The organism is Mesorhizobium sp. BR1-1-6, assembly GCF_020165355.1.
GTDB lineage: Bacteria > Pseudomonadota > Alphaproteobacteria > Rhizobiales > Rhizobiaceae > Mesorhizobium.
The window spans coordinates 165463-212001 of record NZ_JAIUHZ010000009.1; the positions used below are offsets into that span (position 1 = coordinate 165463).

At 63.4% G+C, this 46539-nt stretch carries 37 protein-coding genes, 1 tRNA gene and 2 pseudogenes (1 of these 40 only partly in view); 19 read left to right on the forward strand and 21 right to left on the reverse strand.

Going from position 1 to position 46539, the window contains the following annotated elements; genetic code table 11:
- On the forward strand, positions 1-544 hold the 3' portion of the coding sequence (locus LB545_RS19075) for an NADH:flavin oxidoreductase (protein ID WP_224705640.1). The gene continues 1502 nt to the left of window position 1, outside the view; 544 of the gene's 2046 nt are visible here — the last part of the coding sequence; its start codon lies beyond the left edge, outside the window; the stop codon is at positions 542-544.
- Between the two features lie 128 nt (positions 545-672).
- Here LB545_RS19075 and LB545_RS19080 read toward each other — a convergent pair whose 3' ends face one another.
- Positions 673-1080 (reverse strand): hypothetical protein, encoded by a 408-nt coding sequence (locus LB545_RS19080; protein WP_140521694.1) that lies wholly within the window; start codon positions 1078-1080, stop codon positions 673-675.
- Positions 1081-1196: 116 nt separating this feature from the next.
- Between LB545_RS19080 and LB545_RS19085 the strand changes: the two genes are divergently transcribed.
- The gene (locus LB545_RS19085; RefSeq protein ID WP_140494184.1) at positions 1197-1625 is read left to right on the forward strand and encodes a MarR family winged helix-turn-helix transcriptional regulator; all 429 of its coding nucleotides are present in this window, start codon (positions 1197-1199) and stop codon (positions 1623-1625) included.
- A gap of 61 nt (positions 1626-1686) precedes the next feature.
- Here the strand turns inward: LB545_RS19085 and LB545_RS19090 are convergent, their stop codons facing one another.
- A complete protein-coding gene (locus tag LB545_RS19090) occupies positions 1687-2421 on the reverse strand; it encodes a polysaccharide deacetylase family protein (RefSeq protein ID WP_224705642.1) in 735 nt (244 codons plus the stop codon).
- A gap of 72 nt (positions 2422-2493) precedes the next feature.
- A complete protein-coding gene (locus LB545_RS19095) occupies positions 2494-4566 on the reverse strand; it encodes a putative bifunctional diguanylate cyclase/phosphodiesterase (protein WP_140494180.1) in 2073 nt (690 codons plus the stop codon).
- 306 nt (positions 4567-4872) lie between these two features.
- On the opposite strand from LB545_RS19095, the gene LB545_RS19100 reads away from it, so the two are divergent.
- Together LB545_RS19100 and tdh are read left to right on the forward strand one after the other, a co-directional pair.
- Positions 4873-6060, forward strand: coding sequence for a glycine C-acetyltransferase (locus LB545_RS19100; protein WP_140565147.1), 1188 nt, complete (start codon positions 4873-4875; stop codon positions 6058-6060).
- Positions 6061-6112: 52 nt separating this feature from the next.
- A complete protein-coding gene (tdh, locus tag LB545_RS19105) occupies positions 6113-7147 on the forward strand; it encodes an L-threonine 3-dehydrogenase (protein ID WP_140494176.1) in 1035 nt (344 codons plus the stop codon).
- Between the two features lie 79 nt (positions 7148-7226).
- Here tdh and LB545_RS19110 read toward each other — a convergent pair.
- The 4 genes and pseudogenes from LB545_RS19110 to LB545_RS19125 all read right to left on the reverse strand — a co-directional run.
- Positions 7227-7832: pseudogene (locus LB545_RS19110) on the reverse strand (CDP-alcohol phosphatidyltransferase family protein); the annotation flags it as partial.
- A 4-nt stretch (positions 7833-7836) separates the two neighbouring features.
- Positions 7837-8785 (reverse strand): annotated as a pseudogene (locus LB545_RS19115) (phosphatidate cytidylyltransferase).
- On the reverse strand, positions 8782-9420 hold the full coding sequence (locus LB545_RS19120) for a lysophospholipid acyltransferase family protein (RefSeq protein WP_140670154.1): 639 nt from the start codon (positions 9418-9420) through the stop codon (positions 8782-8784). The pseudogene LB545_RS19115 and the gene LB545_RS19120 overlap by 4 nt, the downstream one beginning before the upstream one ends.
- 133 nt (positions 9421-9553) lie before the next feature.
- Positions 9554-10021, reverse strand: a complete 468-nt coding sequence (locus tag LB545_RS19125) for a MarR family winged helix-turn-helix transcriptional regulator (protein ID WP_140650046.1) — start codon at positions 10019-10021, stop codon at positions 9554-9556.
- 99 nt (positions 10022-10120) lie between these two features.
- On the opposite strand from LB545_RS19125, the gene hmgA reads away from it, so the two are divergent.
- The 3 genes from hmgA to LB545_RS19140 all read left to right on the forward strand — a co-directional run bounded on the left by hmgA (position 10121) and on the right by LB545_RS19140 (position 13123).
- Positions 10121-11434: a homogentisate 1,2-dioxygenase gene (gene hmgA, locus LB545_RS19130; RefSeq protein WP_140565151.1), complete on the forward strand. Its 1314-nt coding sequence runs from the start codon at positions 10121-10123 to the stop codon at positions 11432-11434.
- Positions 11435-11553: 119 nt separating this feature from the next.
- Entirely contained in the window at positions 11554-12567 is a 1014-nt protein-coding gene (locus LB545_RS19135; protein ID WP_140670060.1) for a fumarylacetoacetate hydrolase family protein, read from the forward strand.
- 19 nt (positions 12568-12586) lie between these two features.
- A complete protein-coding gene (locus LB545_RS19140) occupies positions 12587-13123 on the forward strand; it encodes a DinB family protein (RefSeq protein WP_140494164.1) in 537 nt (178 codons plus the stop codon).
- 9 nt (positions 13124-13132) lie between these two features.
- On the opposite strand, the gene LB545_RS19145 is transcribed toward LB545_RS19140, so the two are convergent.
- The 3 genes from LB545_RS19145 to hppD form a co-directional block, all read right to left on the reverse strand.
- Positions 13133-13510, reverse strand: a complete 378-nt coding sequence (locus tag LB545_RS19145) for a type II toxin-antitoxin system VapC family toxin (protein ID WP_140494162.1) — start codon at positions 13508-13510, stop codon at positions 13133-13135.
- Complete coding sequence (locus tag LB545_RS19150; protein ID WP_023813589.1) at positions 13507-13731, reverse strand: type II toxin-antitoxin system Phd/YefM family antitoxin; 225 nt, start codon at positions 13729-13731, stop codon at positions 13507-13509. Before LB545_RS19150 ends, LB545_RS19145 begins: the two co-directional genes overlap by 4 nt.
- A gap of 70 nt (positions 13732-13801) precedes the next feature.
- Complete coding sequence (gene hppD / locus LB545_RS19155; protein WP_140515607.1) at positions 13802-14914, reverse strand: 4-hydroxyphenylpyruvate dioxygenase; 1113 nt, start codon at positions 14912-14914, stop codon at positions 13802-13804.
- A gap of 138 nt (positions 14915-15052) precedes the next feature.
- Here hppD and LB545_RS19160 point away from each other — a divergent pair, with 138 nt between their 5' ends.
- On the forward strand, positions 15053-15520 hold the full coding sequence (locus tag LB545_RS19160) for an Lrp/AsnC family transcriptional regulator (RefSeq protein ID WP_140515609.1): 468 nt from the start codon (positions 15053-15055) through the stop codon (positions 15518-15520).
- On the opposite strand, the gene LB545_RS19165 is transcribed toward LB545_RS19160, so the two are convergent.
- The 4 genes from LB545_RS19165 to aztA all read right to left on the reverse strand — a co-directional run bounded on the left by LB545_RS19165 (position 15517) and on the right by aztA (position 18678).
- On the reverse strand, positions 15517-15855 hold the full coding sequence (locus LB545_RS19165; protein ID WP_140494156.1) for a TIGR01244 family sulfur transferase: 339 nt from the start codon (positions 15853-15855) through the stop codon (positions 15517-15519). The two genes, LB545_RS19160 and LB545_RS19165, sit on opposite strands and share 4 nt — an antisense overlap.
- A gap of 144 nt (positions 15856-15999) precedes the next feature.
- Positions 16000-16941, reverse strand: a complete 942-nt coding sequence (gene aztC, locus LB545_RS19170; RefSeq protein ID WP_140494154.1) for a zinc ABC transporter substrate-binding protein AztC — start codon at positions 16939-16941, stop codon at positions 16000-16002.
- Positions 16942-16969: 28 nt separating this feature from the next.
- Entirely contained in the window at positions 16970-17845 is an 876-nt protein-coding gene (gene aztB, locus LB545_RS19175; protein ID WP_140515812.1) for a zinc ABC transporter permease AztB, read from the reverse strand.
- Positions 17845-18678 carry a zinc ABC transporter ATP-binding protein AztA gene (gene aztA / locus LB545_RS19180; RefSeq protein WP_140494152.1) on the reverse strand — a complete coding sequence of 278 codons (834 nt, stop codon included), beginning with the start codon at positions 18676-18678 and terminating at the stop codon, positions 17845-17847. Before aztA ends, aztB begins: the two co-directional genes overlap by 1 nt.
- 220 nt (positions 18679-18898) lie before the next feature.
- Between aztA and LB545_RS19185 the strand changes: the two genes are divergently transcribed.
- A complete protein-coding gene (locus tag LB545_RS19185; protein ID WP_056562755.1) occupies positions 18899-19243 on the forward strand; it encodes a RidA family protein in 345 nt (114 codons plus the stop codon).
- A 62-nt stretch (positions 19244-19305) separates the two neighbouring features.
- Here the strand turns inward: LB545_RS19185 and hutC are convergent, their stop codons facing one another.
- Complete coding sequence (gene hutC / locus LB545_RS19190) at positions 19306-20052, reverse strand: histidine utilization repressor (protein ID WP_224705645.1); 747 nt, start codon at positions 20050-20052, stop codon at positions 19306-19308.
- A 13-nt stretch (positions 20053-20065) separates the two neighbouring features.
- Complete coding sequence (locus LB545_RS19195; protein WP_224705646.1) at positions 20066-21421, reverse strand: formimidoylglutamate deiminase; 1356 nt, start codon at positions 21419-21421, stop codon at positions 20066-20068.
- A gap of 96 nt (positions 21422-21517) precedes the next feature.
- Between LB545_RS19195 and hutI the strand changes: the two genes are divergently transcribed.
- The 8 genes from hutI to LB545_RS19235 all read left to right on the forward strand — a co-directional run bounded on the left by hutI (position 21518) and on the right by LB545_RS19235 (position 39378).
- A complete protein-coding gene (gene hutI / locus LB545_RS19200; RefSeq protein WP_224705647.1) occupies positions 21518-22753 on the forward strand; it encodes an imidazolonepropionase in 1236 nt (411 codons plus the stop codon).
- Positions 22750-24285 (forward strand): histidine ammonia-lyase, encoded by a 1536-nt coding sequence (hutH, locus tag LB545_RS19205; protein ID WP_224705648.1) that lies wholly within the window; start codon positions 22750-22752, stop codon positions 24283-24285. Before hutI ends, hutH begins: the two co-directional genes overlap by 4 nt.
- Positions 24286-24355: 70 nt before the next feature.
- Positions 24356-25171: an N-formylglutamate deformylase gene (gene hutG / locus LB545_RS19210; protein ID WP_224705649.1), complete on the forward strand. Its 816-nt coding sequence runs from the start codon at positions 24356-24358 to the stop codon at positions 25169-25171.
- A 36-nt stretch (positions 25172-25207) separates the two neighbouring features.
- Positions 25208-26878, forward strand: coding sequence for a urocanate hydratase (hutU, locus tag LB545_RS19215; RefSeq protein WP_140521725.1), 1671 nt, complete (start codon positions 25208-25210; stop codon positions 26876-26878).
- A gap of 11 nt (positions 26879-26889) precedes the next feature.
- On the forward strand, positions 26890-27477 hold the full coding sequence (locus LB545_RS19220) for a HutD family protein (RefSeq protein ID WP_140557047.1): 588 nt from the start codon (positions 26890-26892) through the stop codon (positions 27475-27477).
- Positions 27478-27744: 267 nt separating this feature from the next.
- The gene (locus tag LB545_RS19225; RefSeq protein ID WP_140673265.1) at positions 27745-36321 is read left to right on the forward strand and encodes a GH36-type glycosyl hydrolase domain-containing protein; all 8577 of its coding nucleotides are present in this window, start codon (positions 27745-27747) and stop codon (positions 36319-36321) included.
- Between the two features lie 354 nt (positions 36322-36675).
- The gene (locus LB545_RS19230; RefSeq protein WP_140494133.1) at positions 36676-38448 is read left to right on the forward strand and encodes a glucan ABC transporter ATP-binding protein/ permease; all 1773 of its coding nucleotides are present in this window, start codon (positions 36676-36678) and stop codon (positions 38446-38448) included.
- Positions 38449-38613: 165 nt separating this feature from the next.
- Positions 38614-39378: a heme ABC transporter permease gene (locus LB545_RS19235; protein ID WP_140557043.1), complete on the forward strand. Its 765-nt coding sequence runs from the start codon at positions 38614-38616 to the stop codon at positions 39376-39378.
- Between the two features lie 24 nt (positions 39379-39402).
- Here LB545_RS19235 and LB545_RS19240 read toward each other — a convergent pair whose 3' ends face one another.
- Positions 39403-40461, reverse strand: a complete 1059-nt coding sequence (locus LB545_RS19240; protein ID WP_181168505.1) for a D-TA family PLP-dependent enzyme — start codon at positions 40459-40461, stop codon at positions 39403-39405.
- Between the two features lie 186 nt (positions 40462-40647).
- On the opposite strand from LB545_RS19240, the gene LB545_RS19245 reads away from it, so the two are divergent.
- Positions 40648-41334: a D-lyxose/D-mannose family sugar isomerase gene (locus LB545_RS19245; protein ID WP_140560557.1), complete on the forward strand. Its 687-nt coding sequence runs from the start codon at positions 40648-40650 to the stop codon at positions 41332-41334.
- A gap of 94 nt (positions 41335-41428) precedes the next feature.
- Here LB545_RS19245 and LB545_RS19250 read toward each other — a convergent pair whose 3' ends face one another.
- From LB545_RS19250 to LB545_RS19265, 4 genes are all read right to left on the reverse strand, one after another.
- A complete protein-coding gene (locus tag LB545_RS19250; protein WP_140673368.1) occupies positions 41429-42433 on the reverse strand; it encodes a L,D-transpeptidase in 1005 nt (334 codons plus the stop codon).
- A gap of 350 nt (positions 42434-42783) precedes the next feature.
- Positions 42784-43278 (reverse strand): hypothetical protein, encoded by a 495-nt coding sequence (locus LB545_RS19255; protein ID WP_224705650.1) that lies wholly within the window; start codon positions 43276-43278, stop codon positions 42784-42786.
- Between the two features lie 148 nt (positions 43279-43426).
- Positions 43427-43500: transfer RNA gene (locus LB545_RS19260), tRNA-Gln, on the reverse strand.
- A 136-nt stretch (positions 43501-43636) separates the two neighbouring features.
- Entirely contained in the window at positions 43637-44569 is a 933-nt protein-coding gene (locus LB545_RS19265; RefSeq protein WP_140583754.1) for a lysylphosphatidylglycerol synthase domain-containing protein, read from the reverse strand.
- 427 nt (positions 44570-44996) lie between these two features.
- On the opposite strand from LB545_RS19265, the gene LB545_RS19270 reads away from it, so the two are divergent.
- A complete protein-coding gene (locus LB545_RS19270) occupies positions 44997-46346 on the forward strand; it encodes a Ppx/GppA phosphatase family protein (protein ID WP_140494124.1) in 1350 nt (449 codons plus the stop codon).
- The last annotated feature ends 193 nt before the right edge of the window (positions 46347-46539 follow it).

The window sequence follows — 46539 nt, forward strand, 5'->3', positions numbered from 1 at the left end:
CATGGCTGGCAGCGTCAAGCCGGCTGAAAACGTGCTGCTCTATGACGACAATGGAGGCCATCAGGGAATGGGCGCTGCGGAACTCGTCGCGGCTGCCGGTTCGAAGCTGGAACTGGTTTCGCCGGAGCGATTCTTCGCGCCGGAAATGGGCGGCATGAACCACGTACCCTACATGCGTGCCTTCCAGGAAAAGGGGGTCACCATCACCATCAACACAAGGCTGCGCTCGGTGCGCCGCGAGGGCAATCAACTGGTTGCCGAGCTTGCCTCCGATTTCGCCGACGGCTGGCGCGGCGAGCGGCGGGTCGACCAGGTGGTGGTCGAGCATGGCACGGCGCCGCTAGACGACCTTTATCTCTCGCTGAAGCCATTGGCGACGAACGGCGGCGCCATAGACTATGAGCGGCTGGTGAGTGGCGGCGACATTTTTCCCGAGCGCAATCCGCAAGGATCTTTCGTGCTGTTCCGCATCGGCGATGCCGTCGCCTCGCGCAACATCCACGCCGCCATCTATGACGGCATCCGGTTCGGGCTAAGGATTTGAAAGGCTGCTGTCGCTAACAATTTCGAGGAGGCGCGCAACGGAACCTCCGCAAGGAGAGCCATCTGCTGCCTTGGTTCGTTGCGCGCCGCGTACGCCGCCTGCTTGCGCCGGCACCGTACGATCCGTGATCAGAACATTCTGGCGGTGGCCATGCAGAGCACGGTGAGAACCAGCAGCCAGGCGGCGATTCGCTCGCCTTGGGCCATCTTCGCGCGCAGGGCAGGTTCGGTGGCCGCGTCGGCACCAGCAAGCTGCGTGCTGGTGCGGCGGACCATGGTGCTGAGCACTCCAGCCGCGGCGAAGGCGGCAACGATGCCGAGGGCCAGCACCATTTCCATCGAGCCGAAATAGGCACCATGGAAAAAATACCAGAGCAGCGCACCGGTGAGAAACACCATGCCGGCCGCTCCCATTTGCGGTCCAATGAAGCGTTCAGCCCGGATCTCGGGGTCGCGCGCCAGCGTGATGGTGGTGCCGGCCCAGAACACCCCCGCCATGACGTGAAGACCGATGGTGATGATGTAGACATATTGCATACTAGCTCTCCTCTCTTGCCCGCCGTCGTCCAAATAGTTAGACATCTAACTGTTAGATGTCAATGTATAAATGAGTGCCAGTTCCATCCGTGGAAAACACCGTCTAGTGTCTTGCCATGACGCCCTTTGAACGCCCGCCGGTCGGCATGAATCTCGGCCGCACCGCCAAGCTTGTTGCACAGGCCTTCGACACCGCTTTGGTTGAAGCCGGCGGCACATTGCCCGTCTGGCTTACTCTGCTGTCGGTCAAATCGAGCAAGCTTGCCAACCAGCGTGAGCTTGCCGGAATGATCGGCATACAGGGAGCGACGCTCACCCATCATCTAAACGCGATGGAGGCGCAGGGATTGCTGACGCGCCGCCGCGACCCCGTCAACCGCCGGGTCCATCTGGTCGAATTGACAGAGGCCGGAGAGGCGATGTTCGAGACACTGCGCAAGGCGGCGCTTGCCTTCGACAAGCGGCTGCGCGTGGGCCTGTCAGACGACAGGCTGGCGGAGTTTGCGCAAGTGCTGGCGACCTTGCGGGCCAATGTGGAAAGCTGACGATGTCCAAGGCGCGCCACGTAAATCTCTTTCGACACTAGGCGATCTAGGGATCGCCCGCTCAGTCGTCATAGCTCTGGATTGTCCCAAAGGCATAGCCGCGCTGCTTCAGCGCTGTAATCAGCCTGGTCAGTTTCGTCTTGCCGTCGAAGCCGTCCTGGAACATCTCGTCATGCATGAGCAGGATCATCTTTCCGCGCTTGACGAAGCGGCCATAGCCGAACAAGTGATCGATCTCGCTGACCAGGTGGTCGACGCTCTGCACCGGCTTGCCTGTGTCGTCATGCACCCACTCATGGTCCCAGCCATAGAGATAGAAGCCGGAAGCGGCGACGAATTCGTAGTCCGGCTCCTCCCGGCCTTCCTGCGCAAGGCCGAGCGAGGTGTCGTTCTTCGACGTTGAGGGCAGTCTGAACACGTCGCGCCCAGGCAGCCTCGCATGAACCGCTGGAGCGAGCCCGAGCACGGCATTGGCCCGCAGCATGTCGGCCACCACGCCTTCCGTATCGGCATAGAAATGCTGGTAGCGGTTGTTGGCGTGGCTGTAGCTGTGATTGCCGACCGTCACCAGCGGCAGAGCTTTTGCGCGTCTGACTAATGCCTTGTTGCCCGCGCTCGCCTGCGCATGCATGCCGACCATGAACAACGTCGCCGGCACCTGCTGCGCTTCCAGCACGTCGAGGATGTTGCTGGTGCCGTTCAGCGGTCCGTCATCGAAAGTCAGATAGATGGTGCGATCCGCTGCATAAGCGGGAAATGCGGCGAGCATGGTCAGCAAAGCAAGCAGAAGCGGCATCGGGACTACCCGTTTGCGATCGTCACAGGGCGCCATTTCGGTGATGAGTTGTCAAGCGCGGGTGAGGGCTGCCTACGCCAGGCTTCCCTGCAGCACCGTTAGCCTAGCCTTCTTCGGCATGCGGGCGCTCAGCCAGTCACGGGCTTTGTCCTGCGGCATCGGGAAGGCGATGGAGTAGCCCTGCACCTGGTCGCATCCGATGGCCATCAGTGAATCGAGTTCGGCTTCGGTCTCGGCGCCCTCCGCGACGATCGAGATACCAAGGCCGCGCGCGAGCTCGGTGATGGCGCGCACGATCTTGGAGTTGTCACCGTTCTCATGGATGTTCTGGACGAAGCGGCGATCGATCTTCAGCCGGTCGATCTCGTTGGGATTGACGTGGCTGAGCGACGCGTAGCCAGTGCCGAAATCGTCGAGCTCAAGATGGACGCCGGCGGCCCTGATATGGCGTAGCTTTGCCGCGATGCCTGTCTTCTCGTCATCGAGAATGACGGATTCGACGATTTCCAGCGACAGTTTCTGCGGCGGTAGGCCGGCCTTCTCAAGCGTCTCGAACAGGAAAGCATCGAAGTCGTGCTCGCGCAATTCGGTTCCGGATACGTTGACCGCAAGTCGTCCGAAAGCAATGCCGTCGCGGTTCCATTCGGCGGCTTCGTTGATCGCCTTGCTGATGACGATGCGGCCGATATCAGGCATGAAACCGCATTTCTCGGCGACGGGAATGAATTCGCCAGGCGAGATCATGCCGCGCTCGGCATGGTTCCAGCGCACCAGCGCCTCGATGCCACTGATCGTGCCGTCGCTCAGTGAAACCTGCGGCTGGAAATAGACCTGGAATGCCTGCTGTGAAATGGCAACCTTGATGTCGTGCTCGAGTTGCTTGCGATAATCGAGTTCGCGACGCAATTCCTCGGAGAAGAACGAGAAATTGCCGCCGCCCATCTTCTTGGCGGAGTAAAGCGCCAGATCGGCGTGAACCAGCAGGTCCTGGGCGTTGTCGGCGTCGATCGGATAGACGGCGATGCCGCCGCTGGCGCCCGGTAGAATGGTCGTGCCCTGGAAGACGATCGGCTCGTTGATGTGCGCAAGAATGCGCCGTGCCAGCATGTTGATGTCTTCGCTGCCGCCGGCGCCGTTGAGGATCATCACGAACTCGTCGCCACCGAGGCGCACGCACAGATCCGACGCCCGACAGGAATCGCGCATGCGCTGGGCCGTGATGACCAGCACATAGTCGCCGGCGGCGTGGCCGAGCGTGTCGTTGATCTGCTTGAACCGGTCGAGATCAAGCTGCACCACCGCAAGACGTTCGCGCCGACGATGCGCGCTCTTGATCAGCGTGTCGAAATGGTCGGTCAGGAATGTGCGGTTGTGCAGACCTGTCAGCCCGTCATGAACGGCGATGAAGGCCATCGAATTGCGCGCATCGACGAGTTCGCGCGTCTTGCGCAGGATCGCGTTTGACATGGGCCGGAAGATGAACAGCGCCACCAGAACGATGACGCCGATCGTGGCGTAAAACAGCGTGCGGTGCAGATCGAGCATCTTTTCGGATCGTTCGTCGGCGAAAGCGCTGATGCGCTGGCCCAGCGCCGAATAGCCCGACAATGTTGCGTTGGCGACCGAGGCGTCGAGGGTGACGCGCTCGTAACCGCCCTTGTAGCCGCCATTGTCGCCGAGTGCGAGTTGGGACGAGAAGGCCGATACCAGGCGTTCGCCATTGGCGACCAGCCCGACGGAAAAATAGTCGAGATGGAAAGGCTTGCCGAAAAGGACGTTCTCGATCGTCTTCGGATCGAGCCTGGCCGGCGACTTTGGATCGGCGGCCGTCTGCTTGAGCAGCAGGTCATAGTTGGTTTCGAACTCCGCCGTCGCCTGCTTGAGCGCGTTGACGAGCGCCGGCTGCTTGTCGCGCGAAGCAGCACCGGTCGCACCGGCGAGGAAGACGATGCGCTGCGACAGCGTCTTTTGCGTGCTGACGATATCGAGCAGCGTATGGTTGTGCCGTTGGGTGGCCATCACCTGCTGCAGCAGGATGAAGGAAGCCACCACCATGGCGGCGATGATCAGCAGCGCCAGCCAATAACCAGCCTTGATCAGCAGTATGAGCTTGCCTGAAACGGTTTGCACCGGCTGCTGCGACATCTTGGGGGGCGGCCCTCTCGCCAACGGATTCCTGTATGAGCATCATTGAACTGCAAACATTAACAGGACTGGAAATCGACAGCTGGCCGACAAGGGGAAAGGCTTAAAGGTCGCGAAATGGTTATCGGCCTCTTTCGCGGCCGGTCCGCATTTGAACATTCGCCGGCCCATGTGATCCGGATCGTCCCTCGAGCCATGCCTGCGGCATCCGTTCGACATTACCCAGCCACCTGATCCGGTCGCTTTTGCGGTGGATTTTTTGTGCGTGCGGGACGACAGTCGGCCCACGTCAAACGAGGCACGATCATGACCGCAGCATTTCTCTCCCATATCGACGGCGAACTTGAGGGGCTCAGATCGGCCGGACTGTACAAGTCCGAGCGGGTAATTTCCTCCACGCAGTCGGCTGAGATCGAGGTCGGCGGCGAGAAGGTGCTGAATTTCTGCGCCAACAACTATCTCGGCCTCGCCGACAGCCCCGACCTGCGCGAGGCGGCAAAGCACGCGCTCGACCGCTACGGCTACGGCATGGCTTCGGTGCGTTTCATCTGCGGCACGCAGGAGGAGCACAAGCAGTTGGAAGCGACGATATCGTCCTTCCTCGGGATGGACGACACCGTCCTCTACGGCTCCTGCTTCGATGCCAATGGTGGACTGTTCGAGACGCTTCTGGGCGAGGAGGACGCGATCATCTCCGATGCGCTGAACCACGCTTCCATCATCGACGGGGTCAGGCTGTCCAAGACCAAGCGCTTCCGCTACGCCAACAACGATATGGCGGATCTCGAGGCGCGGCTGAAGGAGGCGAAGGATTGCCGGTTCCGGCTGATCGCCACCGACGGCGTGTTCTCGATGGATGGCATCATCGCCAATCTCGCGGGTGTGTGCGATCTGGCCGAAAAATACGATGCCATGGTCATGGTCGACGACAGTCACGCGGTCGGCTTCGTCGGCAGGAACGGCCGCGGCTCGGCTGAGCATTGCGGCGTCGAGGGCAGGGTCGACATCATCACCGGTACGCTCGGCAAGGCGCTGGGCGGCGCTTCCGGCGGCTACACGTCCGGCAAGAAACAGGTGGTCGACTGGCTGCGCCAGCGCTCGCGGCCCTATCTGTTTTCCAACACGCTGATGCCGGCGATCGCCGGCGCCTCGATCAGAGTGTTCGACATGATCCGCAATGGCGATGCCCTGCGCGAGCGCCTATATGCCAATGCGGAACGGTTTCGGACACAGATGGGGAAGCTCGGCTTCACGCTGGCAGGCGCCGGCCATCCGATCATCCCGGTCATGCTGGGCGATGCGAGCTTGGCGCAGGAGATGGCGGCGCGCATGCTGCAACGCGGCATCTATGTCATCGGCTTCTCCTTCCCGGTGGTGCCCAAGGGCCAGGCGCGCATCCGCACGCAGATGTCGGCTGCGCATTCCAGCGCCGACATTGATCGGGCGGTCGAGGCTTTCGGTGCGGTTGGCAAGGAACTAGGTGTGATTTCCTGAGCGACCGGCGCCGCAAACCGCTTCCGGATCAAGAGATTCAAGGGACAAAAGAATGTCGAACATGATGAAGGCGCTGGTGAAGGCCAAGGCCGAGCCGGGCATCTGGATGGAAGAGGTGCCGGTGCCGGAAATCGGCCCCAACGACGTCCTGATCAAGGTGAAGAAGACTGCGATCTGCGGCACCGACGTCCACATCTACAATTGGGACCAGTGGGCGCAGAAGACGGTGCCCGTGCCGATGGTGACCGGCCATGAATTCGTCGGCACCGTCGCGGATTTCGGCGCCGCGGTCACCGAATACAAGGTCGGCCAACGCGTGTCGGGCGAAGGCCACATCGTCTGCGGACATTGCCGCAACTGCCGCGCGGGCAGGGGGCATCTGTGCCGCAACACGCTCGGCGTCGGCGTCAATCGCCCGGGCGCCTTCGGCGAGTACCTGGCGATCCCACAGCACAATGTCGTGCCGATCCCGGACGATGTGCCGGACGAGATCGCCGCGATCTTCGATCCCCTGGGCAATGCGGTTCACACCGCATTGTCATTTGATCTGGTCGGCGAGGACGTGCTGGTCACCGGCGCCGGACCGATCGGCATCATGGGCGCGCTGGTGGCGCAATGCGTCGGCGCCAGGAAGGTCGTTATCACGGATATCAATCCGGTTCGGCTGGATCTTGCGCGCAAGCTTGGCGTCCAGCACGTCGTCGACGCCTCCAAGGAAAAACTGAGCGACGTGATGCCGGCGCTCGGCATGACGGAGGGTTTTGATGTCGGCCTGGAAATGTCGGGGGCAGCCCCCGCCTTCCGCGACATGATCGACACCATGAACAATGGCGGCAAGATCGCCATCCTCGGCATTGCGCCGACCGGGTTCGAGATCGACTGGAACAAGGTCATCTTCAAGATGCTGCATCTCAAGGGCATCTATGGCCGCGAGATGTTCGAGACCTGGTACAAGATGATCGCGCTGGTCCAGGGCCCGCTCGACGTCTCAGGCCTGATCACGCACCGCATCGGCATCGATGATTTCCAGGTTGGATTCGACGCGATGCGCAGCGGCAGTTCGGGCAAGGTGGTGATGGACTGGTGATCGATGCGCCGGGAGTCTCAGGCTTCGAGGCTGGCGATGCTAGGGTCGCCTGGTTTTCAGCCAGCACCTGTCGCCATGCGCGCCGCAACGCAGTTGCGGCGGCGCCGATGGCAATGGCGGCGAGCGCAAGCGTCAAGACTTCGTTGTGGCCATTCCAAAGGAATTCTCCGGTAGATAGCAGTGCCGCGACGGTTGCGACTGCCATGCGATGTGGCTTGGCCATCGGTCCGGTGAAATCACTCGGCGTCTCGTTGGCCCGCCCCAATTCCCGCACATAGGCGGTGAGAACCGAAAAACAGGCCGCTGCCCAGCCAAGGCCAGGCATGCCGATGCCGTAACCTATGCCGGCCATGATGGCGATATCGGCGAGCCTGTCCGGGAACTCGTTCCAGAACGGCCCGTCGGCCGACGCCTTGCCGCCCTCGACGGCGACCATGCCATCGAACAGATTGCACAGCAGCCGCAGTTGGCAAAACAGCGCCGCGCCCAGCAACAGCAGCAAACGAGAAGTGCCGCCGCTCTGCCCGCCAAGCCAGAAGGCCGTGCCTGCCAGCGCGCCGGCGAGGATACTGGCCTGCGAAATCTGGTTGGGGGTCACGGAGAGTGCGGCGAGACGTCTGGCCGTCGCTTGTGCCCAGCGCGTGTCGCGGCTTGCAAGTGGCCTGCGATCGCCCGTGTTCATCACTGCCTCATCCCGGTGACCAGAAATAACGAGTGAGATGGAAGAAGATCGGAGCGGAGAAAACCACCGAATCCAGCCGATCTATCAGGCCGCCATGGCCGTCGATCAGATGGCCCCAATCCTTCACGCCGCGGTCACGTTTGATGGCGGACATCACAAGGCCGCCGAAAAAACCCATCAGCGTGATCAGGAAGGCCATCGCGCCCGCCTGAAGCGGAGAGAACGGCGTGATCCACCACAGGCCAGCGCCGATGAGGCTGGCGCTTGCAACGCCGCCGAGGAAACCTTCAAGCGTCTTGGACGGCGAAAGCTTTGGTGCGATCTTCGTATGCCCGATCGCCTTTCCCCAGATGTATTGCAGTACGTCGCTCAATTGCACGACGATGACAAGGAAGGCTATCAGAAGCACATTGCGACCCTCGTAGCCGGGAATATGCAACGTCAGAAGAGCCGGGACGTGGGAGGCGCAGAAAACGCAGATCATCAGCGCCCATTGCACCTCGGCAATTCGAACGAGGAAGTGCTGGGTGTCGCCCCGTATGGCCGAGATGATGGGCATCAACAGGAAGGCGTACCGGGATGAAAACAGAAAAGATCTCGTAGTCCTCGATCCAGAGCAGCACATACTGTACCGGCAGCACGACGAAAAACGCCGTGGCCAGCGCCCAGTGGTCGGCACGCCGGGTATTGGTCAGCGTCACGAATTCGCGAAGTGCCGCGAAGGAACAGAAGCCGAAGAGAAGCAGGACGCCGATCCGCCCGGCGATGAATGCTATGGCGATGAGGATCGCCATTACCCACCAGGCATTGATACGGGCGTTGAGGTTCTCGATGGCTGGGTTGGAGCCTTCCGGCGACAGCCGTCGCTCCAGGATATGCCCCACGAAAGAGGCCACGAGCAGGATCCCGCAGACGCCGAGCACGAGAACCATCATATCGAATTGGGTTGAGCTCATTCCGCTGCCTTTTTCGGTGCCAGCGCCAGCAGCGCCCCACGTGCCCGCTCGAGGAACATATCCTTGCTCTCGCCGTCAGCCAGGTGCATTGCCTCGCCGAACGTCACGGTGCAGATCAGCGGGATAGGCACGAATTCCCCTTTCGGCATCACCCGGTTGAGATTGGCGATCCATACCGGCACCAACTCGAAATCCGGGTGCGATGCCGCCAAATGGAACAGCCCGGACTTGAATGGCTGCAAGGACGCGTCGGATTGGTTGCGCGTGCCTTCCGGGAAGAGAATGAGCGAAGAGCCTTCCCTCATCGCCTCTCCCATGCTTTCGACAGGATCCAGCGTGCGTCCATCGCGATTGCGCTCGATCAGGACGGCATTGAAAACGTCACGGCCGATGAAGGCTCGGACTTTTGATTTCAGCCAGTAGTCGGCACCCGCTACGGGACGCACCCGCCGCCGCAGGCGCGGCGGCAGAACAGTCCAGATCAAGATGAAATCGCCATGGCTGGAATGATTGGCAAAGAAGATCGAGCGACGCCGAGGCAATCTGCCTTCATGCCAAAACGGCCGCACAGCGGTGATGGCTCTGGCAAACAGCAAGACGACCACGGCCACCGGCCTCGCGAGCAGCGACTTCATTCTTCCCCCAATTCGCCCGTCGATGATCACTGGCTGACATACAGCACTGAAAATCCGCCACCGAGCAAGCAGCGATCGAAAATGACCGCCAGACAGTCTCTGCTTCAAGGCGCTGTCGCGTCGAGCCACCGTCTCATATTCTATCTGCCGATAGCCGCTGTCTCAGACCCAACGCGCTTTCCAATGACGCAACGCCTTTGACGATGGAGGCTTGCTGGTCGGCGCTCAGCTGGGCCAGCAGCTCCTGTTCGAAAGCCTTCGCCAGTGGCACCATCTCGCTATAGGCCGCAAGTCCGGCTCTGGTCAGCGCCAGGTGCTCGACGCGGCGATCGTTCTCGTCAGTGGTTCGGATGAGCCAGCGGCGACGCTCAAGCTCCGCCACGGCACGCGAAACCTTTGTCTTGTGCATCGCCGACTGCGCGCCGAGTTCCGTCGCGGTCATTGTGCCGCGCTGGCCAAGCCCCGAAAGCGTACGCCATTCCGGCCGTGTGAGGCCGTGACGCTCCTTGTAGATCCGAGAGAATTCGCGGCTCAGCGCATCGGCCAGCCGATACAGCCGGTAGGGCAGAAAGCTTTCGAGTTCCAGGATTTCGGATTCCATGACCAGCCATCGAGAAATGCCCGCGCACGGCATTGATAGTTACATTTTGGATGGTTACAAATGAAACCAATTTGGTCAAGCATTCGCGAGGAGGAAGCGATGGCCTTTTCCTACATGCCGGGTTTCGGTAACGATTTCGAAACCGAAAGCCTGCCGGGTTCGCTGCCGCACGGGCGTAATTCACCGCAGCGGCCGGCCTACGGCCTCTATGCCGAGCAGCTCTCCGGTTCGCCCTTCACCGCGCCGCGCGGCACCAATGAGCGCTCCTGGCTTTACCGCATCAGGCCGAGCGTCAGACATACCGGGCGCTTCAAGTCGGTGAGCTATCCCTTCTGGAAAAGTGCGCCCAATGTCGGCGATCATGAGCTGGCGCTCGGCCAGTATCGCTGGAGCCCGGTGCCGATGCCGAAGGAGCCGACCGACTTCATCGCCGGCATGCGCTCGATCACCACCGCCGGCGACGTGCTTGGGCAGACCGGCATGGCGGCGCATGTCTATGTCGCCAACAGGTCGATGGTCGACGACCATTTCTTCAACGCCGACGGCGAGTTGCTGGTGGTGCCGCAGGTGGGCGCCTTGCGCTTCGTCACCGAGATGGGAGTCATCGAGCTCAGGCCCGGCGAGATCGCGGTCCTGCCGCGCGGTCTCGTGTTCAAGGTCGAACTGGTCGATGCCGAAGTGCGCGGCTATGTCTGCGAGAACTACGGCGCCAAGCTGACGATGCCCGACCGCGGCCCGATCGGCGCCAACTGCCTGGCCAATCCGCGCGATTTCAAGACGCCCTGCGCCTGGTTTGAGGAGAAGGAGACGCACTGCCGGCTGATCGTCAAATGGTGCGGACATTTTCATGTCACGGAAATCGGCCATTCGCCCCTCGATGTTGTGGCGTGGCACGGCAACTATGCACCCTATAAATATGATCTGGCGGCGTTTTCGCCGGTTGGTGCGATCCTCTTTGACCACCCCGATCCGTCGATTTTCACGGTGCTGACGGCGCCGAGCGGCGAGGAGGGCACCGCCAACATCGATTTCGTCATCTTTCCGCCGCGCTGGCTGGTGGCGGAGGATACGTTCCGCCCGCCCTGGTATCACCGCAACATCATGAGCGAGTTCATGGGGCTGATTCACGGCCAGTACGACGCCAAGGAAGAAGGGTTCGTTCCCGGCGGCATCAGTCTGCACAATCTGATGCTGGCCCATGGCCCGGATGCACCTGGCTTCGAAAAGGCCTCGCGCGCGGATCTGAAGCCCGTCAAGCTCGACAACACCATGGCCTTCATGTTCGAGACCCGGTTCCCGCAGATGCTGACCCGCTACGCTGCCGAACTCGACACCAGGCAGGACAATTACATCGACTGCTGGGCCGATCTGAAGAAGCGCTTCAATGGCACGCCCGAGGGCGATTGGTCCTGAATGGATCGCTGCCGTCGGAAAACTGCCTTCAGGAAAGTTGAGCCGGCGGCTTGACGATCGCCCATAACAGCTTTGTTGTGGGCCAAGCGGCGCAAGGCCGCGTCAGGAGAGGAAACCGCATGAAGCTTGCTACATTGAAGAACGGGACGCGCGACGGAAAGCTCGTCGTCGTCTCGCGCGATCTTACACGCTTCACCGACGCCTCCTTCCTGGTGCCGACGCTGCAGGCGGCGCTCGACGATTGGCGGCGGATTTCGCCGCATTTGGCCGCAATGGCGGAGTCGCTCGAGAGCAATGCGGTGCCATCGGCGCGCTTTCACGAACATAATGCCCATTCGCCGCTGCCGCGCGCCTATCAATGGGCTGACGGTTCGGCCTATGTGAACCATGTCGAGCTGGTGCGAAAAGCACGCGGCGCCGAAATGCCGGCAAGCTTCTGGACCGACCCGCTGATCTATCAGGGCGGCTCCGACAGCTTCATCCCGCCGCGAGACCCGATCCGCACGGCCGACGAGGCCTTTGGCATCGACATGGAGGCGGAAGTCGCGGTCGTTGTCGATGATGTGCCGATGGGCGCTGGCCTTGAAAAAGCGTGGGAGGCGATTCGCCTAGTGATGCTGGTCAACGACGTGACGCTGCGTGCCATTACCGGACCGGAACTCGCCAAGGGGTTCGGCTTCTTTCAATCCAAGCCGTCCTCGGCCTTCTCGCCGGTCGCGGTGACGCCGGACGAGTTGGGCGAGGCCTGGGATGGCGGCAAGGTCAGCCTGCCGCTGCTTGCCGACCTCAACGGCAAACCTTTCGGCCGGGCGAATGCCGGCGTCGACATGACGTTCGATTTCCCCGCGCTCATCGTGCACGCGGCGAAAACACGGCCGCTGGCGGCCGGCACCATCATCGGCTCCGGCACCGTCTCCAACAAGCTCGGCGGTGAGCCTGGCAAGCCTGTCTCGGCCGGCGGCGCTGGCTATTCCTGCATCGCTGAACTGCGCATGATCGAGACCATCGAGAGCGGCGAGCCGAAGACGCCGTTTCTGCGTTTCGGCGACACGGTGCGCATAGAGATGAAGGACAAGGCCGGGCATTCGATCTTCGGCGCCATCGAGCAGACGGTCGAGAAATATGAAGGGTGAGGGCGCAAGAAGTTGAAGGATGAACCTGCTTGATCATCTGCGCCGAATGGCCCGCAACAACCGCTGGTCGAACGACCGGCTCTACCGCGCCGTGCTTATGCTGGGGCCTGGTGAATTCGAAGCCAATCGCATCAGCTTCTTCCCGTCGATAAGGGCGACGCTCAACCACATCCTTGCGGTCGATCTTCTCTATCTCGATTTTCTGGAGCAGGGCGGTATCGGCGCCGCGGTGTACGATGATTTCGTGCCGTTCGATAACGCAGCCGATTTGTCAGTGGCCCAGATCAAGTTCGACCGCAGGCTGATCACCTTCTGCGATGCCTTGTTGGAAGCCGACCTCGACCGCCATGTCATCACTGACCGGCGTGGAGACGGCATGATCCCGGAAAAGATCGGCGATATCCTCGCCCATGTTTTCCTGCATGACATCCACCATCGCGGCCAGGTGCACGCGATGCTGTCCGGCACGTCGGTCGCGCCGCCGCAACTCGACGAGTTCCTGCTCGATTATGATTTGAAGCTGAGGCAGGAGGAGGTTGGACGGCTGGGTTTGTGAGACCACTGCTTATGTCAGGGCGACGTCGTAGCGGGCGAAATGCGGGTCGGATGTCATGATGGTTAGTTTGTCCATTTGCGCCTGCGCAATCAGTAGTCTGTCGAATGGATCGCCATGGTGGTGGGGTAGGCCAGCGACAGCGTTCGCATGCTGGAAGGTGACGGCGAGCGGCTGAAATTGCATCCTTGGAAGCAGTGTTGGCAGATCATCCGGCGCATCGAGTTTTCTGATTGAGCGCTTGATGGCAATTTCCCAGACGCTTGCCGCGCTGGCGAACACCACCGCTTCCGAAGCCAGGATGGCGCGGTAGTGCTTGCTGAGACGTCGATCGTCCGAAATCGACCAAAGGATGATATGTGTATCGGCGAGAAACGGGCCGATCATCATTTGACGTACTCGTCCCATTCGGGGCCGAGTTCGTCAAAATCGTCCGCAATCCAGATCTTGCCTTTCAACGCGCCGATACGCGGCAAGGGTTCCGCCGCTGCCGGAGGCACGATACGCGCAGCCACCTTGCCGTGGCGCGTGAGTACAATCTCTTCACCGGCTTCCGCGCGGCTGACGAGTTCCGACAATTTGGCCTTGGCCTCGGCGATGGAAACATTCATGGCTCGATCCTTTGTGACCATAATTTAGGTCATAATTTATCGAACCGCAAGCCACCTGGTCGGGATCGATCTACTCCGCGGCCTGCACCTTGATCACGCCGCGCTTGATCTGGTCCTGCTCGATCGATTCGAACAGTGCGCGGAAATTGCCTTCGCCAAAGCCTTCGTCGCCTTTGCGCTGGATGAATTCGAAGAAGATCGGTCCGATCACGGTCTTGGAGAAGATCTGCAAGAGGATCTTCGTCGTGCCGCCGTCGACCACGCCTTCACCGTCGATCAAAATGCCATGCTTCTTCATGCGCTCGATCGGCTCGTCATGGCCGTTCACGCGTGCATGCGACATCTCGTAATAGGTCTCCGGCGGGCCGGGCATGAATTTCAGCCCATTGGCGGCAAGCTTGTCGGTGGCCTCGTAGATCGCGTCGGTGCCCACCGCTATGTGCTGGATGCCCTCGCCATTGTACTTCTTCAGATATTCGGCGATCTGGCTGGTGTCGTCCTTGGACTCGTTGAGCGGAATGCGGATCTTGCCGCAGGGCGAGGTGATCGCCCGGCTGACCAGCCCGGTGATCTTGCCGTCGATGTCGAAGAAATGGATCTGCTTGAAGCCAAACAGGTCGCGGTAGAAATCCCACCATTTGTCCATGTTGCCGCGGTAGACATTATGCGTGAGGTGGTCGAGGAAATAGAAGCCGACGCCTTCCGGCCTGGGGTCGCGTTTGCCCAGCCATTCGAATTCGGCATCATAGGCCGAACCCCTCTCGCCATAGGTTTCGATGAAGTAGAGCAGCGAGCCGCCGATGCCAACGATCGCCGGCACGTCAAGCGTCTTGTCGGCGCCTTCGTAAGGCGTGGCTCCTTTCGATACCGCGTGTTCGAAGGCATGCTTGGCGTCCACGACCCGCCACGCCATCGAGGAGGCGCATGGGCCATGCTTGTCGACGAACTTCATCGCATGCGAGCTGGGCTCGGCGTTGACGACATAGTTGATGTCGCCTTGCCGCCAGACAGTGATGTCCTTGGTGCGATGCCTGGCCACGGCTACGTAGCCCATGCGGGTGAACAACTCGGCCAGCTTCCGCGGCTCCGGATGCGCGAATTCGACGAACTCGAAACCGTCGGTGCCGGCAGGGTTGGTCTTGCTGATCTTGGCGGGCGGGGCGTCGTGCGGGAAGGGACCCATGATAATCCTCCGGAAGCTGGCTTGGCCTAGATGGGCCATCTCAACTCATCATAGCGCGGGCAGGTCGCACGGTGCTTGCATTCAAACGCTTGAAATGTTTATCTGATGCATGAAATGTGCATGGTTTTTGGAAGTATCATGAATGATGCGCGTCTTGATCAGTTTGATCGCAAGATATTGGCGCTGTTGCAGTGTGACGCACGGCTCACCAACAACGACCTTTCGGAGCGGGTGAACCTCTCGGCCTCGCAATGCTCGCGCCGCCGCCAGCGGCTTGAGGAGGACGGCTATATCAAGGGCTATCGCGCCGTGCTTGACCGCGACCGGCTGGGCTTTTCGCTGGTCAACGTCATCTCGGTGACCTTGGCCACTCACAACCGCGACAATGCGCGGCGCTTCGGCGAACTGGTGGCGCGGCTGCCCGAAGTGCAGGAGGCGCACGCGCTGACCGGCGAAATGGATTATATCCTGAAGGTGGTTACGCCCGACCTGAAATCATTGTCGGAGTTCGTCAATGGCGTGCTCTTGCCGCACGAATCTGTGCAGCACGTCAAGACGGCGATTGTGCTCGAGACGCTCAAGGAGACGGGCGCGCTGCCAATCTAACCCTTCGACTGCTGAATCAGCCCATAGAGATTGGTGCAGCGGGCGCCGGAACGGCAGTAGGCGAACACCGGGCCTTCCAACTCGTCGAGCGCTTGTCCCTGGTCCTCGACATTCTCCGCCGTGATCTGGCCGCTGATGACGGGGATGTAGCGGAAGGCAAGCCCGGCAGCCTCGACTGCGGCCTTGAGCGTGTCGGCCGAAGGCTGGCCGGGCTGCTCGTCGTCCGGCCGGTTGCAGATCACGCTCTTGAAGCCTGCTGCCTTGATGGCGGCGACGTCCTCGGGCTGGATCTGGCCCGAGACCGAATAGTCCTCGCTGATCTCGCGGTATTCCATTGTGGTGTCCTCGCAATCTGGTTGGGCAGTCTTGCCACTCCCCGGCACGGCCGGCAATCCACGCCGAGGGATTTCTCTGCCAAATAGCGAGTGCTGACCGGAAAATCCAACCGGGCCGCGAGGGCCCGGTTGGGTCGGAGCGGCTCAACTGCCGAGGATCGCGCCTTTGATCTGCGTGATGTTGTTGTGCATCATGTCGACATAGGTCGAGGCCGGGCCTTCGGGCTGCGACAGCGCGTCGGAATAGAGCGTGCCGCCGACCTTGATGCCGGTCTCGCTGGCGATCTGCTCGATCAGGCGCGGATTGGTGATGTTCTCGACGAAGATCGCCGCCGCTTTGTCCTGCTTGACCTGCTCGACCAGCTTGGCGACGTCGGCGGCCGACGGTTCGGAATCCGTCGAGACGCCCTCCGGCGCTAGAAAGGTCAGGCCGTATTCGTGCTCGAAATAGCCGAACGCGTCATGCGAGGTGATGACAACGCGTTTTGCCTCGGGGATGGACTGGATCGCCGCCTTCACCTCGCTTTCGAGCGCGTCGAGCTTCTTTGTGTAAGCCGCGGCGTTGGTCTGGTAGCTGACGCAGCCATCATTGTCGGCCGCGCAGAACGCTTCGGCAATGTTCTTCACATAGATCTTGGCGTTGGCGATCGACTGGAAGGCATGTGGGTCGGTGACCGTCTTGCCGCCGCCGGTACCCGCGCCCTCCGCCGCGTCCGCATCGGCGAATTCCGGTTTGAAGTCGATCGCCGCCACGCCCTTGGTCAGGGTGACGATCGAGGCCTTAGTGGCGCTGGCATCGACCAGCCGCTGTAGAAAGCCCTCGAAATGCAGGCCGTTGACCAGCACCAGATCGGCGCCCGCCATGGCTACCGCATCAGCCGGGCTCGGCTCGTAGACATGCGCATCGCCGTCGGGTCCCACGATGGTGGTGATGTTGACGCGGTCGCCGCCAACATTCCTGGCGAAATCAGCAATGACGGTAAAACTTGCGACCACTTTCAAGGGCGCCGCAAAGGCCGACGACGCGTCGAGAGCAGTTAATGTTATAACGCTCATCGTAAGGGCGGCGCGGATCGATTTCAACATGGGCGGTCTCCTTGGAGGCTGGGGTGGATCAGGCCGTCCGATGACGGTGATGGATGATGCGGGCGCGCAGCGCGCCGCGTGTGCCGAACAGGATCGAGGCGAAATAGACGACGCCTGCCGACAGGATGATCGCCGGGCCTGAGGGCAGCGAGGCGTGGTAGGACAGAAGCAGTCCGGCGATGCAGGAGGCAAAGCCGATCAGCACGGCCAGCACGCACATCGGTTCGACGCGCACGGTCCAGAAACGGGCCGCGGCGGCCGGCAGCATCATCAGTCCGACCGACAGAAGCGTGCCCAGCGCCTGGAAGCCGCCAACGAGGTTGAGCACGACGAGGCCGAGGAAAATGAAATGCACCGGACTGCCCCACCGGCTGACCGAGCGCAGGAACAGCGGGTCGAGGCATTCGGCGACCAAGGCCCGCCAGAAGACGGCGAGACTGGCAAGCGTCACCAGCACGATGCCGCCGATCAGCGTCAGCGCTTCATCGTTGAGCGCCAGCACCGTACCGAACAGCACATGCATGAGGTCGACGCTGGAGCCACGGACCGAAACCATCAGCACGCCGACGGCGAGCGAAATCAGGTAGAAGGCGGCCATCGAGGCGTCTTCGCGCTGGATGGTGAATCGCGAGACGGCGCCCGCGCCGAGTGCAACGACGATGCCGGCGATCAGGCCGCCAATGGTCATCGGCAGGATTTCCAGCCCGTAAAGCAGGAAGCCGGCGGCGGCGCCCGGCAGGATCGCGTGCGCCATGGCGTCGCCCGAGAGGCTCATGCGCCGCAACATCAGGAACACGCCGACCGGACAGGCGCCGAGCGACAGCATCAGCGAGCCGAACAGCGCCCGCTGCATGAAGGCGAAATCGGCGAAAGGCGCGATGAAGAGTTCGTAGAAAACGTTCATCATGCAGCCCTTGGTCCGGCGCCATGATGGTGGTGACGATCCTGTGCATGGGCAGGCTCATCATGATTGTGATCATGTCCGTCATGGTCATGATCGGGTCCGCCCGGCTCGCACCATGGCGCGTTCTCTTCCCACGCTTCATGGAAGCGCCTGGCCCGCAGGAGATTCTCAGGCCGCAGCGTCTCCTTCGTCTCGCCCCAAGCGACAGGCTGGCGGGCCAGCAGCAGCGTTTCGGGAAAATTCTGCCGGACAAGGTCGAGGTCGTGGACGACGACCATGATTGTGCGTTCCTCGCCATGCCAGCGCTTGATCAGCGCAATAAGATCGCCCATCGTCTTTGCATCGACGGCGTTGAACGGCTCGTCGAGCAGGATGAGATCCGCATCCTGCAACAGCACGCGGGCAAACAAGGTGCGCTGCAACTGGCCGCCCGACAGCGTGTCGATCGGGCGGGTCTCGAAGCCGCCAAGGCCGACCGCCATCAACGCCTCGCTGACGGATTGGCGATCCTCCTTGGTATGGCGGCCGAGCAGCCCGCGTTTCGGCCACAGGCCGAGCGAGACCAGATCGACGACCCGGGCCGGAAAGCTGCGGTCGAGTTCCGACTGCTGCGGCAGATAGGCGGCGCGCACGCCTGGCGCCCGCGTCACCGCGCCGGCCATCGGCTTCAGCACGCCGACGATACCCTTCATCAACGTCGACTTGCCCGAACCATTGGCGCCAACGACGGCGGTCAGCGAGCCTTTGCGTATGATGCCGTCCAGATGATGGATCGCCGGATGGCTGTTATAGCCAAGCGTCAAGTCACGGAATGTCAGGCAGGTTTCGGTCATTTGACGGTCCGTGGGGCGGTAGTGCGGCTGCCGGGCAGCGCCGATTGGATATGTGATGTTATTACATTAGTCAACAAGCCAATCGAGCGGAATTGTGGCTGCCGGCTCAACTTGCCGTGACTCTCCGGCGCCGCTGGTCCAAGGGGATTTGGAACGCTCGGCCTTGTCCGAAGCCGGTGCCAACTTTAAAGAGGCGCGACCACAAAGGAAGGAAACTCCCATGAGCATTCGTCGCATCGATGTTGGCCCACGCATGAGCCAGATCGTCATTCACGGCAATACCGTCTATCTGGCCGGCCAGGTTGGGGAGCCGGGCGGTAATGTCGCCTCGCAGACCCGCGATATTCTGGCGACGATCGACGAATTGTTGGCCAAGGCCGGCACCGACAAGACCAAGATCGTCCAGGCGATCATCTGGCTGGCCGACATGGGCACCTTCGCCGAGATGAACTCGGAATGGGACAAGTGGGTGCCGCAGGGCCACACACCCGCACGCGCCACCGGCGAAGCCAAGCTCGCCGGTCCGGAATATCTGGTCGAGATCATTATCACCGCGGCGATCTGAGGCGCTGCGCTTTCCCTTCTCCCCTTCCTTGCGAAGGCAAAAAGGGGAGAAGGGAAGAGATGCTATCCGTGTGACGGCGTGAATCTTGCCACCAACGTGTGGCTCTCGGCTGCATAGGTGAAGCGCACATGGGTGACCGGGTGCTCGGCACTCCATGTCCGGCGCTCGACCACAAGACAGGCCGCACCAAGGCCGATGTCGAGGGCACCGGCAACACGCTCGTCGGCGGCAACAGCACGAATGCGATGCTCGGCCTCGCTCCACGGCACACGGCCGATCAGCCACGGGCCCGGCGCAATATCCAGGAACTCTTCCTCGCCGGCTTCCTTGACGGCGGAGAGATTGATCAGCCGCTCTTCGAGCGCGAACGGCCGTTCTCCGGCGAAATGCAGGCATTCCAGCGATAGCACCGAACCCGAGGCGGAAAGCCCGAGCAGCGACCGGTCTTGCGCGCTACTGCGCCGCTTCAGGCGCGCAAGCCGCTCGTAGCGATAGGGCAGGCCGAGCGCTTCGACCTCGATCCTGATGTCATGGATTTCCAGCACCGCCGCTTGCGATTGCGGCCGACGCACGAAACTGCCTGAGCGCCGGCGGCGTTCGATCAGTCCTGACTTGGCAAGCTGCGACAGCGCCTTGTTCACCGTCATGCGCGAGCAATCATATTCGGCCGTCAGCTCGTGCTCGAACGGGATGCGATGCCCCGGCGCCCAGGCGCCGGACAGGATTTTCTCGCTTATGTCCGACAGGATGCGTTGATGCAGCGACACCGTCTCGCCGCCCTCCGTCTCCGCTGTCGCCACCATGCTCATGGGCTGTCCCTGATCAGCCTGCCGAAAGCGCGGTCATGACATTGCGGAAACGCGCCGCGATGGCGTCGCGCCTGGCGTGCCTGCCGCCGCTGACTTGCTTTTGGCCGTGCACCCAGACGCAATCGACCTTGGTGCCGTTGGCGAAGATCCAGGCGTCGAGGATCGTGTCTCCGGCCTTGCCGGCAAGCGAAGCCTGGCTGTGGTCGAGCGATACGAGGTCGGCGGATGCGCCAATGGCGATCCGCGAGGCGCCGGCGCCAAGGGCGGCGCTGCCGCCGTCAAGCGCTGCGTCGAACAGCGCGCGGCCGGTCGAGCCGCCGGCGACCGCCAGCACGTTGCGGGCGCGGTGGGCAAGACGCTGCGAATATTCGAGTTGCCGAAGCTCGTCCGGCAGGCCGATCAGCACGTTGGAATCGGAGCCCACGCCGAAGCGGCCGCCATGTTGCGTGAACAGCGGCGCCGCAAAAATGCCATCGCCGAGATTGGCTTCGGTGATCGGGCACAGCCCCGCGATCGCGCCGCTTTTTGCCATCGCCATGGTCTCGGCATCGGTCATATGGGTGGCATGGATCAGGCACCAGCGCCGGTCGACATTGGAATGGCCAAGCAGAAATTCGACTGGACGCGCGCCCGACCAGGCAATGCAGTCCTCGACCTCCTTCACTTGTTCCGCGACGTGGATGTGGATCGGTCCCTCCGGCGTCATCGCAGCGACTTGTCGCAACTCCTCGACCGTCGCCGCACGCAAACTATGGGGGGCGACGCCGATGACCGCTTGATTCAAGGTGCGAACGCATTCGCGACTTTTCTCAACCAGGCGTGAGAACCGGTTAACATCATTGAGAAATCTGCGCTGACCTTCGTTGGGAGCCGCGCCGCCGAAAGAAGAGTGTGCATAGAAGACCGGCAGCAGCGTCAAGCCTATGCCGGTTTCTGCGGCGGCGGCCGCGATGCGCTCGGCCATTTCGGCAATGTTGGCGTAGGGCTTTCCGTCGCGGTCGTGATGCAGATAATGAAATTCGCCCACACGCGAAAAGCCGGCCTCCAGCATCTCGACATAGAGCTGGGCGGCGACCGCCTCGACCTGGTCGGGCGTCATCGACAGCGCGAAACGGTACATCACCTCGCGCCAACTCCAGAAACTGTCGGCCGACGGGCCGCGCAACTCGGCAAGTCCGGCCATGCCGCGCTGGAACGCGTGGCTATGCAGGTTGGGCATGCCCGGCAGGACGATGGCGTGGCGCTCGTCGCCGGTGTTCGGCGCAACCCCGGCGTCGATTGCCGCAACGCTGCCTCCGCCCAGGGCGATGCGCACATTGCCTCGCCAGCCTTCCGGCAGAAGCGCCTGTTCCGCAAAGATCGCCGTCACGTTGTTCTCCGAATCCTGGCTTATGATGACAATAGCACTTGCGGTGCTTTTTAATATGTATATACATAACCGCCATCCTTTCAAAGGGAAAATATGATGGCTGGAGAAAGCAGGAGCCGGACGGCGGCGGTTCGCATATGGCGCAATGCGCGCCTTGCGACTTTTGCCGAAGGTGCGGCAGGGCAGGGCGTCGTCGAAAAGGGCGCCGTCGCCGCGCGTGACGGCATCATCGTCTATGCCGGAGCCGAAGCCGATATTCCGGCGGCGTTCGAGCGGTATGCCGAGATTGTCGATTGCGAGGGCCGCTGGATCACGCCCGGCCTGATCGACTGCCACACCCATCTCGTCCACGCCGGCGACCGCGCCAACGAGTTTGAGATGCGGCTGGCCGGCGCCACCTATGAGGAGGTCGCCAGGGCCGGCGGCGGCATCGTCTCGTCGGTCAGGGCCTTGCGTGCCGCGGGTGAGGACGAACTGGTCGCTCAGACACTGCCGCGTCTGGATGCGCTGATCGCCGAGGGTGCTACCACCGTCGAGGTCAAGTCCGGCTATGGCCTTGACCTGGAAAACGAGAAAAAGTCGCTGCGCGCGGCGCGCCGCCTGGGCGCCGAGCGCCCGGTGACGATCCGCACGACCTTTCTCGGCGCCCATGCCTTGCCGCCGGAAGCCAAGGGCGACAAGGACGCCTTTATCGATCTCATCACCGGCACGATCCTGCCGGCCATCGCTGCCGACGGGCTTGCCGACGCCGTCGATGGTTTCTGCGAAGGCATCGCGTTTTCGGTCGAGCAGATGGCACGGGTCTTCGAAGCCGCAAAGGCGCTTGGCCTGCCGGTAAAGCTCCATGCCGACCAATTGTCGAACCTGCATGGCGCCGAGCTTGCCGCGCGCTATGGCGCGCTGTCGGCAGATCATCTCGAATACACCGATGAGGCAGGCGCGGCGGCAATGGCCGCATCGGGCAGCGTGGCGACGATCCTGCCCGGCGCCTATTATTTTATTCGCGAAACGAAGAAACCTCCGATCGAATTATTCCGCAGGCATGGCGTCAAGATGGCCGTCGCCACCGACAACAACCCCGGCACCTCGCCGCTGACGTCGTTGCTGCTGACCATGAACATGGCGGCGACCTTGTTCGACATGACGGTCGATGAATGCCTCGCGGGCGTGACCCGCGAAGCCGCCCGCGCGCTGGGTCTGCTCGGACAGACCGGCACGCTGGAGGCGGGGAAATCCGCCGATCTTGCGATCTGGAGCATCGAGCGCCCTGCCGAACTCGTCTACCGCATGGGCTTCAATCCCTTGCACGCGCGCATCTGGAGAGGACAATGACCGAACTCGTACTGAAACCCGGCAACGTGACCCTGGCCGACTGGCGCGCCATCTATCGCGGCGCCGTGCCCAGGCTCGACGATGCCTGCCGGCCAACGATCAAGGCGAGTGCGGAGGCTGTCGCACGCATCGTCGCCAAGGGCGAGCCGGTCTATGGCATCAACACCGGTTTCGGCAAACTGGCCAGCGTCCGCATTCCTGCCCAGGATCTCGAAACGCTCCAGCGCAATATCGTGCTCTCGCACGCCGCCGGCGTCGGCGAGCCGATGCCGGTCGCTGTTTGCAGGCTGATGATGGCCCTGAAGCTTGCCAGCCTGGCGCAAGGCGCCTCCGGTGTGCGGTCGCGTGCCATCGAGCTGCTGGAAGCGATGCTGGCCAACGATGTCATCCCGGTGGTGCCGGCGCAAGGTTCGGTCGGCGCCTCCGGCGACCTCGCGCCCCTGGCGCACATGACGGCCGTGATGATCGGCGTCGGCGAATGCTTCACCCCGCATGGCCGCTTCCCGGCCAAGGTCGCCTTCGTGTCGCATGGGCTGGAGCCTGTCATCCTTGGCGCCAAGGAAGGGCTGGCGCTGCTTAACGGCACGCAATTCTCGACCGCCTACGCGCTGGCGGCCCTGTTCGAGGCCGAGGTTCTCTACCAGTCGGCACTGGTCGCGGGTGCATTGTCCACCGACGCCGCGAGGGGCTCGGACGCCCCCTTCGATCCGCGCATCCATCTCTTGAGAAGGCATCGCGGCCAGATCGAGACGGCGGATGCGCTGCGCAGTCTGATGGCCGGCAGCGCCATCCGCGAATCCCACCGCGTCGGCGACGAGCGCGTGCAGGATCCCTATTGCCTGCGCTGCCAGCCGCAGGTGATGGGGGCCGCTCTGGACGTGTTGCGCAAGGCGGCCGACACGCTCGGCACGGAAGCCAATGGCGTCACCGACAATCCCTTGATCTTCGCCGAGGACGACACCGCCTTGTCGGGCGGCAATTTCCATGCCGAGCCGGTGGCTTTCGCCGCCGACATGATTGCACTCGCCGTCTGCGAGATCGGCTCGCTGTCGGAGCGCCGCATCGCCATGCTGGTCGACCCTGCGCTGTCGGGCATGCCCGCCTTTTTGACGCCGAAGCCCGGCCTGAATTCCGGCTTCATGATCCCGCAGGTGACAGCGGCGGCGCTGGTTTCCGAAAACAAGCAGAAGGCCTACCCCGCAAGCGTCGATTCGATCCCGACGTCGGCCAACCAGGAGGATCACGTCTCGATGGCCGCACATGGTGCGCGCCGGCTGATCGGCATGGTCGAGAACGCCACGGCCGTCATCGGCATCGAGTTGCTGGCCGCGACCCAGGGCTGCGATTTCCACGCGCCGCTCGCTTCCAGCGCCGCACTTGAAGCGGTGCGCAAAATGGTCAGGGCCGAGGTGCCGCATCTCGACAACGACCGGCATTTCCATCCCGACATGGAGAAAGCCATCGCCATGGTGCGCAGCGGCGCAGCGGTGAAGGCGGCGAGCGCGGTGGCGCTGCCGGGAATTGCCTCATGAGAGTGCTTGGCATGGTAGGTTGCGTTCCTTCTCATCCCAGCCGTAGAGCTCCAACCTGCGGAGGCCTCGCATGACACCTCCTTGGCTGACGGTAAAACAAGGCACCGCGCCGCTGCTGGTTTCCATGCCGCACACCGGCATCGATCTCGCCGGTCTCGACAACCGGCTGGTCTCGAGCTGGCTTGGCCAGCGCGACTGCGACTGGTGGATCGACAAGCTCTATGATTTCGCCACAGGTCTTGGCGCCACCGTCGTGCACACCGCCATCTCGCGCACCGTCATCGACGTCAATCGCGATCCGTCCGGCGCCTCGCTCTACCCTGGTCAGGCGACGACCGGGCTGTGCCCGACCGAAACCTTCGACGGCGATCCGCTCTACCGTACAGGCGAGGAACCGGGGCCGTCGGAAATCGACGAGCGCCGCCGAAAATTCTTCATGCCCTATCATGCCGCGCTCCAGGCCGAGATCGACCGGCTGCGCGGATTGCATGGCAAAATCGTCCTCTATGACTGCCACTCGATCCGCTCTGTGCTGCCGCGCCTGTTCGATGGCACGCTGCCGGTCTTCAACCTCGGCACCAATGACGGCAAGAGCACGGATCCGGCGTTGCAGGAAAAGGTCGCCGGGATCCTGGCCGAGACCGGCGAGACGTTCGTGGTCAACGGCCGCTTCAAGGGCGGGTGGATCACCCGCCATTTCGGCCAGCCGCAAAACGGCGTCCATGCGCTGCAGATGGAACTGTCCAACCGCGGCTACATGCGAGAGCCCGAAGGCAAGGGCGCGCCCGACAACTGGCCGGTCCCTTACGACGCCGCCTTCGCCGCGCCGATTCGCGCCACACTGACATCCATCCTCGAGACCGCGATTTCGTGGGTCGAGAGCTGACGCCTCGCCGCGCTCATCTGAAAGGGAAGTGACGACATGACCGATCCTCGCCACAACATCCGCGAAGTGCGCAGCCCCCGCGGCGACAAGCTCAACGCCAGGTATTGGACGACCGAAGCGCCGCTGCGCATGCTGATGAACAATCTCGATCCCGATGTCGCCGAAAATCCCAACGAACTGGTCGTCTATGGCGGCATCGGCCGGGCGGCGCGCACCTGGAACGATTTCGACCGCATCGCCGCTTCGCTGAAGACGCTTGGCGAGGACGAGACGCTGCTGGTGCAGTCCGGCAAGCCGGTCGGCGTCTTCCGCACCCATCCGGACGCGCCGCGCGTTTTGATCGCCAACTCCAATTTGGTGCCGCATTGGGCGACCTGGGAGAAATTCAACGAGCTCGATAGGAAAGGCCTGATGATGTACGGCCAGATGACGGCCGGCTCGTGGATCTATATCGGCACGCAAGGCATCGTGCAGGGCACCTACGAGACCTTCGTCGAAGCCGGACGCCAGCACTATGGCGGCGATCTCAGGGGCAAATGGATCCTGACTGGCGGCCTCGGCGGCATGGGGGGCGCCCAGCCTCTCGCGGCCGTCATGGCCGGCGCCTGCTGCCTGGCCGTCGAATGCGATCCCGACCGCATCGATTTCCGGCTGCGCACCCGCTATGTCGACGAGCGTGCCGATACGCTTGACGAGGCGCTGGAGAAGATCGCGCGCTGGACCAGGGCAGGCGAGGCGAAGTCGGTCGGCCTGGTCGGCAACACCGCCGATATCGTGCCCGAGCTGGTGCGGCGCGGCGTGCGCCCCGATATGGTCACCGACCAGACTTCGGCGCACGATCCGTTGAACGGCTATCTGCCCAAGGGCTGGACGCTGGCCGAGTGGCGCGAGAAGCGCACGTCCGACCCGAAAGCAGTCGAGAAAGCCGCCCGCGCCTCGATGCGCGAGCATGTCGAGGCGATGGTGGCCTTCTGGAACGCCGGCGTGCCGACGCTCGACTACGGCAACAACATCCGCCAGGTCGCCAAGGAAGAAGGCTTCGAGAACGCCTTTGCCTTCCCAGGCTTCGTGCCGGCCTATATCCGGCCGCTGTTCTGCCGCGGCATCGGCCCCTTCCGCTGGGCGGCCCTTTCCGGCGATCCGCAGGACATCTACAAGACCGACGCCAAGGTGCGCGAACTGACGCCCGGCAACACCCATTTGCACAACTGGCTGGACATGGCGCGCGAGCGCATCGCCTTCCAGGGCTTGCCGGCGCGCATCTGCTGGGTCGGCCTCGGCGACCGCCACCGGCTGGGCCTCGCCTTCAACGAGATGGTCGCCAAAGGCGAACTCAAGGCGCCTGTCGTCATCGGCCGCGACCATCTCGATTCCGGCTCGGTCGCCTCGCCGAACCGCGAGACAGAGGCGATGAAGGACGGCTCGGATGCGGTTTCCGACTGGCCGCTGCTCAACGCCTTGCTCAACACGGCATCGGGCGCTACCTGGGTGTCGCTGCACCATGGCGGCGGTGTCGGCATGGGCTTTTCCCAGCATGCAGGCATGGTCATCGTCGCGGACGGCACGCCTGAGGCAGCCAGGCGCCTGGAGCGGGTGCTGTGGAATGATCCGGCGACCGGCGTCATGAGGCACGCCGACGCCGGCTACGACATCGCCATCGATTGCGCCAGGGAGCATCAGCTCAATTTGCCCGGCATTCTGGGATAACAGGCCGACCGATGCGCGTCCTGCGGGCAGCCGAATACAAATCGATGCCGTGGAAGAACGGCGGCGGCGTGACGACGGAAATCGCCGTCTCGCCGGCCGATGCCGGGCTCGACACCTTCGATTGGCGTGTCTCGATGGCCCGCGTCGAAGGCAGCGGGCCGTTCTCCAGCTTTGCCGGCATTGACCGCACCCTGTCGGTATTGGAAGGCGAGGGGATCGTTCTTGATGTCGCCGGCCAGCCGCCGGCGCGCCTGACCGCCGCTTCAGCCCCGCTTTCCTTTCCGGCCGACCGGCCGACCAGTGCCGAACTGATCGCCGGCCCGATCACCGATCTCAACGTAATGACCCGTCGCGGCCGCATGAGGCATTCCGTCGAACGCCTCGTAATCTCGAACCCTTTGGAAATCGGAACTGAAAGCCGCGCGACCCTCGTCCTGTGTCTGGGTGGGGAGTTCGTGGTTGCCGCCGCTGAGCCTGTTCGCCTTGGCCACCTCGACGCGCTCCTGACTGCCTCAGCCACAACTGGCCTGCGCATCCAGCCGATCGACGACACGACAGTATTCGTGGTCCGGATCGATGGCATTCGAGCCAACGATTAACGCTTGTTTCCAAACATGATCGCGATGCCGGCGAAATATAGGGTAAGCTCCAGCCGGGATCACGAAAAAGCCTGAATCCTTTCCGTCGATCGGTCTCGGCGGGAGTGAGAGGCGTTCGTCTTTGAAACGGTCGAAAAGACGATGCCTTGTCGTGGTGCGGAAACAATTTTCGGCAAAAGCTGGGCATGCAACCAATTGCATTTGAATCGGTTTTAGGGCCATTGCCGTGGCGGTGACGCCGCTGAGTGCCCGCTTACGGAATTTTCAATGAATATTCAGACGAATCCAGCACAAATCGAAAAGACCAGCGCGAGCTTCCCGCCCATCACGGAAGAACCGATAAGATCCATTTTCCTGCCGGAGGAACGCCTTCGGCTGCTCGGTGAAAGCCTGGCCAAGGGCGATCTCGCGGATCTGTTCGGCCTGACGCCATTCGATTTCCAGGCCCGCATCCGCGACAGCGCCAAGAAGATCCTCGAAGTCTACCGTTCGACCAACGCCGCGCAGGCGAGGGGCGAGACCATCACGCCCGCGGCGCAATGGCTGCTCGACAACAACTATCTGGTCGAGGAAACCATTTTCCAGGTCAAGCGCGACCTGCCGCGCCGCTTCTATCGTCAACTGCCGACGCTGAAGCTGCCGGACGGCGGCGGCGTGCCGCGCGCGCTGGCGCTGGCCTGGACTTATGTGGCGCATTCCGACAGTTCCGTCTCCGCGACCATGTTCAAGGCCATCGTCCAGGGCTTCCAGTCGGTCGAGCCACTGAAGATCGGCGAACTCTGGGCGCTGCCGTCGCTGTTGCGCTTCGTTCTGATCGAAAATCTTCGCCGCCTTGCGGTCAGGGTCAACCGCACCCGGCAGATGCGCCAGATCGCCAATGATGTCGCCGACAAGGTGCTGGCGACCGACGATACCCGCGACCGGCAAGCGATCCTGGCCAATTTCAGCGCGCACGCCCAGGACACCACCTTTGCCACGCAACTGCTCTACCGCTTGCGCGACGGCTCGCAGAATGCAGGCAAGGCGCTGGAGTGGCTGGAAGGCGAACTCGAGAAGACCGGCTCGGACGCTGAGGAAATCATCATTTCCGAGCATCATACGCTGTCCAGCGGCAATGTGACGACCGGCAACATCATACGCGGCCTGCGTCTCATCAACGATATCGACTGGACGGTGTGGTTCGAGGGCGTCAGCCGTATCGACACGGTGCTGCGCGAGCGCACCGACTTCGCCGCGCTCGATTTCTTCTCGCGTGACCAGTACCGGACCGCGATCGAAGAGCTGGCCCGCCGCTCGAATCTGTCGGAATATCGCGTCGCCGAAAAGGCGATCGAACTGGCCGGCCAGATCACCAACGAAATTGCATCCGCCGCCGACGGCGCAGATGGCCTTGCGGCTCCTTTAGCGCACACGGATGTCGGTTTTTTCCTTGTCGGGCCACGCCGGCTGGAGCTGGAAAAGGCGATCGGCTACCGACCGACCGTCAGTCAGACCGTCAAGCGCACCTTTGCCAAGACCGGATGGCTGGGCATCGTCCTGCCGGTCTTTGCGCTGACCGTGCTGCTTCTGGTGGTTTCCGGCAATGCCCTTGCCAATCTCGGCCTGTCTGTGCCTTCGATCGTCTTGATGCTGGCGCTATTTGCCGTGCCGGCCAGCGAAGGCGCGCTCGCTTTCTTCAATACCGTTGTCTCGCTGTTCCTCAAGCCGACGCGCCTTATCGGCTATGACTACAGGCACGGCGTGCCGTCCGAGGCACGCACGCTGGTGGTGGTGCCGTCGCTGATCGGCTCGCGCGACGACGTCGAGGAAAACATCCGCAACATCGAAGTGCACTACCTCGCCAATCTGGCGGACGAGATCCACTTCGCCCTGCTGTCGGACTGGCCCGACAGCAAGACCGAGATCGACGCGGCCGACACCGAGATTCTCGAATTCGCCCGTGACGAGATCGCCCGCCTCAACGCCCGCTATCCCGCCGAAGGCGCGCCGCGCTTCTATCTCCTGCACCGGCGCCGGCTCTATAATGCCGCGCAGGGATGCTGGATGGGCTGGGAGCGCAAGCGCGGCAAGCTGCACGAGCTTGACCTGCTGCTGCGCGGCGACAGCGACACCACCTTCCTGCCGCTCGATGTGCCGCTGCCGGAAAAAGTCGTTCACGTAATGACGCTCGACGCCGACACGCGCACCACCCGCGATGCGGTCGCTACGCTTGTCGGCAAGCTCTGCCACCCGCTCAACCGCCCGCATTTCGATGCCACCAGGCGCGTCGTCACCTCGGGCTACACGATCCTGCAGCCACGCATCACCGCTTCGCTGACCAGTGGCGACGAGGCGTCGTTCTTCCAACGGGTCTTCTCGGCCAATCGCGGCCTCGATCCTTATGTCTTTGCGGTGTCCGACCTGTACCAGGACGTCTTCGGCGACGGTTCCTTCACCGGCAAGGGCCTCTACCACGTCGATGCCTTCGAGGCCGCGTTGCAGGGCCGCATCGAGGAAAACACCATCCTCAGCCACGATCTGCTCGAAGGCGCGCTGGCGCGTTCGGCGCTCGTCACCGACGTCGAATTGGTCGAGGATTACCCGACCCGCTATTCGGTCGATGCCTCGCGCCACCATCGCTGGGCGCGCGGCGATTGGCAGCTCCTGGGCTTCATCCTCGATCCGCGCTCCGGCGTCCCGGCACTGTCGCGCTGGAAGATGGTCGACAATCTGCGCCGCTCCCTGACGCCGATCTTCTGGGTGATGGCGGCGATCGCCGGCTGGACGCTGCTGCCCTTCACGCAGGCAGCACAATGGCAGGCATTGCTGATCCTCAGCCTGTTCATGGCGCCCACTTTCGACGTCGTCAACGCCATACTGCCCAAGAGCGGTGACCAGACGCCGCGCGGCCATTTCTCCGCACTGGCGCGCGACGTCGCCTTCGGCACCGCCATGGTGGCCTTGAAGATCGTGCTGATGGCGCATAACGCCTGGATGATGGGCGACGCCATCGTGCGCACGCTCTACCGGCTGTTCGTCTCCCGGCAGAACCTGCTGGAATGGCGCACCGCCTCGCAGGCGCACAAGGCCGGCGACAACGATCTCGGCTCCTACTACGGCATGATGTACGGCGCCGTGATCATCGGCTTCGTCGGCCTCGCCATTCCGGTGCTGGCCGATTCCACCGGCGCCTTCGTCGCCTTTTTCTTCGCTCTGTTCTGGATCGGCTCCCCGGCGATCGCCAGCTGGATCAGCCGTTCGGCCGAGACCGAGGACCGGCTGCGCATATCGCAGGCCGACATCCATGCGCTGCGCACGGTGGCGCGCCGCACCTGGCACTATTTCGAAACCTTCGTCACGGCCGAGCATCATCATCTGCCGCCGGACAATTTCCAGGAGAGCCCGGCGCCAGTGGTCGCGCCGCGCACCTCGCCGACCAACATCGGCGTCTATCTCCTGTCGGTCGTCTCGGCCCGCGATTTCGGTTGGATCAGCCTGTCCGATGCCATCACCCGCATCGATGCCACCATGACGACCATCGAGAGCATGCCGCGCAACCGCGGCCATCTCTTCAACTGGTACGACACCACCACACTGAAGCCGCTCTATCCGCTCTACATCTCGGCTGTCGACAGCGGCAATCTCGCCGGCCATCTGGTGGCGGTGGCGGCGGCCTGCGCCGAATGGGCCGAGGCGCCGTCCGTTCATCTCCAGGGCGATTTCGAGGGCATCCTCGACACAGTGACCATCCTCGGCGAGAGCCTGGATGAGCTGCCCGACGACCGCCGTCAGCTGCGTCCCTTGCGCCAGCGTCTGGCCGACCGCCTCGACGGCATGCGGCGCGCCGTCGACACCATCAAGGCGCAGCCGGAAATGGCCTCGATCCGCACCATCAATTTGGCTGTGCTGGCCGGCGAGATCCGCAAGCTCGCCACCGCCATCCACACCGAGGCGGCATCGCCACAGAGCGATGTCATCGTCGACTGGGCGGCCAGGCTCGAAGCCACCTGCGAGGCGCATGTCCACGACGCCCACAGCGACGACAACGCCGTAGAGGCGCTGCGTGCCAAGCTGCTCACCCTGCGCGAGCGCACGCGCCGCTTCGCCTTCGAGATGGAGTTCTCGTTCCTGATGCGGCCGGAGCGCAAGCTGCTGTCGATCGGCTACCGGGTCGAGGAGCACCAGCTCGACGAGAGCTGCTACGATCTTCTGGCCTCCGAGGCGCGGCTGACCAGCCTGTTCGCCATCGCAAAGGGCGACCTGCCGACTGAGCACTGGTTCCGGCTTGGCCGGCCGATCGTCGAGATCGGCTTCCAGGGCGCGCTGATGTCCTGGTCCGGCTCGATGTTCGAGTATCTGATGCCGCCGCTGGTGATGAAGGAACCGCAAGGTTCGATTCTCAACCAGACCAGCAAGCTGATCATCAAGCGCCAGATCCAGTATGGCCGTCAGAAGAATGTGCCCTGGGGCATTTCGGAAGCGGCCTACAATGCCCGCGACCGCGAGCTGACCTACCAGTACACCAATTTCGGCGTGCCCGGTCTCGGGCTGAAGCGCGGCCTTGGCCAGAACACGGTGATCGCGCCTTACGCCACCGTGCTGGCCGCGCAGTTCAACCCGCGCGAAGCGGTGCAGAACCTAGCGCGACTGCGGGAGCTCGGCGCGCTTGGCCGCCATGGTTACTACGACGCGGTCGATTTCACGCCGCAGCGCGTGCCGGAAGGCACCGATCACGTCGTCGTGCAGAACTACATGGCCCACCATTCCGGTATGTCGATCGCGGCGGTCGCCGATGCCATTTTCGAGGGTCGCCTGCGCGACCGTTTTCACAGCGATCCGGTCATCGAGTCGGCCGAACTTCTGCTCCAGGAGAGGGCGCCGCGCGACATCCCGACTGCGACCGTCAGAACCGAGGCGGACGAACGGGCGAAGGACGAGACCGAAACCGAGAGTCCCGACACCCGCATCGTGCTCGATCCTGTGCGGGCACTGCGTTCGACCAACGTGATGTCGAACGGCCGCTATTCGGTGATGGTCACCGCGACGGGCTCCGGCTACAGCCGGTGGGGCGATCTGTCCGTCACGCGCTGGCAGCCGGATCCGACCGAGGACCGGCTCGGCTCCTACATCTTCTTGCGCGACGCAGGCAGTGGCGACTGGTGGTCGGCGACGGCGGAGCCGAAGCGCGCGGCCGAGGAGCGCACCCAGACGCTGTTCTCCGACGACAAGGCGAGCTTCGTCAAACTGGTCGGCACGCTGCGCTCCGAGGTCGAATGCATCGTCATCTCGGAAGGCAATGGCGAAGGCCGCCGCGTGACGCTGTTCAACGAGGGACCGACCGACCGTCACATCGAAGTGACCTCCTTCGCCGAGCTGGTGCTGGGCCTGGAGGTATCCGACAATGCCCATCCCGCCTTCTCGAAAATGTTCGTGGAGACCGAAATTGCCCCCAATAATGGGGCGATCTTCGCCACGCGGCGCAAGCGCGAGACCAGCGAGCCAGACGTGACGATGGTGCATTTCGTCACCGACCCGTCCGGTCCGGCGCGCGACGCCGAAGCCGAGACCGACAGGCGCGCCTTCATCGGCCGCGGCCGCACCATCGTCGACGCTGCGGCGTTCGATCCAGGCGCTCGGCTTGGCGGCCATTCCGGCTTCACCCTCGATCCCGTCGCCTCGCTGCGCCGCCAGGTGCGCGTGCCCGCCAACAAGAAGATATCGCTGACCTTCTGGACCGTCGTCGGTTCCAACCGCGCGGAGCTGGAGGAGGCCATTGCCCGGCTCGACCACCCGGAGAGCTTTGCCCGACAGGCAATGCTTGCCTGGACGCGCAGCCAGGTGCAGACCCGGCATCTCGGCCTCAGCCTGGCCGACGCCGCCAACGTACAGAAGCTGGCGCGCTATCTGATCTATCCCGATCCATTCCTGCGCCTGCCGGCCGAATCCATCGCTTCGGGACTGGGCAAGCAGTCGAGCCTGTGGCCGACCAGCATCTCCGGCGATTTCCCGATCTTCCTGGTCAGGATCGGCGACGTCGCCGATCTCGAAATCGTCGCCCAGGCGCTCCGTTTCCAGGAGTACATGCGCACCCGTGGCATGATGATCGATTTCGTCGTCGTCAACGAACAGGCCTCCTCCTATGTGCAGGACCTGCAGCGAGCAGTCGAATCCCTGTGCGAGAACAGCCGCTTGCGCGGCAAGGAGCTCGGACCGCGCCAGCACATATTCGCCGTGCGCCGCGACCTGATGGACGAGACCACCTACAAGACGCTGCTTGCGGTTGCCCGCGTGGTTCTGCACACGCGCAACGGCACCATCTTCGATCAGATCGAGCGGGCCGAAGTGGCCGCCTTGCAGGCGCGCGATGCCCAGCAGCCGGCGGCATTGCCCGAATTGGGGTCTATGACGCATTCCTTTGGCTCGCAGGCCCTGGCGGCGGACGGGCACGGGCTCAGCCAATGGAACGGGTTCGGTGGTTTTGAGGGCGACGGGCGGCATTATGTCGTGCGCCTGGCCGGCCGCAGCACCACGCCCCAACCCTGGATCAATGTTATTTCCAACGCCTCGTTCGGCTTCCACGTCTCCGCCGAAGGCGCTGCCTTCACCTGGAGCCGCAACAGCCGCGATTACCAACTGACGCCGTGGTCGAACGATCCGGTTTCGAACCGGCCCGGTGAGGGCATCTATATCTATGATCACGCCAGTGGCCGGGCATTCTCGCCGCTCGCCGCCGTGGTGCGCGATCCGTCGATGACTTACGAGACGTGGCACGGCCAAGGGTTCTCCACCTTCCGGTCGAAGCGCGGCTCATTGTCGATGGACCTCACCCATGTCGTCGACCCGGTCGACCCGGTGAAGATTTCCCGCCTGCGCATCCAGAATGCCGGCCCGGCGCCGGCCAGGCTGCGCGTCTATGCCTATGCCGAATGGGTGCTGGGCGGACATCGCTCGCGCACGGCGGCGACCATCGTTCCGTCGCGCGATGCCGCCACCGGCGCCTTGCTGGCACAGAACCCCTACGGGCTCGATTTCGGGGAGCGCGTCGCCTTCCTCGCCGCCGATGACGGCGTGCATTCGGTGACAGCAGACCGGACTGAATTCCTGGGCCGGCACGGCACCAGCGAGTTTCCGCAGGCGGTGCTGAGCGGCGCGGGACTGTCAGGCCGCGTGGAGGCCGGCGACGATCCCTGCGCTGCAATCGCCCGCGACATCGATGTTCCGGCCGGCGGCGACGTCACGCTGTTCTGGCTGCTCGGGGACGCCGGCTCGGCCGCGGAAGCGAGCGCCCTGGTGCGCAAGCATCGGGGCAGGGATTTCGACCAGCGTCTGGCCGACAACGAGCGCGAGTGGCGCGGCTTCCTCGACACCATCCAGGTCGAAACGCCGGACAAGGCGCTCGACGCCATGGTCAACCACTGGCTGCCCTACCAGAGCCTCGCCTGCCGCATCCGCGCCCGCTCTGCCTTCTATCAGGCCAGTGGCGCCTTCGGCTTCCGCGACCAGTTGCAGGACACGCTGGCTCTGCTGGCGCACGATCCCAAACTGGCGCGAGACCAGATCCTCAACGCGGCGCGTCGGCAGTTCCCTGAAGGCGACGTGCAGCATTGGTGGCTGCCGCGCACCGGGGCGGGTGTGCGTACGCTGATCTCCGACGACGTGGTCTGGCTGGCCCATGCCACCGCGCGCTACCTGCTGGTGACGGGTGACGCCACCATCCTGAAGGAGCAGCTGCCCTTCATCGATGGACAGCCGCTCGGCGAGGGCGAGCACGATGCCTTCTTCACGCCCGAAATTTCGAAAAAGACGGCGTCCCTTTACGAGCATTGCGCGCGTGCGCTCGATCTTGCCATTGCGCGCAGCAGTCCCGCCGGGCTGCCGCTGATCCTCGGCGGCGACTGGAACGACGGCATGAACCGCGTCGGCGAGCAAGGCAAGGGCGAGAGCGTCTGGCTCGGATGGTTCCTGCTGCGGACGCTGGGCGACTTCGCCGCCGTGGCCAAGACCGAGGGTGATGCCAAGCACGCGCAGGCCTGGGCAAAGCATGCCGACGCGCTGAAACGCGCGCTGGAGAGCACGGCGTGGGACGGCGAATGGTATCGGCGCGGGAGTTTTGACGATGGCACGCCGCTCGGTTCGCGCTCATCCCAGGAGTGCAGGATCGACTCCATCGCCCAGTCCTGGAGCGTGCTCTCGGGCGAGGGCGATCCGGCGCGTTCGACGACGGCGATGCAGCAGGCGACCAAGCTGCTCGTCGACGACGAACTCAAGATCCTCAAGCTGTTCACGCCGCCCTTTTCGAAGACGAAAAAGGACCCGGGCTACATCAAGAGCTACCCGCCGGGCGTTCGCGAGAATGGCGGCCAGTATACTCATGCCGCCACTTGGTTCGTCATCGCGCTGGCCGAAATGGGGCTGAACGACGAAGCCTATCGCTGCTTCTCGATGCTGAACCCGGTCAACCACGCATTGGACGAGGCCTCGGCAGAGCGCTACCGCGTCGAGCCCTACGTGGTTGCGGCCGATATCTACGCCGGCGACGGCAATGCCAGCGACAACAAGGGCGGCCGCGGTGGCTGGACGTGGTACACGGGCTCGGCGGGCTGGCTGTACCGGGCGGCGGTCGAAGGCATTCTCGGCATCGAGCGGCGTGGAAAGCAGATCACGTTTAGGCCGAAACTGCCCAGCCATTGGGATGGCTACGCCGCCACGCTCAAAATGCTGGGGGCCGAAGTCACGGTGCGTGTCGTCCGCGACAAAAAGACCAAGTCGATCTCGCTTGAAGTTGATGGTTCGAAGACGAAATCCGCGTCTTTCCAACCGAAGGCTGGTAGCAAGGTCGAAGTTGTCGTGAAGATACCCTCGTAAAATCAACAGCTTCAACCCTGTCCCGCGCATCCTCCGGAATGCGCGGGATAGTCTTTTGTCTATTTGCAGATCTCCGCTTGGGCAGCCGGCGCACCCGGTCGGGCCATGCCGGGCAAGATCCCCGTGACTAAAAATGTGGCAGCGCTCAGCGGCTGCCATGATTTTGCCGCAAGGCTGACATTTCACCTTTTATCTCAACCCGTTAGGTGATCACGTGAGATTTCGCATCGTCGTCATCTTTTGTTCGCTAAACGGGAACGGAAGGGATAGACGGGCATTGTTTTGCGACGCGTTAACCGATACGTGTCAAGAAATGGTGCGGTGCACAATAAATGTTTTGGCGGAGTAGCTGAAGTGTCCCTTCTGCAAATCTACTGGCGAGCGCTCGGTTATTTGGCAGCTGACAGGAAACGCGTGGCGCTGATCTGCTCAGCCAATGTCGCGCTGGCCATCATCGCCATCCTGGAGCCGATCATGTTCGGTCGCGTGATCGACGCGATTTCCGCACACGGCTCCGTCTTTTCGACCCTCGCCCTCTGGGCCGGCCTGGGCGCCTTTAACATCATCGCGTTCGTTCTTGTGGCGCGCGGCGCCGACCGCTTCGCCCACGCCCGGCGCAGCGAAGTGCTCTGCGACTCCTTCGAGCGCGTCATCACCATGCCGCTCGCCTGGCATCATCAGCGCGGCACGTCCAATTCCCTGCACACGCTGCTGCGTGCCGTGGAGACCTTGTTTAGTCTCTGGCTCGAATTCATGCGCCAGCATCTGTCCACGGCCGTCGCGTTGTTCCTGCTGATCCCGACCGCGCTCAGCATGGACGTGCGCATGTCGATGGTGCTGCTGGCTCTCGGCGTGCTCTATGTCGGCATCGGCCGGCTGGTGATGAAGCGGACCAAGGCAGGCCAGGCCGCCGTGGAGCGCCACTATCACACCGTATTCGCCCATGTGACGGACTCGGTCAGCAACGTCGCCGTTTTGCAGAGCTACAACCGCCTCGGCCATGAGGCCGATACGCTGCGCCGCTACGTCAAGAACCTGCTCGATGCGCAGAACCCTGTGCTCGACTGGTGGGCCATGGCCAATGCGCTGCATCGCCTGTCGTCGACGATTTCGATGATGGTGGTGCTTTTGATCGGCGCCTATCTGGTCACCCACGGCCAGCTGCGCATCGGCGACGTCATCGCCTTCACCGGTTTTGCAACGCTGCTGATCGCACGTCTCGACCAGATGTCGGCATTCGCCAACCAGATTTCGGAAGCCCGCGCCAAGCTCGAGGATTTCTACCATCTCGAGGACTCGGCGGCCGACGCCGCCGAACCGGACGGGCTGCGCGATCTCACTAACGTCACCGGCCATGTCCGCTTCGAGAATGTCGGCTTCGAATTCGCCAATTCGGGGCAGGGCATCCACGACGTCTCCTTCGAGGTCCAGGCGGGCCAGACCGTAGCCATCGTTGGGCCGACCGGCGCCGGCAAGACCACGCTCATCAATCTGTTGCAGCGCGTCTTCTCGCCGTCCACCGGCCGTATCCTGATCGACGGCATCGACACCCGCACCGTGACCCGCAAGTCGCTGCGCCATTCGATCGCCACCGTGTTCCAGGATGCAGGCCTGCTCAACCGCTCGATCGAGGACAACATCCGCGTCGGCCGCTCCGATGCGACCAACGACGAGATCCATGCCGCCGCCAACGCGGCTGCCGCACAGGACTTCATCCTGGCCAAGAGCAATGGCTACGACACGGTGGTCGGCGAACGCGGCGGCCAGTTGTCTGGCGGCGAGCGCCAGCGCATCGCCATTGCCCGCGCCGTGTTGAAGGATGCTCCGATCCTGGTGCTGGATGAGGCGACCAGCGCCCTCGACGTCGAGACAGAAGACCGCGTCAAGGAAGCGATCGACGAATTGCGCCGCGACCGCACCACCTTCATCATCGCCCACCGCCTGACTACCGTCCGCGACGCCGATCTGGTCGTGTTCATGGACAAGGGCAGGGTGGTCGAAATGGGTGGCTTCGCCGAGCTGTCGCTGCGCAACGGCCGTTTCGCCAGCCTGCTGCGCGCCGGCGGCCTGCTCAACGACGAAGAGGTCCGCCGCCTCAGCCGCTCGATACAGGGCGAGGCCGCCTGAGCGGGTTCTTTTACCTCCCCCCGTGGGAGGTCGGACCGAAGGTCCGGTCGGGGAGCGCCGCCGTCCTCACCCCGCTGCTTCGCAGCAACCCCCCAAGGGGAGGTGACAAGGCCTGCGACACTCCCTCGATTGCCCCAGACGCATAGCCGGGCTATTTAAAGCGGCATGAGCGACAGCACTTCACGCCTGAGCGGCTGGACCGATCTTGCCAACCCGACACGGTTCGTGGCGCTTGCCGACCGGGTGGTGCCGTGGCTGGCGACGATTGCGGCGCTGACCCTTGCCGCCGGCCTCTATATGAGCTTCACCGCGCCCGAGGACTTCCAGCAAGGCATCACCGTCCGCATCATGTACATCCATGTGCCTTTCGCCTGGTTGGCCATGATGTGCTACACGCTGATGGCGCTCTCGGCGCTCGGCACATTGGTCTGGCGCCACCCGCTGGCCGATGTCGCACTGAAATCGGCGGCCCCCATAGGTGCCGTCTTCACCGCCCTGGCGCTGATCACCGGTTCGATCTGGGGCAAGCCGATGTGGGGCACCTGGTGGGTATGGGACGCGCGGCTGACTTCGGTTTTCGTGCTGTTCCTGATGTATCTCGGCATCATCGCGCTGACCCGCGCGCTCGATGATGCCGGCCGCGCCGCCTGGGCCGCCGCCATCATCACGCTGGTCGGCTTCATCAACATCCCGATCATAAAATTCTCGGTCGATTGGTGGAACACGCTGCATCAGCCGGCCTCGGTGTTCCGCATGGGCGGATCGACCATCGACCCCTCGATGCTCTGGCCGCTGCTGGTGATGGCCATCGGCTTCACGGTGCTGTTCTTCGCGCTGCACCTGATGGCGATGCGTACCGAAATCCACCGGCGGCGGGTGATTGCGATGCGCAGGGTCGCGGCCCGGCAGGCTGAGCGTCAGCCGGCTTGAATCACCCGCGCCTGGCCAAAGAAGTCATCCCATCCGCCCACGTGCGGCCACCGGCAGGGTTTCCAGCACCGTCTCGCCGTCGATCAAATTGACCTCATTGAACAGGTTGGTGACGACGCAGCAATGGTCGGGCACCACGCGCACGCGCTCGCCGATGCGAAGCTTGCCATCGCCTGAGAGCGTGACCGTGCCGTGTTCCTCGCTCAGGCCCGTCACCCGCGCTCCCGCAACGCCGAGCAGCTCGCCGAAATCGGCGAGCCCCAGCGTATCGCTCGACAGCGCCTTGCTGCCGGCGTCGAGGATGGCACGCGTCCGCGTCGGATGGCTGACCACGGTCGACAGCACGCTCAGCGCGCAATCGTCGAGGCTGCCGACGCCCTTGGCGACCTGGTAGCGGTCGAGATAGATGTAGGTGCCGGGGCGGTATTCCGTGACGACGCTGTCTTCGCCCGAGCGCCACATGTCGGGCGTGCCGCCGCTGGAGATGCGCGCGCAGGCGAGACCGCAGGCGGCCAGCGCCTGCCTGGCGCCGGCGAGCCAGGCCTCGGCCTCCCCCGCACGGCCCGCGGCCGGATAGGTCATCAACCCGCCGAAGGCGAGGCCCTTTGCCGTCTCGATCTGTCTTGCCAGGCCAACCGCTTCACCGGCCGTCTGCACGCCGCAGCGCCCCATGCCAGTGTCGCATTCGACCAGCACCGGCAGGGGATGGCCGGCATCGGTGAAGGTGGCGGCCAAGCCTTCGATCGTCTCCACGCTGTCCGCCGTCACCGATAGGGTAACGCGCCCATGCAGCGCCTTCAGCCGCTCCAGCTTGGCCCGGCCAAGGATGTTGTAGGGGAGAAAAATGTCGGTCAGCCCGGCATCGGCCATCACCTCGGCCTCGCCGATCTTCTGGCAGGTGATGCCGACCGCGCCCGCCGCCACCTGCTTCTTCGCCCAATAGGGCAGCTTATGCGTCTTGATGTGGGGCCTGAGCTTCAACCCGTGACGGTCGGCATGCGCCTGCGCGCGGGCAATATTGGCTTCGGCGCGCGCGGCGTCGATCAGGATCGATGGCGTATCGAGGTCGTGAATGGTCGGCATCATCTGTCACCCTGTGGAATCCGCAGGGGTTATGGCCCTGAAAGTGCCTTGTGTCACCCGGCCAGCCGAGCGGATCCGTGATTCCATGCGGCCACGCCGCAAGCCGGGATCGGGCAATACGGATCGACACCGCATCGGCGTTCGGCTATGCGATTTGTCGGAAAAGTCGACACGAGGACCACGATCATGAAACGCTCCGCCATCAACGACATCATCCGCGAAGCCGACGCTTTCATCCGCTCGTTCGGTTACATCATGCCGCCCTTCGCCTATTGGTCGCCGGAAGAGATGAAGGCGCGCCAGGTCGATTCCTCTGCGATCTTCACCTCACGGCTCGGCTGGGACATCACCGACTACGGCCAGGAAAAGTTCAAGGAGCTCGGCCTGTTCCTGTTCACCGTGCGCAACGGCCGCTACGAGGACATGAAGAAGGGCATGGGCATGCTCTATGCCGAGAAGATCATGATCTCGCGCAAGGACCAGTTGTCGCCGATGCACCGCCACAACATCAAGGCCGAGGACATCATCAACCGTGGCGGCGGCAAGCTGGTGCTGGAACTGTTCATGCACGATCGCGACGGCGGCATCGATCCCAAGGCCGAGGTGTCGGTGCCTGTCGACGGCACCATCCACCGGTTGCCGGCGGGCGGGCTGCTGAAGCTCGATCCGGGCCAGAGCGTCACGCTGCTGCCCGGCGTCTGGCATGCCTTCTGGGCCGAAGGCAAGGACGTACTGATCGGCGAGGTGTCGACCGTCAATGACGATCTCACCGACAATGTGTTTCGCGAGCCGATCGGTCGCTTCTCCAACATCGACGAGGACGTCGCCCCGCTGCACCTGCTGGTGTCCGACTATGAGAAGTGGCTGGGGTAACTTCGCAGTAAACTGAGGCGCCGGCCGGCTAACGGCCAAGGCCGGCAGCGCCTCAATGGCAGCAGCCAAGTGAAAGTGAGTCCCCCGGTTGCCTCTACGGCGATCCCTGGTCGATTGATCCCACCGCTTCGCCGGTGAAGATGACCTTCGTGCCCTCGTGCACTTCGGAGGCGAGATCTTCGGCGTCCCAATTGGTCAGCCTGATGCAGCCATGCGAGAAGGTTTTCCCGATCTTGCTCGGGTCCGGAGTCCCGTGAATGCCGTAACTTTCGATGGACAAATCAATCCACACCGATCCCACCGGATTGTTTGGCCCGGCGGCGATCGTGAAGGGGCGCTTGGTCCTGACCCCCTTGAAGGCGAAGTCGGGATCGTAGTGATAGGTCGGGTTGTGCACCACGCGTTTGACCTCTGCCTGGCCGCTCGGCGCCGGCTTCTCCTGGCTGCCGATCGAGGCGGGGTACACCGCAAGCACTTTGCCGGACGGGTCGAGCACGCGAAGCTGGCGCGCGCCCTTGTCGACCTCGACCTCAGCAACACCCGCGGGCGGATCGCCTCGGGTGACGGCAGGCACCAGCACCTTTTGCCCGGCCTTCCTGAAGCCGACGCCAGGGTTGAGCCGTTGAAGCAACTGTTGGCTGACGTGGAAGCGCTCCGCTATTTTTTCCGCCGCGTTGTGGTAGCCGAGCCTGCGCAGGCGGGCCATTTTCTCCATGCGCGCCGGAATTCGCCTGGTAAACGGTCCGCGCACATCCTTGCGCGTCAGCTCGTACGTCTCGAGCGCCGGGCTCGGGGAGGTCGCGACCAGCTTGTCCCAGGTCTGGCGGGTGAGCTTACCATCGGCGGGCAGCCCGTTGGCCGCCTGAAACGCCCGGACCGCCTTGGCGAAGTTCTCTGCTGCGCGGCCGTCGATCAGGCCCGGCGAGAAGCGCGCGCGATCCAGAAGGATCTGTGCCTTCAGCACGGTCGCACTGACGCCTTTTGCTTCGCTGTCGTCGAATTGCGCGTTGTTGACGGCTGCGACGTCCAGCTTTGCCGCCGCCGATACGTCACATGCCATGGCGAGCACGACAGCCGCGACGAGAAGGAGCCTGGTCATCGACGTCACACTCCTGCATGAGCACCTGCTTCTATGACGTTGCAGGGCCGATCTGGTTCCATTCCCCCCTGCATTTGAGCCGCGATCACCGACCGCCAGTATGAGGAATACGGATCGGGACGTCCGGCGGTCGCGCGGATGCATGTGATGATAGACTTAACGGCAAGAACTCGGCGCCGGCTGCACGCTCGTCCTGCACAGGCATGACGAGCTGATTGGTACATCCGTCTTGGCCAACCTTGCTTGCAGCGCCGGCAACGCCTCGCTTCGCCGCGCCGTGTCAGGCATTCCACCAGCCCGTGCAGCGCCTATGGCAACGCCGGGCTCACCCGCACCGGTGTCGAACGCCATTAACTGCCAGACCTGCCCTTGTTTTGTTTGCGGGCATAGACGACGCATGCGTCGACGGCGCTGACACACAGCCCATCGCGGCGGTTTGGAAGGTTGTTGTCGCCCGCATAGGCGACCTCAGCCACACGGCCATCGACGATGCGAACCTGTGTGTTGCAATAACCTCCCGGAGCGACATTCAACGACCCGCCGACGGAAGGGATGGGGCCCACCGCGAAGGTAGGAAGCACGACATTGACATTGCCCCGCTGCACCGCACGCTCGTAGCTCCAGATTTGCCCCGATGCTCCTTCGTCGGCGGTGGCGGTGGGGAACCCCGCGCACATTCGCAGGTCCGCTTCGCTGAGGCCGACCATTCCCTTTTGGGCGGCAGCCGTTGTGGGATCCTCTTTCGCAAGCTTGGACGTATCGTCGGGAACGACGCAGGACCAGAGCGCGCCCGTGCCGGTGAGAAGAAACAGGATAGCCGGTAGTCGAATCCCGCGAGACGCCAAAACCGCTCTCCGATCTGCTGGATTGTTCGCCCGCCCTTTACCGAGGTAAGAGGCCGTCCCGATATTTCAACCCGCGATCGGGCTGCCTGTTCGATCGCGAGACGGCGGATCAGGCTGGTTGGTCTGGTGCGGACGATGGGAGTGAAGCTGGCTGGGGAACCTGGATTCGAACCAGGACTAACGGAGTCAGAGTCCGTGGGTCTACCGTTAACCTATTCCCCAGCAGGCGTGACTATCACGACAAACGTGAAAACCGCGCGGGCCGAGCGGCTGAGCCGCTTGAGCGCTGCCTTGTAGCCGCCAGCAGAAAATAGTCAAGCCTGCCGGTGTTTCAATTGTGATGTTTCGGCGCGGCGCCTCAGCTCCCTGTCCGCCCGAACTGCGAGCGCTCGAAGTAGAGCACGATGCCCAGGCCCAGAAACAGCGGGACGATGAGATAAAACAGCCGGAATACCAGCAGGGCCGCTAGCACGCCCACGGGGTCCATGTCGGAGAGCCCGGCCAGGAACACCACCTCGAACACGCCCAGCCCACCCGGCGCGTGCGAGATCTGCGCGATCGAGAAGGAGACGAGGAACACGCCGAGCACCACGAAATAGCCGGGGTTATGGGGCCCGGGTAGGGCAAAGAAGATGATCGCGGCCGCCGCCAGGAGTTCGATCGGGCCGATCAGCAATTGCCGCGCCACGATCGGCAGGGCCGGATAGTGAATCTGAAAGCTGCCGATCTTCAGCGGCCGCAGATGCAGCCAGCTGCCGAAGATGTAGGCGGCGACGACGGCAAGCATGACGATGCCCGCAGCCCGCGACAGGCCGTGATGGGCAATGCCGGAGAAGCGGTCGATGATCTGCGGTTCGAGCACCAGAACGAGGCCGGAGGCAAGTACCGTCGACAGCACGAAGGTAATCCAGCAGATCGCCACCAGCACGCCGACGTCCTGTCCGCTCAATCCCCTCGTGCCATAGGCGCGATAACGGATGACGGCGCCCGAAAACACCGAGCCGCCGATATTGTGCGACAGCGCGTAGGTGGTGAAGGAGCACAGCGTGACGAACAGCCACGACACGCGTTTGCCGATATGCAGGAGCGCGATGTGGTCGTAGCCGGCGAGCGAGGCATAGGCGACAACCGAGCTCAGCCCCGCGAGGATCCAGCCGCGCGCCGGGATCGCCGCAATGCCGTCCCAGACATCATCCAGCGAAATGCCGCGCAATTCGTGCCAGAGCAGCAGGAGCGAGAAAATCACCGCCCCGATGCCGACGACCGGCCAGAAATAGCGTCTCCAGTTCATTGCCTGACTGCCATGCGTTGCGGGCCCGTTGTCTTCGCTGTCATTGCGGGAAAGCGGTCGGCGATTCCGATCGCTTTGCCCCCTCTATTTCAGAGATGCCTCATCGAAGCCGGCTATTCAACCGCCGGCCCTTGCCGCCATGGCAAGCCGCAATCGTTATCGTCGTCGAGAGGCGGAAAATCGACAGCCGAGCGGGAATATCGGCCCGGCCATGCGACCGTCCCCACACGCATTTGTGCTGAAAGTCGCTGTTTACCCCCACTTTGCGTAAGACGCGGCAGCGGGCGGTTTGCGGACAGCCCGGCAAAATTCGTGCCACGCGGCACTTGGTGATCCGGGCCGGCGCTGTTAGTCTGGCGGCAACTTGAAACAAAGAAGCGCCTGCTGCGTCCGTTCGCCGGTTCGCGCGGCGCCGGAAGGAACGACAGTGGAAGACCGCGACACCGGCGCCGGCGCGCCGGAGGTGGGCGCGTCCAGCGCTTCCCCGGGGCCGGCAGGCCCGGGGACCGCCAAATGGCAGCAACGCCGCCCGACGGAGCCACGCTCCGCCGACGGGCAGGCGAGCGACGCGAACCACCATCAAAAGGGCAAGGCCAAGAAAAGGCGCAAACGCCGGCGCGGGCGCAAGGTTTTTGCGCGCGACGATATCCGTCCCGCGGCGAACGGGGCGCCGACGGCACGCGCCGCCGCGGCTGGCGCGGCGCTTGCAGGCATAGCCACACCGCCCATCGCGGTGGCTCGGCCCGAATCGGGGGCTCATCGGCCGCCGATGCCAGAATTGCCGGTCTTCGCCGCGCTCGATCTCGGCACCAACAATTGCCGGCTGCTGGTCGCCGTGCCGGCGCGTCATGGCCAGTTTCGTGTCATCGACGCCTTTTCGCGCATCGTGCGACTGGGCGAGGGGCTCACGGCCAGCGGCCGCCTCGGCCAACCGGCGATGGACCGCGCGGTCGAGGCCCTGAAGGTCTGCGGCGAGAAACTGCGCAACCGCAAGATCAGGAAGGCGCGGCTGATCGCCACCGAGGCCTGCCGCTCGGCGGCGAACGGCGTCGAGTTCCTGGAGCGCGTCGAGCGCGAGGCTGGCCTCAAGCTCGAAATCATCGACCGACAGACCGAAGCGCGGCTGGCGGTGTCCGGCTGCGGTTCGCTGGTCGAGCGCGACACGCAGGGCGTCGTGCTGTTCGACATCGGCGGCGGCTCCTCCGAAATCGCGCTGATCGATCTCACCGGCCGCCGCTCGCCGCGACTCGCCAACCATATCGTGTCGTGGACGTCGCTGCCGGTCGGCGTCGTCTCGCTGGCCGAGCGTTTCGGCGGCCGCACGGTGACGCGCGAGATTTTTGGCGCCATGGTCGACGACGTCGCCGCCCGGCTCGCCGCCTTCGATGGCCGCGATCGGCTTAGCCACCTCAAGGCCAGCCCGAAATTTCATCTGCTGGGCACTTCCGGAACGGTGACGACGCTGGCTGGCGTCCATCTCGATCTCGAGCGCTACGACCGCCGCCGCGTCGACGGCCTGTGGATGGACAGGGACAGCGTCGACCGCATGGTCGAAAAGCTGGTCGGCTGGGATTTCCAGCAGCGTGTCGCCAATCCCTGCATCGGCGCGGACCGCGCCGACCTGGTGCTGGCCGGCTGCGCCATTCTGGAAGCGATCCGCGCCGTGTGGCCGTCGGAGCGGCTGCGCGTTGCCGACCGTGGCTTGCGCGAGGGCATATTGAGCGAGCTGATGGCCGATGACGGCGTCTGGCGCAACGATGGGCGCGGCAGAACATGATCCCGAACCGCAGGACCGCGTCAGCGAAAAGTGGCGACCGGTTTTCGCGGACAAACGGTTCCGTTTGTCCAGAAGTCACGCTCGGGCAAGCTGGCGCAAGCGTTGCTCCGGTGAGCAGTCGACCCCCACTCCGTCGAGCTTACCTCGCCACCACTCCCCCCCGCGCCGGGGGAGAGGATTGGCGCGCGCGAGC

Bases quoted from the DNA above. Each gene is read 5' to 3' on its own strand.
- LB545_RS19080 (WP_140521694.1), bottom strand. From the start codon at position 1,080: ATGCAATATGTCTACATCATCACCATCGGTCTTCACGTCATGGCGGGG.
- LB545_RS19085 (WP_140494184.1), top strand. From the start codon at position 1,197: ATGACGCCCTTTGAACGCCCGCCGGTCGGCATGAATCTCGGCCGCACC.
- LB545_RS19090 (WP_224705642.1), bottom strand. From the start codon at position 2,421: ATGCCGCTTCTGCTTGCTTTGCTGACCATGCTCGCCGCATTTCCCGCT.
- LB545_RS19095 (WP_140494180.1), bottom strand. From the start codon at position 4,566: ATGTCGCAGCAGCCGGTGCAAACCGTTTCAGGCAAGCTCATACTGCTG.
- LB545_RS19100 (WP_140565147.1), top strand. From the start codon at position 4,873: ATGACCGCAGCATTTCTCTCCCATATCGACGGCGAACTTGAGGGGCTC.
- tdh (WP_140494176.1), top strand. From the start codon at position 6,113: ATGTCGAACATGATGAAGGCGCTGGTGAAGGCCAAGGCCGAGCCGGGC.
- LB545_RS19120 (WP_140670154.1), bottom strand. From the start codon at position 9,420: ATGAAGTCGCTGCTCGCGAGGCCGGTGGCCGTGGTCGTCTTGCTGTTT.
- LB545_RS19125 (WP_140650046.1), bottom strand. From the start codon at position 10,021: ATGGAATCCGAAATCCTGGAACTCGAAAGCTTTCTGCCCTACCGGCTG.
- hmgA (WP_140565151.1), top strand. From the start codon at position 10,121: ATGGCCTTTTCCTACATGCCGGGTTTCGGTAACGATTTCGAAACCGAA.
- LB545_RS19135 (WP_140670060.1), top strand. From the start codon at position 11,554: ATGAAGCTTGCTACATTGAAGAACGGGACGCGCGACGGAAAGCTCGTC.
- LB545_RS19140 (WP_140494164.1), top strand. From the start codon at position 12,587: ATGAACCTGCTTGATCATCTGCGCCGAATGGCCCGCAACAACCGCTGG.
- LB545_RS19145 (WP_140494162.1), bottom strand. From the start codon at position 13,510: ATGATGATCGGCCCGTTTCTCGCCGATACACATATCATCCTTTGGTCG.
- LB545_RS19150 (WP_023813589.1), bottom strand. From the start codon at position 13,731: ATGAATGTTTCCATCGCCGAGGCCAAGGCCAAATTGTCGGAACTCGTC.
- hppD (WP_140515607.1), bottom strand. From the start codon at position 14,914: ATGGGTCCCTTCCCGCACGACGCCCCGCCCGCCAAGATCAGCAAGACC.
- LB545_RS19160 (WP_140515609.1), top strand. From the start codon at position 15,053: ATGAATGATGCGCGTCTTGATCAGTTTGATCGCAAGATATTGGCGCTG.
- LB545_RS19165 (WP_140494156.1), bottom strand. From the start codon at position 15,855: ATGGAATACCGCGAGATCAGCGAGGACTATTCGGTCTCGGGCCAGATC.
- aztC (WP_140494154.1), bottom strand. From the start codon at position 16,941: ATGTTGAAATCGATCCGCGCCGCCCTTACGATGAGCGTTATAACATTA.
- aztB (WP_140515812.1), bottom strand. From the start codon at position 17,845: ATGAACGTTTTCTACGAACTCTTCATCGCGCCTTTCGCCGATTTCGCC.
- aztA (WP_140494152.1), bottom strand. From the start codon at position 18,678: ATGACCGAAACCTGCCTGACATTCCGTGACTTGACGCTTGGCTATAAC.
- LB545_RS19185 (WP_056562755.1), top strand. From the start codon at position 18,899: ATGAGCATTCGTCGCATCGATGTTGGCCCACGCATGAGCCAGATCGTC.
- hutC (WP_224705645.1), bottom strand. From the start codon at position 20,052: ATGAGCATGGTGGCGACAGCGGAGACGGAGGGCGGCGAGACGGTGTCG.
- hutI (WP_224705647.1), top strand. From the start codon at position 21,518: ATGGCTGGAGAAAGCAGGAGCCGGACGGCGGCGGTTCGCATATGGCGC.
- hutH (WP_224705648.1), top strand. From the start codon at position 22,750: ATGACCGAACTCGTACTGAAACCCGGCAACGTGACCCTGGCCGACTGG.
- hutG (WP_224705649.1), top strand. From the start codon at position 24,356: ATGACACCTCCTTGGCTGACGGTAAAACAAGGCACCGCGCCGCTGCTG.
- hutU (WP_140521725.1), top strand. From the start codon at position 25,208: ATGACCGATCCTCGCCACAACATCCGCGAAGTGCGCAGCCCCCGCGGC.
- LB545_RS19220 (WP_140557047.1), top strand. From the start codon at position 26,890: ATGCGCGTCCTGCGGGCAGCCGAATACAAATCGATGCCGTGGAAGAAC.
- LB545_RS19225 (WP_140673265.1), top strand. From the start codon at position 27,745: ATGAATATTCAGACGAATCCAGCACAAATCGAAAAGACCAGCGCGAGC.
- LB545_RS19235 (WP_140557043.1), top strand. From the start codon at position 38,614: ATGAGCGACAGCACTTCACGCCTGAGCGGCTGGACCGATCTTGCCAAC.
- LB545_RS19240 (WP_181168505.1), bottom strand. From the start codon at position 40,461: ATGCCGACCATTCACGACCTCGATACGCCATCGATCCTGATCGACGCC.
- LB545_RS19245 (WP_140560557.1), top strand. From the start codon at position 40,648: ATGAAACGCTCCGCCATCAACGACATCATCCGCGAAGCCGACGCTTTC.
- LB545_RS19250 (WP_140673368.1), bottom strand. From the start codon at position 42,433: ATGACCAGGCTCCTTCTCGTCGCGGCTGTCGTGCTCGCCATGGCATGT.
- LB545_RS19265 (WP_140583754.1), bottom strand. From the start codon at position 44,569: ATGAACTGGAGACGCTATTTCTGGCCGGTCGTCGGCATCGGGGCGGTG.